The organism is Pantoea dispersa (genome assembly GCF_019890955.1).
GTDB lineage: Bacteria > Pseudomonadota > Gammaproteobacteria > Enterobacterales > Enterobacteriaceae > Pantoea > Pantoea dispersa.
In genome coordinates, this window is sequence record NZ_CP082346.1 from 2062045 (window position 1) to 2118429 (window position 56385).

55 protein-coding genes (1 of these 55 only partly in view) are annotated in these 56385 nt (G+C 59.0%); 27 read left to right on the forward strand and 28 right to left on the reverse strand.

Going from position 1 to position 56385, the window contains the following annotated elements; all coding sequences use genetic code 11:
- The 3 genes from K7H94_RS09500 to K7H94_RS09510 all read left to right on the forward strand — a co-directional run.
- A protein-coding gene (locus tag K7H94_RS09500) for an FGGY-family carbohydrate kinase (RefSeq protein WP_222950947.1) crosses the window boundary here: on the forward strand, positions 1-27 show its 3' end. 1461 nt of this gene lie to the left of the window's left edge; 27 of the gene's 1488 nt are visible here — the last part of the coding sequence; its start codon lies off the left edge, out of view; it ends in the stop codon at positions 25-27.
- 95 nt (positions 28-122) lie between these two features.
- Positions 123-605 (forward strand): type II RES/Xre toxin-antitoxin system antitoxin, encoded by a 483-nt coding sequence (gene parS / locus K7H94_RS09505; protein WP_021506062.1) that lies wholly within the window; start codon positions 123-125, stop codon positions 603-605.
- Positions 605-1111, forward strand: a complete 507-nt coding sequence (locus K7H94_RS09510; RefSeq protein ID WP_058758538.1) for an RES family NAD+ phosphorylase — start codon at positions 605-607, stop codon at positions 1109-1111. The genes parS and K7H94_RS09510 overlap by 1 nt, the downstream gene beginning before the upstream one ends.
- A gap of 5 nt (positions 1112-1116) precedes the next feature.
- Here K7H94_RS09510 and K7H94_RS09515 read toward each other — a convergent pair whose 3' ends face one another.
- Entirely contained in the window at positions 1117-1359 is a 243-nt protein-coding gene (locus K7H94_RS09515; RefSeq protein WP_245001370.1) for a hypothetical protein, read from the reverse strand.
- Positions 1360-1607: 248 nt separating this feature from the next.
- Between K7H94_RS09515 and hpxO the strand changes: the two genes are divergently transcribed.
- Complete coding sequence (gene hpxO / locus K7H94_RS09520) at positions 1608-2765, forward strand: FAD-dependent urate hydroxylase HpxO (RefSeq protein WP_215800112.1); 1158 nt, start codon at positions 1608-1610, stop codon at positions 2763-2765.
- A 51-nt stretch (positions 2766-2816) separates the two neighbouring features.
- Here the strand turns inward: hpxO and dcp are convergent, their stop codons facing one another.
- The 3 genes from dcp to K7H94_RS09535 all read right to left on the reverse strand — a co-directional run bounded on the left by dcp (position 2817) and on the right by K7H94_RS09535 (position 6584).
- Positions 2817-4868: a peptidyl-dipeptidase Dcp gene (gene dcp, locus K7H94_RS09525; protein ID WP_222950948.1), complete on the reverse strand. Its 2052-nt coding sequence runs from the start codon at positions 4866-4868 to the stop codon at positions 2817-2819.
- Between the two features lie 50 nt (positions 4869-4918).
- Positions 4919-6277 (reverse strand): guanine deaminase, encoded by a 1359-nt coding sequence (guaD, locus tag K7H94_RS09530; protein ID WP_222950949.1) that lies wholly within the window; start codon positions 6275-6277, stop codon positions 4919-4921.
- Positions 6278-6401: 124 nt separating this feature from the next.
- Positions 6402-6584 carry a hypothetical protein gene (locus tag K7H94_RS09535; protein WP_132462541.1) on the reverse strand — a complete coding sequence of 61 codons (183 nt, stop codon included), beginning with the start codon at positions 6582-6584 and terminating at the stop codon, positions 6402-6404.
- A gap of 66 nt (positions 6585-6650) precedes the next feature.
- On the opposite strand from K7H94_RS09535, the gene ydfG reads away from it, so the two are divergent.
- On the forward strand, positions 6651-7397 hold the full coding sequence (ydfG, locus tag K7H94_RS09540; protein ID WP_010618462.1) for a bifunctional NADP-dependent 3-hydroxy acid dehydrogenase/3-hydroxypropionate dehydrogenase YdfG: 747 nt from the start codon (positions 6651-6653) through the stop codon (positions 7395-7397).
- Positions 7398-7442: 45 nt separating this feature from the next.
- Here the strand turns inward: ydfG and K7H94_RS09545 are convergent, their stop codons facing one another.
- Entirely contained in the window at positions 7443-7769 is a 327-nt protein-coding gene (locus K7H94_RS09545) for a YnfA family protein (protein ID WP_222952041.1), read from the reverse strand.
- A 133-nt stretch (positions 7770-7902) separates the two neighbouring features.
- Here K7H94_RS09545 and K7H94_RS09550 point away from each other — a divergent pair, with 133 nt between their 5' ends.
- Both K7H94_RS09550 and K7H94_RS09555 read left to right on the forward strand, forming a co-directional pair.
- Positions 7903-8238, forward strand: coding sequence for a DUF1283 family protein (locus K7H94_RS09550; RefSeq protein ID WP_010618460.1), 336 nt, complete (start codon positions 7903-7905; stop codon positions 8236-8238).
- Positions 8239-8290: 52 nt separating this feature from the next.
- Positions 8291-8587, forward strand: coding sequence for a DUF1161 domain-containing protein (locus K7H94_RS09555; protein ID WP_058769782.1), 297 nt, complete (start codon positions 8291-8293; stop codon positions 8585-8587).
- A gap of 31 nt (positions 8588-8618) precedes the next feature.
- Here the strand turns inward: K7H94_RS09555 and K7H94_RS09560 are convergent, their stop codons facing one another.
- Both K7H94_RS09560 and K7H94_RS09565 read right to left on the reverse strand, forming a co-directional pair.
- Entirely contained in the window at positions 8619-10079 is a 1461-nt protein-coding gene (locus K7H94_RS09560; RefSeq protein WP_058769781.1) for an MDR family MFS transporter, read from the reverse strand.
- A gap of 119 nt (positions 10080-10198) precedes the next feature.
- Positions 10199-10444, reverse strand: coding sequence for a hypothetical protein (locus K7H94_RS09565; protein WP_222950950.1), 246 nt, complete (start codon positions 10442-10444; stop codon positions 10199-10201).
- A 17-nt stretch (positions 10445-10461) separates the two neighbouring features.
- Between K7H94_RS09565 and K7H94_RS09570 the strand changes: the two genes are divergently transcribed.
- The 4 genes from K7H94_RS09570 to osmV are packed head-to-tail and all read left to right on the forward strand — an operon-like array spanning position 10462 to position 13914.
- Positions 10462-11178, forward strand: a complete 717-nt coding sequence (locus K7H94_RS09570; RefSeq protein WP_021506071.1) for an ABC transporter permease — start codon at positions 10462-10464, stop codon at positions 11176-11178.
- 16 nt (positions 11179-11194) lie between these two features.
- Positions 11195-12121: a glycine betaine ABC transporter substrate-binding protein gene (locus K7H94_RS09575; RefSeq protein WP_420874716.1), complete on the forward strand. Its 927-nt coding sequence runs from the start codon at positions 11195-11197 to the stop codon at positions 12119-12121.
- A gap of 9 nt (positions 12122-12130) precedes the next feature.
- Complete coding sequence (gene osmW, locus K7H94_RS09580) at positions 12131-12778, forward strand: osmoprotectant ABC transporter permease OsmW (RefSeq protein ID WP_150058090.1); 648 nt, start codon at positions 12131-12133, stop codon at positions 12776-12778.
- A complete protein-coding gene (osmV, locus tag K7H94_RS09585) occupies positions 12778-13914 on the forward strand; it encodes an osmoprotectant ABC transporter ATP-binding protein OsmV (protein WP_021506074.1) in 1137 nt (378 codons plus the stop codon). The genes osmW and osmV overlap by 1 nt, the downstream gene beginning before the upstream one ends.
- Before the next feature lie 51 nt (positions 13915-13965).
- Here the strand turns inward: osmV and K7H94_RS09590 are convergent, their stop codons facing one another.
- The 4 genes from K7H94_RS09590 to K7H94_RS09605 form a co-directional block, all read right to left on the reverse strand.
- Entirely contained in the window at positions 13966-15342 is a 1377-nt protein-coding gene (locus K7H94_RS09590; protein ID WP_222950951.1) for a nucleobase:cation symporter-2 family protein, read from the reverse strand.
- Positions 15343-15521: 179 nt separating this feature from the next.
- Positions 15522-16223 carry a dethiobiotin synthase gene (gene bioD, locus K7H94_RS09595; protein WP_222950952.1) on the reverse strand — a complete coding sequence of 234 codons (702 nt, stop codon included), beginning with the start codon at positions 16221-16223 and terminating at the stop codon, positions 15522-15524.
- Between the two features lie 105 nt (positions 16224-16328).
- Complete coding sequence (gene mlc, locus K7H94_RS09600; protein ID WP_104186676.1) at positions 16329-17546, reverse strand: sugar metabolism global transcriptional regulator Mlc; 1218 nt, start codon at positions 17544-17546, stop codon at positions 16329-16331.
- Positions 17547-17681: 135 nt separating this feature from the next.
- Positions 17682-18578, reverse strand: coding sequence for a LysR family transcriptional regulator (locus tag K7H94_RS09605; protein ID WP_058758527.1), 897 nt, complete (start codon positions 18576-18578; stop codon positions 17682-17684).
- 94 nt (positions 18579-18672) lie between these two features.
- Between K7H94_RS09605 and K7H94_RS09610 the strand changes: the two genes are divergently transcribed.
- The 3 genes from K7H94_RS09610 (at position 18673) to K7H94_RS09620 (ending at position 21859) form a co-directional block, all read left to right on the forward strand.
- Entirely contained in the window at positions 18673-19929 is a 1257-nt protein-coding gene (locus tag K7H94_RS09610; protein ID WP_222950953.1) for an MFS transporter, read from the forward strand.
- A gap of 168 nt (positions 19930-20097) precedes the next feature.
- On the forward strand, positions 20098-20349 hold the full coding sequence (locus K7H94_RS09615) for a hypothetical protein (RefSeq protein ID WP_222950954.1): 252 nt from the start codon (positions 20098-20100) through the stop codon (positions 20347-20349).
- Between the two features lie 325 nt (positions 20350-20674).
- A complete protein-coding gene (locus K7H94_RS09620; RefSeq protein ID WP_088515797.1) occupies positions 20675-21859 on the forward strand; it encodes a sugar transporter in 1185 nt (394 codons plus the stop codon).
- Positions 21860-21911: 52 nt separating this feature from the next.
- Here K7H94_RS09620 and rhaM read toward each other — a convergent pair whose 3' ends face one another.
- The 4 genes from rhaM to rhaB are packed head-to-tail and all read right to left on the reverse strand — an operon-like array spanning position 21912 to position 25791.
- Complete coding sequence (rhaM, locus tag K7H94_RS09625; protein WP_222950955.1) at positions 21912-22226, reverse strand: L-rhamnose mutarotase; 315 nt, start codon at positions 22224-22226, stop codon at positions 21912-21914.
- Positions 22216-23058 carry a rhamnulose-1-phosphate aldolase gene (rhaD, locus tag K7H94_RS09630; protein WP_088515799.1) on the reverse strand — a complete coding sequence of 281 codons (843 nt, stop codon included), beginning with the start codon at positions 23056-23058 and terminating at the stop codon, positions 22216-22218. Before rhaD ends, rhaM begins: the two co-directional genes overlap by 11 nt.
- A gap of 11 nt (positions 23059-23069) precedes the next feature.
- On the reverse strand, positions 23070-24326 hold the full coding sequence (locus tag K7H94_RS09635; protein WP_222950956.1) for an L-rhamnose isomerase: 1257 nt from the start codon (positions 24324-24326) through the stop codon (positions 23070-23072).
- Positions 24310-25791, reverse strand: a complete 1482-nt coding sequence (gene rhaB / locus K7H94_RS09640) for a rhamnulokinase (protein WP_222950957.1) — start codon at positions 25789-25791, stop codon at positions 24310-24312. Before rhaB ends, K7H94_RS09635 begins: the two co-directional genes overlap by 17 nt.
- Positions 25792-26080: 289 nt before the next feature.
- Here rhaB and rhaS point away from each other — a divergent pair, with 289 nt between their 5' ends.
- Together rhaS and rhaR are read left to right on the forward strand one after the other, a co-directional pair.
- The gene (gene rhaS / locus K7H94_RS09645) at positions 26081-26902 is read left to right on the forward strand and encodes an HTH-type transcriptional activator RhaS (protein WP_058769862.1); all 822 of its coding nucleotides are present in this window, start codon (positions 26081-26083) and stop codon (positions 26900-26902) included.
- 13 nt (positions 26903-26915) lie between these two features.
- Complete coding sequence (gene rhaR, locus K7H94_RS09650; RefSeq protein ID WP_215785960.1) at positions 26916-27782, forward strand: HTH-type transcriptional activator RhaR; 867 nt, start codon at positions 26916-26918, stop codon at positions 27780-27782.
- Between the two features lie 41 nt (positions 27783-27823).
- Here the strand turns inward: rhaR and rhaT are convergent, their stop codons facing one another.
- A complete protein-coding gene (gene rhaT, locus K7H94_RS09655) occupies positions 27824-28858 on the reverse strand; it encodes an L-rhamnose/proton symporter RhaT (RefSeq protein ID WP_222950958.1) in 1035 nt (344 codons plus the stop codon).
- A gap of 366 nt (positions 28859-29224) precedes the next feature.
- Here rhaT and K7H94_RS09660 point away from each other — a divergent pair, with 366 nt between their 5' ends.
- The 3 genes from K7H94_RS09660 (at position 29225) to aldA (ending at position 31257) form a co-directional block, all read left to right on the forward strand.
- On the forward strand, positions 29225-29548 hold the full coding sequence (locus K7H94_RS09660; RefSeq protein ID WP_058780589.1) for a hypothetical protein: 324 nt from the start codon (positions 29225-29227) through the stop codon (positions 29546-29548).
- Between the two features lie 14 nt (positions 29549-29562).
- On the forward strand, positions 29563-29661 hold the full coding sequence (locus K7H94_RS09665; protein ID WP_021313714.1) for a YoaK family small membrane protein: 99 nt from the start codon (positions 29563-29565) through the stop codon (positions 29659-29661).
- 159 nt (positions 29662-29820) lie between these two features.
- The gene (gene aldA, locus K7H94_RS09670; protein ID WP_222950959.1) at positions 29821-31257 is read left to right on the forward strand and encodes an aldehyde dehydrogenase; all 1437 of its coding nucleotides are present in this window, start codon (positions 29821-29823) and stop codon (positions 31255-31257) included.
- Between the two features lie 40 nt (positions 31258-31297).
- On the opposite strand, the gene K7H94_RS09675 is transcribed toward aldA, so the two are convergent.
- Complete coding sequence (locus tag K7H94_RS09675; RefSeq protein WP_021506091.1) at positions 31298-32572, reverse strand: MFS transporter; 1275 nt, start codon at positions 32570-32572, stop codon at positions 31298-31300.
- On the reverse strand, positions 32569-33990 hold the full coding sequence (locus tag K7H94_RS09680; RefSeq protein WP_222950960.1) for a M20 family metallopeptidase: 1422 nt from the start codon (positions 33988-33990) through the stop codon (positions 32569-32571). The genes K7H94_RS09675 and K7H94_RS09680 overlap by 4 nt, the downstream gene beginning before the upstream one ends.
- 147 nt (positions 33991-34137) lie before the next feature.
- On the opposite strand from K7H94_RS09680, the gene K7H94_RS09685 reads away from it, so the two are divergent.
- A complete protein-coding gene (locus K7H94_RS09685; RefSeq protein WP_222950961.1) occupies positions 34138-35049 on the forward strand; it encodes a LysR family transcriptional regulator in 912 nt (303 codons plus the stop codon).
- On the opposite strand, the gene K7H94_RS09690 is transcribed toward K7H94_RS09685, so the two are convergent.
- On the reverse strand, positions 35039-36634 hold the full coding sequence (locus K7H94_RS09690) for an ABC transporter substrate-binding protein (RefSeq protein WP_058758514.1): 1596 nt from the start codon (positions 36632-36634) through the stop codon (positions 35039-35041). The genes K7H94_RS09685 and K7H94_RS09690 overlap by 11 nt on opposite strands.
- Before the next feature lie 114 nt (positions 36635-36748).
- Here K7H94_RS09690 and pepT point away from each other — a divergent pair, with 114 nt between their 5' ends.
- Positions 36749-37975, forward strand: a complete 1227-nt coding sequence (gene pepT / locus K7H94_RS09695) for a peptidase T (RefSeq protein WP_058780594.1) — start codon at positions 36749-36751, stop codon at positions 37973-37975.
- Between the two features lie 63 nt (positions 37976-38038).
- On the opposite strand, the gene K7H94_RS09700 is transcribed toward pepT, so the two are convergent.
- Positions 38039-38818, reverse strand: coding sequence for a transporter substrate-binding domain-containing protein (locus K7H94_RS09700; RefSeq protein WP_021506096.1), 780 nt, complete (start codon positions 38816-38818; stop codon positions 38039-38041).
- A 13-nt stretch (positions 38819-38831) separates the two neighbouring features.
- Positions 38832-39998 (reverse strand): methionine aminotransferase, encoded by a 1167-nt coding sequence (locus K7H94_RS09705; protein WP_058774709.1) that lies wholly within the window; start codon positions 39996-39998, stop codon positions 38832-38834.
- 125 nt (positions 39999-40123) lie between these two features.
- Here K7H94_RS09705 and K7H94_RS09710 point away from each other — a divergent pair, with 125 nt between their 5' ends.
- A complete protein-coding gene (locus K7H94_RS09710) occupies positions 40124-41005 on the forward strand; it encodes a LysR substrate-binding domain-containing protein (protein ID WP_222950962.1) in 882 nt (293 codons plus the stop codon).
- Here the strand turns inward: K7H94_RS09710 and K7H94_RS09715 are convergent.
- Together K7H94_RS09715 and K7H94_RS09720 are read right to left on the reverse strand one after the other, a co-directional pair.
- Positions 40963-42639, reverse strand: a complete 1677-nt coding sequence (locus K7H94_RS09715) for a methyl-accepting chemotaxis protein (RefSeq protein WP_058758510.1) — start codon at positions 42637-42639, stop codon at positions 40963-40965. The genes K7H94_RS09710 and K7H94_RS09715 overlap by 43 nt on opposite strands.
- A 212-nt stretch (positions 42640-42851) precedes the next feature.
- On the reverse strand, positions 42852-44375 hold the full coding sequence (locus K7H94_RS09720; RefSeq protein ID WP_211724462.1) for a carboxylesterase/lipase family protein: 1524 nt from the start codon (positions 44373-44375) through the stop codon (positions 42852-42854).
- Between the two features lie 191 nt (positions 44376-44566).
- Between K7H94_RS09720 and K7H94_RS09725 the strand changes: the two genes are divergently transcribed.
- A complete protein-coding gene (locus K7H94_RS09725; protein ID WP_058769762.1) occupies positions 44567-45001 on the forward strand; it encodes a DoxX family protein in 435 nt (144 codons plus the stop codon).
- A gap of 68 nt (positions 45002-45069) precedes the next feature.
- Here K7H94_RS09725 and hglS read toward each other — a convergent pair whose 3' ends face one another.
- Together hglS and K7H94_RS09735 are read right to left on the reverse strand one after the other, a co-directional pair.
- Positions 45070-46410: a 2-oxoadipate dioxygenase/decarboxylase HglS gene (hglS, locus tag K7H94_RS09730; RefSeq protein WP_222950963.1), complete on the reverse strand. Its 1341-nt coding sequence runs from the start codon at positions 46408-46410 to the stop codon at positions 45070-45072.
- Positions 46411-46498: 88 nt separating this feature from the next.
- On the reverse strand, positions 46499-47833 hold the full coding sequence (locus K7H94_RS09735; protein WP_222950964.1) for an MFS transporter: 1335 nt from the start codon (positions 47831-47833) through the stop codon (positions 46499-46501).
- 323 nt (positions 47834-48156) lie between these two features.
- Here K7H94_RS09735 and K7H94_RS09740 point away from each other — a divergent pair, with 323 nt between their 5' ends.
- The gene (locus K7H94_RS09740; protein ID WP_021506104.1) at positions 48157-49077 is read left to right on the forward strand and encodes a LysR substrate-binding domain-containing protein; all 921 of its coding nucleotides are present in this window, start codon (positions 48157-48159) and stop codon (positions 49075-49077) included.
- Here K7H94_RS09740 and smrA read toward each other — a convergent pair.
- On the reverse strand, positions 49074-49640 hold the full coding sequence (gene smrA / locus K7H94_RS09745) for a DNA endonuclease SmrA (RefSeq protein WP_222950965.1): 567 nt from the start codon (positions 49638-49640) through the stop codon (positions 49074-49076). The genes K7H94_RS09740 and smrA overlap by 4 nt on opposite strands.
- A gap of 297 nt (positions 49641-49937) precedes the next feature.
- Between smrA and K7H94_RS09750 the strand changes: the two genes are divergently transcribed.
- A complete protein-coding gene (locus K7H94_RS09750) occupies positions 49938-50690 on the forward strand; it encodes an FNR family transcription factor (protein ID WP_031279133.1) in 753 nt (250 codons plus the stop codon).
- A 119-nt stretch (positions 50691-50809) separates the two neighbouring features.
- The gene (uspE, locus tag K7H94_RS09755; protein WP_058758505.1) at positions 50810-51766 is read left to right on the forward strand and encodes a universal stress protein UspE; all 957 of its coding nucleotides are present in this window, start codon (positions 50810-50812) and stop codon (positions 51764-51766) included.
- A gap of 76 nt (positions 51767-51842) precedes the next feature.
- Here uspE and pntB read toward each other — a convergent pair whose 3' ends face one another.
- Together pntB and pntA are read right to left on the reverse strand one after the other, a co-directional pair.
- Positions 51843-53231: a Re/Si-specific NAD(P)(+) transhydrogenase subunit beta gene (gene pntB, locus K7H94_RS09760; RefSeq protein ID WP_104186706.1), complete on the reverse strand. Its 1389-nt coding sequence runs from the start codon at positions 53229-53231 to the stop codon at positions 51843-51845.
- An 11-nt stretch (positions 53232-53242) separates the two neighbouring features.
- Entirely contained in the window at positions 53243-54775 is a 1533-nt protein-coding gene (pntA, locus tag K7H94_RS09765; RefSeq protein WP_222950966.1) for a Re/Si-specific NAD(P)(+) transhydrogenase subunit alpha, read from the reverse strand.
- A gap of 538 nt (positions 54776-55313) precedes the next feature.
- Between pntA and ydgH the strand changes: the two genes are divergently transcribed.
- Positions 55314-56270 (forward strand): DUF1471 family protein YdgH, encoded by a 957-nt coding sequence (gene ydgH, locus K7H94_RS09770; protein ID WP_021506110.1) that lies wholly within the window; start codon positions 55314-55316, stop codon positions 56268-56270.
- The last annotated feature ends 115 nt before the right edge of the window (positions 56271-56385 follow it).

Below are 56385 nucleotides of genomic sequence, written 5' to 3' on the forward strand. Positions count from 1 at the left end.
AGTGACATCTGGCGCACCGCCAGTTAATGGCGGTGCGGCGTGAACAAACCATGACACCGGTGGGCAAATGCTGTACACTTGATGCATAAAAATGTTCACATGAACATTATCAGGAGGTTGTGATGTCCACCGCATCGGCTTTTAATCCCACCAGCGGATCGCGCATCTTTGATCCGTCGCTGATTCAGCACGCCCGCCCCTCTTTTATGGATCAGATGGGGCTGCCGCGTAACCGGCTTAAGGCGCATAAGTTGATCACCGACGGCATGGATGTCGGCATTGTCGAACGCGCCGCCACGATTCTGAAAGCGACGCCGATCGACATCGCGCAAATGGTCTCGATTGACCGCAATACCTACCGGCGCCGCGAGAAGTCCGGATCGCAGCTCTCGGTCGAACAGGGCGCGCGCATCTATCAGGTGTTTGAAGTGCTGGATGCGGTGATCCAGCTGTTCGCTGGCGATCCGGAAGTGGCGATGCACTGGATGTATCAGCCTGCGCTGGCGCTCGACAACGCGCAGCCGATTAACATGCTCAGTACGCCCGCCGGCTGCGACGCGGTGCTGACGCTGATTGGCCGCCTGGAGCACGGAGTGATTGTCTGATGACACGACGGAAGGATCCGGCCACACCCGTCAGGGTGTTCTATCGAATTGTCAAAGCGGAGTACGCCAGCCAGGCGTTTAACGGTGCTGGCGCAGAAAAATGGGGTGGCCGCTGGAATCCGCCCGGGATGAAAGCGGTTTACCTCAGCAGCTCTAAAGCGCTGGCGACGCTGGAACTGGTGGTGCACGCCGGGAAAACGCTGCTGGAGCAAAGCCGCTTTGTGGTGTTTACCGTGGCGGTACCGGAGTCCGACATCATCGCCCTCGACAGCAGTAAACTGCCGGCCGGCTGGGAAAAATATCAGCAGCAGGAGGAGACGCAGGCCATCGGCGCGGCGTTTCTCGATCCGCACAACGGCTTTCCCCTGCTGATGACGGTACCCAGCATCCTCACCGGCGAAGATAATGCGCTGTTTAACCCCGATCATCCGGGCGCGGCCGCGCTGATTGCCACAGCGACCTCCGCACCCTTCGCCATCGATCGCCGTATCAAAGACGATCCGTAAACGCTCTAACGGCACTGGCTGGCACAGTTTTGTACGCAAATCTGCGCCAGCGAGCCACAGCCGCCGCCGTTGTCATTCTTGCACTGCGATTGCTGCATGTAACAGTTCTGCTGACAGGAAGAGACATCACACTTCGCTGCTACCGGCGTGAGCTGCGGCAAATCCCCTTTTCTCTCCGGCTGCCACGGCGTTTGCGCCGCTGCGCTCAGGCTGCCCAGCAGCCATAACATCATTATCCATTTCATCATTCAGTCCTCGCAGGATGGATGTAGAGAGTATGAACGCTGGCCGGATGATTGCCAGCGTGAAACCTTTGGTTCACCTTCCGCCTGATGATGCCCTGTTAAGGTGCAGACTCTGCGCCCATTACTGAAGCAGCGCCTGACCCTGCCAGAATATAAATCATTATTTTCAACACCTTAACCCACTGTCACCCTGACCCTGCAAAATGGTACAAAAGTTGCAGGACTTAGGGTGCACAGTAAAGGAGACGGTAATGAAAGCGATTGTGATTGGAGCGGGCATCGGCGGCATGAGCGCGGCGCTGGCGCTGGAAAAAGCGGGTTACAGCACCGCAGTGTATGAAGCGGTGAAAGAGATGAAACCGGTCGGCGCGGCCATCTCTATCTGGCCTAACGGCGTGAAGTGCCTCAATGCGCTGGGTCTCAAGGCACAGCTGCGCGCGCTCGGCGGCAATATGGCGTTTATGGCTTACAACGATGGCCACAGCGGCAGCACCCTGACCCGCTTCAGTTTGTCACCGCTGGTGCAGCAGGTCGGCGAGTATCCTTATCCGGTCGCACGCGCAGAGTTACAGGCGCTGCTGATCGACAGCTACGGCCGCGAACGCATCCGCTTTGGCAAACGCGTTGTGCGGGTGGAACAGCATGCCAGCGGCGTGACCGCCTGGTTTGATGACGGCAGCCAGGCTGAAGGGGATTTTATGGTGGCCGCCGACGGCACCCACTCGGTGATTCGCCATCACGTGCTGGGCGAACACGTCGAGCGCCGCTACGCAGGCTACGTTAACTGGAATGGCCTGGTCACCATCGATGAGAGCATCGCGCCCGCCGATCAGTGGACCACGTTTGTCGGCGAGGGCAAGCGCGTCTCGCTGATGCCGGTGAGCGGTAACCGCTTCTACTTTTTCTTTGATGTCCCGCTGCCGAAAGGGCTGGCGCAGGATCGCGCAACGGTGAAAGACGATCTGCGCGGCTATTTTGCCGGCTGGGCCGAACCGGTCCAGCGGCTGATCGCCAGCATTGACGCACAAACCACCAATCGCGTGGAGATTCATGATATCGAACCCTTCAGTCGCTTTGTCAGAGGGCGCGTGGCGCTGCTCGGGGATGCGGCACACAGCACCACGCCGGATATCGGTCAGGGCGGCTGTGCGGCCATGGAAGATGCGGTGGTACTGGCGCAAACCCTGACTGCACATTCGCTGGGCATTGAGGATGGCCTGCTGCGCTATGAGGCGCGGCGCGTGGCGCGCACCCGTGATTTGGTGCTGAAAGCGCGCAAGCGTTGTGATGTCACCCACGCCAAAGATGCGGCGGTCACCGCGGAATGGTATGCCGGACTGAAAGAGGAAACCGGCGAGCGCGTGCTGGCCGGCATGTGTGACACCATTGAAGGTGGTCCGCTGGGATAAGCGTGCAGGCCAGCCAGCTGCACCGCTGGCTGGCCCTTCGGTTACGGCGCGTTACGCCTCGTCGAGGCCGCGGTGTTTCAGCATCGGCCCGATGTCCGGCGCTTTACCGCGCCAGGCCAGCCACAGATGCTGCAGATCGCTGCTGTTACCGCGCGACAGAATCTGCTCACGGAAGCGCTGGCCATTTTCGCGCGTCAGACCGCCCCGCTCGACAAACGCCTGATAACCATCGTCGGCCAGCATCTGCGTCCAGATATAGGCGTAATACCCGGCCGCATAGCCGCCACCCCAGATATGACGGAAGTAGCTGGAGCGATAGCGCGGCGGCACGGCACTCAGGGCGATATTCTCCGCCGCCAGCGCCTGCTGCTCAAAATGGCTGACATCCTGCGGTTTATCGTGCGGCGACAGCGAGTGCCACTGCAAATCAAGCAGCGCCGCCGCCAGCAGTTCGGTCATGTCATAGCCTTTGTTGAATTTCGCGGCGCGCACCATTTTGTCGCGCAGCGCGGCGGGCATCGCTTCACCGGTCTGATAATGGCGCGCATAGTGGGCAAACACCTGATCCTGACTGGCCCAGTGTTCGTTGATTTGCGACGGAAACTCGACAAAATCACGCGGTGTGGCGGTGCCGGACAGGCTGGCATAGCGCTGGGTGGCGAACAGGCCGTGCAGCGTGTGGCCAAACTCATGGAACAGCGTGATCACCTCATCCCAGCTGAGCAGTGCCGGCTGACCGGGCTGCGGCTTGCTGTAATTGCAGACGTTGTAAATCACCGGCCGGCCTTCCAGCAGCGTCGACTGGTCGACGAAATTGCCCATCCATGCGCCACCGCTCTTGTTATCCCGCGTGAAGAAATCGGTGTAGAACAGCGCTAACGGTGCACCGTCGGCATCGAAAATCTCATAAACGTTGACGTCCGGATGGTAGACCGGCAGATCGTGGCGCTGTTCAAATCGAATGCCATACAGCTGGCTGGCACACCAGAACACGCCCTTTTCCAGTACAGTGTTGAGCTCAAAATAGGGGCGGATTTGCCCTTCGTCCAGCGCGTATTGCGCGGTGCGTACCTGCTCAGCGTAGTAATTCCAGTCCCAGGCGCGCAGCGGGAAGCTGTGGTTTTGATCGGCGATCAGCTGCTGAATATCCGCCGCTTCACGCCCGGCGCGCGCCGTCGCGGCGGGCACGATGTTGCGCATAAAGGACTGGGCGGCTTCCGGCGTTTTCGCCATCTGATCCTGCAGGCTCCATGCTGCGAAGCTGTCGAAGCCCAGCAGACTGGCCTGCTGCGCACGCAGTTGCGCCATACGCGAGACGATGGCGCGCGTGTCGTTGTCGTCACCCTGCTCGCTGCGCGTCAGCGCCTGCTGAAACAGCGCTTCGCGCGTGGCGCGCACCGTCAGCGACTGCAGCACCGGCTGCTGGGTGGTATTTTGCAGAGGGATTAGCCATGCATCGTGCAGCCCGCGCGCCCCGGCGGCGTCCTTCGCCTGTGCCAGCGCCGCCGGCGACAGGCCGTCCAGCGCCGCCGCGCTGCTGACGGTATAAGCGGCGGCGTTAGTTGCCGCCAGCAGCCGGTTACCGAAACGCGTGCCCAGACTGGCCAGCTCCTGATTACAGGCGCGCAGTTGCGCTTTATCGCTCTCACTCAGGCTGGCGCCGGCCAGCTGAAAGCGCTGCCAGGTGACTTCCACCAGACGCATCGCTTCGGCATCCGGGCACTGCGAACCGCGCTGCTGATAGACGCTGTCGAGCCGCGCAAACAGCGCCGGGTTAAGGTAGATTTCGTCATTGAGCGCCGTCAGCTGCGGGGTGATCGACTCATCAACCTGCTGGAGCCGCTCGCTGGTATTGGCTGAGGTCATCGCGGCAAAAACGGGGTACACCCGGTTTAGCAGGCTACCGCTGCGCTCCAGCGCTTCATAGGTATTAGCAAAGGTTGCCGGCTCGGGGTTGCTAGCAATGGCCGCCACTTCCTGGCGCTTTTCGGCGATCCCGGCTTCCAGCGCTGGCAGGAAATGCGCTTCGTCGATCAGATCAAACGGCGGTGCATGGTACGGCAACGGGCTGACGTTAAAAAACGGATTGGCACGTGAAGTCATTATCGCTCCTGATAATCAGCAACGCCGCAGCCACCTGCGGCGGGATGCTTTTATCCTGGCAGTTTCGTCGCCTGGCAACAACCTTGCGCGTGCGTATGGCTTTCCCGCTGCCACACGCACTTACCGTTGACCCAGGTTTGCGCGATGTTACGATCATCACCCAGCGTCATCAGGACAAACAAACGCTGATGGATATCGTCGCTGTTGGCCATGCGCAGCTGCTGCAGCGGTGATACGGCAGGATCGATCACCACAAAATCCGCCTCTTTACCGGGGTTGAAGTTGCCGATTTTGTCATCAAGATCCAGCGCATGGGCGCCGCCCAGCGTGGCGTGGTAAATCGCTTCTGCGGCGCTGAGTTTGTACTGCTGCAGCTGCCCCACCTTATAGGCTTCACCCAGCGTCTGCAGCATATTGAAGGTGGTGCCGGCGCCGACATCGGTGCCCATGCCCATGCGCACGCGCTGCTGCCAGCGGCGTTTAAGATTAAACAGCCCGCTGCCAAGGAACAGGTTGGAGGTCGGACAGAAGGCCATCGCCGAGTCGGTGTCGTGCAGGCACTGCCATTCGCGATCCTCCAGATGCAGGCAGTGGGCAAATACGCTGCGTTTGCCGGTGAGCTGATGCTGGTGATACACATCAAGATAGCCATCATGGGCGGGAAACAGCGTTTTTACCCAGGCGATCTCCTGCTGATTTTCGCTGAGATGGGTATGCAGCCAGGTGTCGGGAAACTCGTTTTTCAGCTGCTGCACTTTTTCCAGCAGCTGCGGCGATGAGGTCGGCGCAAAGCGCGGCGTCAGCGCATAACCGAGACGCCCGCGCTGGTGCCAGCGCTGAATCAGCTCACGCGTCTGCTGATAACTTTGCGCCGGCGTTTCGGTCAGTTCCGGCGGTGCGTGGCGATCCATCATTACCTTGCCGGCAATCAGCCGCATCTCCAGCTGTTCGGCGGCGCTGAACAGCGCGTCTACCGATTGCGGATGCACCGTACCAAACACCAGCGCAGTCGTGGTGCCGTTGGCCAGCAGCTGTTGCAGGAAAAACGCTGACATGCGCGCCGCGTGCGCCGCACAGTGGTACTGGCTCTCAACCGGAAAAGTGTACTGATTGAGCCACTCCAGCAGCTGTTCACCGAACGCGCCGATCATTTCGGTCTGCGGATAGTGAATATGGGTATCCACAAAACCCGGCAGGATCAGCTTGCCGCGCAGATCGATCACCTGCGTTGATTCCAGGTGTTGATGTGCCGGCTGCCAGCGCTCCAGACTCACCACTTTGCCGTCGCGCAGCGTCAGCAGACCGTCTTCGAGGTAGCGTGCCTGGTCGGCGAGGCCATCGGGCTTGTCAGCCAGCGCGGGGAAATCAAAAAAACTGGCGCGCAGGCGGGTTACAACAGAGTCAGACATGACGCTTCCTTCAGGGTGTAATGCAGGTTTCAGATAGATATAGCAAAGATATTGCAAACCGCATGCCAGGCAAGTCCACCCAACAATCACTTTAAATTCAGATAAATACCCAATTTCAACGCGATTATCGTCGCAAAAATTGCAGGCAATCGTATGCGTAACCGATTGCCTGTTCGTGGTATTGCCCTTGCGCATTGCGCTGGCGTTTTACGCCGGGAAAAGGTGCCTGATCGGGCACGCTCATGGTGCAGGGCTGCACCGCAAACGTGCAGGAAAGATTCTGCAACACGCCGCTCACGCTTTTCATGAGCGCCGCTGCGGGGTTAATGCTAAGGTGTGGCAGAGAACCTGAAATCGTATAAGGAACAGTGAGATGATTATTTTTGTTACCGGTGCGACCGCCGGTTTTGGTCAAAGTATCACCCGCCGCTTCATTGCTACAGGTCACAAAGTGATCGCCAGCGGACGCCGTGCTGAGCGTTTGCAGGAATTAAAACAGGAACTGGGCGACAACCTGTACACCGTGCAGCTGGATGTGCGTAACCGCGCGGCTATCGAAGAAGCCATCGCCGCCCTGCCCGCCGAATGGCGTGATATCGATGTGCTGGTGAACAATGCCGGGCTGGCGCTGGGCGTCGAACCGGCGCATAAAGCCAGCGTTGAAGACTGGGAAAATATGATCGACACCAACAACAAAGGGCTGGTGTATATGACGCGCGCCGTGCTGCCTGCCATGGTAGAGCGCAACGTCGGTCACATCGTCAACATTGGCTCGATTGCCGGCAGCTGGCCGTACGCCGGCGGCAACGTGTACGGGGCAACCAAGGCGTTTGTGCGCCAGTTCAGCCTCAACCTGCGCACCGACCTGCACGGCACCGCGCTGCGCGTCACCGATATCGAGCCTGGCCTGGTGGGCGGCACCGAGTTTTCGAACGTGCGCTTCAAAGGTGACGATGGCCGCGCGGATGCGGTGTATGAAGGCACCACCGCGCTGACGGCGGAAGACGTGACGGAAGCGGTCTATTGGGTGACCACGCTGCCGAAGCACGTCAACATCAACACGCTGGAAATCATGCCGGTGACGCAAACCACCGCCGGACTGAAAGTGTTTAAAGGATAAGCAAGCTGCGCGTGGCGGCCCGTCGGGTCGCCACGCGCGCCCGGTTCAGGCCTTGCCCCAGCCGATAACGATAATCAGCATGCCGCTGAACGCCACCAGCGCACCGCCCCAATCCCACGCACTCAGTTTGACGCCATCGACCAGCCGCAGCCAGATCAGCGCCGTTAACACATACACGCCGCCATAAGCCGCATACACCCTGCCGCTGGCTGCCGGATGCAGGGTCAGCAGCCAGACAAACAGCGCCAGACTGGCTGCGGCCGGTAACAATAGCCAGGCGCTCATACCACGCTTCAGCCACAGCCACGGCAGAAAACAGCCGGTGATCTCGGCAATCGCAGTGATAAAAAACAGCAGCGCGGTTTTCAGCAGCATACAAAGTCTCTCTGATCGTTAAACAAACCGCTCACCGCTGGTGAGCAAAGAAGCAGCGATGATATACTGGCAGACAGTGTTGTGACAGCCGCCCTGCGCGCTGTGCTGGAGTTAACGAAAGGAAATGACGATGAAAAAACTGTTTTCCGCCCTGCTGGCTACCACGCTGACCGCCAGCGTATTGCTGACTGCGCCGCTGGCTGTCGCTAAGACGGATCGCCTGATTATTGAAGATGGCAACAACGCGGCCAGCAACGAGGCGGCGCGTCAGAGCAAAGAGCAGTGGAACGATACGCGCAACCTGCGTAACAAGGTAAATACCCGCGTGGAGAAAGAGTTCGACAAGGCAGACCGGGCCTTTGATACCCGCGACGCCTGCGAAAAAAGCTACAACGTTAATGCGTACTGGGAACCGAACACCCTGCGCTGCCTCGATCGCCGCACCGGCCGTCCGCTGGCGCCGTAACGCGCGCCAGCTGCTATAGTTTTTACGGGAATGACGCAACAAGGAGTGAGTGATGAAAAAACGTAATGCAGTTGTGTTGCTAATGGCGCTGGCGTTACCGCTGGCGGTGCAGGCGTCCTGCGAAAGCGTGCGCGCCGACATCAGCAAAAAGATCATCAACAATGGCGTGGCGGAATCGGATTTTACGCTGGATATCGTGCCGAACGATCAGGTTGATCAGGCAGGCGGTCAGGTTGTTGGCCACTGTGAAAACGACACGCAGAAAATCGTTTACAAGAAAAACGGTCGCGATGCGGACAGCAGCGTGCCGGACAGCGCGGGCAGCTCGCAGGATGCTCCCGCACAGTAATCTCTTCGGGCGGCTGGTCGGCCGCCCTGCTTTATTCCGCCTCCGGCCGCTGACGCGGCATCAGCCACGCAATCCACAACGTCAGCAGCGCAATCAGCAATGCCACCACAAATACCCAGTGCAGCGAACTGGCAATCTGCCCGGTCCAGAAGTGTAACTGCTCCTGCGGCAGCGCCTGACGGCTCTCCGGTGCCATAATTTTCTGCATCGGATCGCTGGCCTGTGGCAGCCGCAGCGACAGGTTAAGATTGAGTACCGCGCCCATTATCGCCGTGCCGATGGCCGATCCCAGCATGCGGCTGAACATGATTGAGGCGGTGCAGATGCCGCGAATTTCATAGTGCGCATGATTTTGTACCGAAACCAGAAAGGTGGTGCTGGTCATGCCCATCCCGGTGCCAATAACAAACGCCGTCAGCCCGGCCTGCATGATGCTGCTGTCGGCGCGCAGCAGCAGTAACAGCGCGCTGCCGGCAATCAGTAAAAACGCGCCGAGCTGCGCGGTAAAACGATACGAGGTGATCAGCATCAGGCGCCCGCTGAGCGTACTGGCCAGCGGCCAGCCAATTGACATCATCGCCAGCGCGCTGCCCGCCTGCAGCGGCGTGCCGCCAGTAATGCCCTGAATCCACGTCGGCAGAAACGCGCTGATGCCCATCATGGTGGCCCCGATAATCAGGTTCCCGGCATTACCGGCCACAATCAGGCGGCTGCGCCACAGCGCCAGCGGAAACAGCGGCGCATCGGCGCGCTGCTCGTGATGTTTCAGCCGCCAGCCGGCCAGCAGCGCCAGCGCCAGGAACGGCACCAGCCAGAAACCCAGCGCTTCCGCCTGTAACAGCGCCACCAGCAGTGCGGTGACGCTGATCATCAACCAGCAGCTGCCGGTCAGATTCAGCGTTGCGCCCTGATGCTGTTCGCGCGCCGGCAGAAAACGCGCCAGCAGCAGCATGGAGAGCAGACCAATCGGCACGTTTACCCAGAAAATCACCGACCAGTTAAAGTGCTGAACCAGCCAGGCACCGCTCAGCGGACCGATGACGGCCGCGACGCCCCAGACGCTGGAGAGCCAGCCCTGCACGCTGGCGCGCTCGCGCGGCGAGTAAATGTCCGCCACGATGGTGGTGGTCAGCGGCATGATCGCCCCGGCCCCCAGGCCCTGAAAGGCACGAAACACAATCAGCCACGTCATGCTATGGGCAAAACCGCACAGCACCGAGCCCAGCAAAAACAGCGTTACGCCGATGAAAAATAATCGTTTGCGGCCCCAGATATCCGCCAGTCGGCCATACAACGGGACGCTTACCGCCTGCGTCAGCAGATAAATAGAAAATACCCAGCCAAACTGCGCGAAACCGCCAAGATCGGCAATGATGGTTGGCATGGCCGTGGCCACAATGGTGACCTCAATGGCAGCCATAAACATCGCCAGCATGCAGGCAATCAGAATCCAGTGGCGATGTTCCGTTTGTAATTGTGCGCTTTCAGTCATACGTCTCCCTTTTTCTTACAAGGCTAGTCGAAATTTCGCCGACTCAGTTTCCTCTGCGTGCGCCTGTTTGTGACAACGTCACCTATCTTGATGAAAATTTTTTATTGTCGAGCGACACCTTATTTCATGCGGGTTTCGCTTAGTTTTACTGCTTTTGTATCTACCTGATTTTGCCGTGAAAACTGGCAATGATCATCAAGCGTTGCTATAGCTCTAAAGGCAGTTTCTGGTTTTTCACTATGAAAAAGCCGGGAAACAGTCATTTTAACTGCAATTTGACAGCGTGCTGGATTTTCGTCTGTGTATTGCACCGCATAACGCCGGCACGCTGAAAATAACGTCATAAAATCAATCGATTTTTTCAATCAGGGAGACGCACGCTATGCACAATGCATCGCTCGCCCGACGTGCCGGGCTGGCACTGCTCGCCATCGTGGTGGTGATAGCCCTGCTGGTGTGGGGATTAGGGCTGGATACGCTGCGCGACCGCAAGGTGGATTTACTTTACCTTGGGCAGCAACACCTGTACTTAGTGTTCTGGTCGATGTTATGCGCTTTACTGGTTGGCATCCCGAGCGGGATTTTGCTCAGCCGTCCCTTCGCCCGTCGCTGGGCTGAATATGTGATGCAAATCTTCAACGTCGGTAACACGCTGCCGCCGCTGGCCGTGCTGGCGCTGGCGATGGTGATTGTCGGCATTGGCGATCGCCCGGCGCTGATCGCCTTGTTCCTTGCCTCGCTGCTGCCGATTGTGCGCAACACCTATGCCGGTCTGAGCGCGGTGCCGCCGTCGCTGATTGAAGCCGCCAACGGTATCGGCATGACCAAACTGCAGCGGCTGCGCCGGGTTGAACTGCCGAATGCGCTGCCGGTGATCCTCGCCGGGGTGCGCATCGCGACTGCGATTAACGTCGGCACCGCGCCGCTGGCCTTTTTAATTGGTGCCAGCAGCTACGGTGAGCTGATTTTCCCCGGTATTTATCTCAACGACTTCCCGACGCTGATCCTCGGCGCAGTGGCCACCGCCCTGTTTGCCCTGATCCTCGACATGCTGCTGGCAGCATTGGGACGCGTCCTCAGCCCGCACTCTGCGGCTTAACCCGGAGCATATAATCATGGCCACTGCTAATCTGCTGGCGCGCTGGGTCAAACGCACCGCGCTGGCCCTGACCGCCACCTTAACTCTCAGTCACGGCGCCCTCGCCGCCGCGCCCATCGTGATGGCGACCAAAAGCTTTACCGAGCAGCATATTTTGTCTGCGATGACGGTGATGTGGCTGCAAAAGAAAGGTTTTCAGGTCATCCCGAAAACCAATATCGCCACCACCATCGGGCGCAACGCGATGATCAACAAGCAGATTGATATGACGTGGGAATATACCGGCACCTCGCTGATTATTTTTAACCATATCAACAAGCCGATGTCGTCTGAAGAGGCGTACAAAACCGTTAAACAGCTGGACGCGAAGCTGGGACTGGTGTGGCTCGATCCTGCCCCGATGAACAACACCTACGCGTTTGCCATGCAGCGCCAGCGCGCTGACGCCGAAGGCATCAGCACCATGTCGCAGCTGGTGGCGAAGCTGGAACAGGTACGCAACACCGATCCGGATCACAACTGGAAACTCGGTCTCGATCTGGAGTTTGCCGGCCGCTCGGATGGTCTGAAACCGCTGCAGAAAGCCTACAACATGCCACTGGATCGCCCGCAGATACGTCAGATGGACCCCGGCCTGGTGTATAACGCGGTGCGCGACGGCTTTGTCGACGCCGGACTGATCTACACCACCGATGGCCGGGTAAAAGGCTTTGATTTGAAAGCACTGGAGGATGATAAGCACTTCTTCCCAAGTTACAACGTCACGCCAGTAGTGCGTCAGGATGTGCTGGAAAGCCACCCCGGCCTCGAGGCCGCGCTGAATGCGCTGTCGCCGCTGATCACCGATGAAGCCATCACCGAGATGAACAAGCGCGTCGATATCGATCACCAGTCGCCGCAGCAGGTGGCGCGTGATTTCCTCAAATCCAAAAACATGCTGTAAGGAGGCGCAATGGATACCCTGCATTACATCATGGATAACTGGAACACGCTGCTGGCGCTGACCTGGCAGCACACCTGGCTGGTGCTGCTGGCGGTAGGTTTTGCCATCCTCGTCGGCGTGCCGCTGGGCATTCTGATTGTCCGCTTCAAATGGCTGGCAACACCGGTGCTGGGCATCGCCACCATCGTGCTGACCATCCCTACCATTGCGCTGTTTGGCCTGATGATTCCGCTCTTTTCACTGATCGGTCAGGGAATTGGCGCCCTGCCGGCAATTACCGCGGTGTTCCTCTATTCACTGCTGCCGATTGTGCGTAATACCCATACCGCGCTGGAAAATCTGCCGCCCGGGCTGCGCGAAGCCGGTCGCGGTATCGGCATGACCTTCTGGCAGCGCCTGCGCTGGGTGGAAATTCCGATGGCGCTGCCGGTGATTTTTGGCGGTATCCGTACCGCCGTGGTGATGAACGTCGGCGTGATGGCGATTGCGGCGGTGATCGGTGCCGGCGGCCTGGGCCTGCAACTGCTGGACGGCATCAGCGGCAGCGATGTGCGTATGCTGATAGCCGGCGCACTGATGATCTGTTTACTGGCGATTATTCTTGACTGGCTGCTGCACCGTCTGCAGTCGGCGCTGACTCCTAAGGGGATTCGATAATGATAAAACTGGAAAACCTGACGAAAACCTTTACGCAAAAAAACGGCACCACGTTCAATGCCGTCGACAACGTCAGCCTGGAAGTGCCTGCCGGGGAGATGTGTGTGCTGCTGGGCCCGTCCGGCTGCGGCAAAACCACCACGCTGAAGATGATTAACCGTCTGATCCCCGCCAGCAGCGGGCGGATTTTAATTAATGGCGAAGACACCAGCGGCCAGGATACCGTCACGCTGCGCCGCAATATCGGCTATGTGATTCAGCAGATTGGTCTGTTCCCGAACATGACCATTGAAGAGAACATTACCGTGGTGCCGCGCATGCTGGGCTGGGACAAAAAACGCTGCCGGGAACGGGCGACGGAGCTGATGAGCATGGTGGCGCTTGACCCGACGAAGTTTCTGCATCGCTACCCGCGTGAGATGTCGGGCGGCCAGCAGCAGCGCATCGGCGTGATCCGCGCGCTGGCGGCGGATCCACCGGTACTGCTGATGGATGAACCGTTCGGTGCCGTCGACCCGATCAACCGCGAGGTGATTCAGAACGAGTTCCTCGATATGCAGCGCCAGCTGAAGAAAACCGTGATGCTGGTGAGCCACGATATTGATGAGGCGCTGAAGCTCGGTGACCGCATCGCGGTATTTGGCCAGGGCAAAATCGTGCAGTGTGCCAGCCCGGACGAACTGCTGGCGCAGCCGGCCAACGAATTTGTCGGCTCGTTCGTCGGTCAGGACCGTACGCTGAAGCGTCTGCTACTGGTGCAGGCGGGCGACGTCACCGATCAGCAGCCGACCATCACCGTGCAGCGCAGTACCCCGCTGCAGGAGGCGTTCGCGACCATGGACGACAACGACATGCGTTCGGTCACGGTGGTCGACGAAGATGGCAAACCGCTGGGCTTTGTCAAACGTCGTGAAGCGCGCGGCGCCACTGGCCGCTGCGAGGAGATGCTGCACACCTTTAAGGTCACCGGCAAAGCGGAGGAGAACCTGCGCGTGGTGCTGTCGAAGCTGTATGAACACAACACGGTATGGATGCCGATTGTCGATGAGGAAGGTCGCTACAGCGGCGAAATTTCGCAGGATTACATCGCGGATTACCTCAGCTCCGGCCGCACGCGCCGTCGTCTCAACCCGTAACCCCGACCGAACCGCGCCACGGAGGGCGCGATTCTCAAGGTAAATTGTGCGTCAGTTGCTCTCTTCGACCGCGCCGACCGCCGCAACCGTTTTAGCTTCATTCGGCAGCACCACGTTCAGCAGCATAGCGAGAATCCCGCCGGTGGTGACTGCATGACCAAACAGATTGCTGACCAGCGGCGGGAACTGTTTCAGCACGTCCGGAACCGCTTCCACCCCGAGGCCGATGCCAAACGACACCGCCACAATCAGCATCTCACGCCGCCCCAGCGGTGCCTGCGTCATCACGCGAATACCGGCGGCGACCACACTGCCAAACATCACCAGCGTTGCCCCGCCCAGCACCGGCGGCGGAATCTGCTGTAGCAGGTTGCCGACCAGCGGGAAGACGCCCAGCAGCACCAGCATCAGGCCAATCACCATCCCCACGTAGCGACTGGCGACGCCGGTCATCTGAATCACCCCGTTGTTCTGCGCAAAGGTGGTATTGGGAAACGCCGAGAACAGTGCCGCCAGCAGGCAGCTGAGGCCATCGGCCAGAATCCCGCCCTGCAGCCGACGCTGAAACCCGTCGCCTTCCAGCGGCTGGCGTGAAATAAGACAGTTGGCGGTCAGATCGCCCACCGCCTCAATCACGCAGATCACCGAGACCAGCGCGATCGGCACAAACAGCGTCCAGCTAAAATCAAAGCCAAAATGCAGCAGCGAAGGCAGCACCAGCCAGTGCGTCTCCGCCATCGGCTTCAGCGGCAGATGACCGCTCAGCGCCGCCGCGATGCAGCCCGCACCAATGCCGGCGACCACCGCCACCAGCCGCGCCCAGCGCGAGTGGGAACGGTTAAGCACGATAATCACCAGCAGGGTCAGCGCCCCCAGCGCCAGATTACCCGGCGCACCAAAATCGCGGGCGTTATGCCCGCCCGCCCAGTCGGTAATACTGACTTTTATCAGGCTGATACCAATCAGGGTGATCACCGTACCGGTCACCACCGGGGTCAGCACTTTACGCAGCGGTGTGATGCAGCGGCTAATCAGCATCGGGATCAGCGCCGCCACCAGGTTGCAGCCGAATATCATGGCGAGGATCGCCTGCGGTGAACCGCCCTGCGCTTTCACCGTCATCCCCGCAGAGAGAATGACGCCGAGAAAGGCGAAGCTGGTGCCCTGCAGACAGATCATGCCTGCGCCAATGCCGCAGAAACGGCGCGCCTGCAGAAAGGTGCCGAGTCCGGAAACCAGCAGCGACATGCTGATGAGATACGGGATCCAGGCCTGTAACCCCAGCACGGAACCGATAATCAGCGGCGGTGTGATGATACCGACCACGCTGGCCAGCACGTGCTGCAGGGCGGCAAAGAACGCCGGTGCAGGACCGATGCGGGCATCCAGCCCGTACAACAAACCTTTCTCTTCTTCTGGGTGCAACATAGCAGGGCTCCGGCAAACGATTTATCAGTTTGCCTGATGCATGAAACGCGCCAGGGCGACAACGGACAGGATAAATTCAGGACAGATGATTGAATATAAACAGGTTTACGGCATAAAAAAAAGCAGCTGCTCCTGAAACTCCGGATTCAGCTGCGTGCGATATGCCGCATTTTGTTTCATCAGGCGGCGGGCTTTGCACTCTCGCTGTGCAGCGCATCACCTCCGAGTAACGTAATATCCAGATAACCACTCAAATCACGCTGTTCGGCGCGCGGCAGATAAGGCAATTCGCCCAACAGCGGCGCGTTCAGCTTATCGCGCAGAACATCAATGATTTCAGCATAGTGCGCCAGACCGGGATTGATACGATTGGCGACCCAGCCCGCCAGCGTCAGGCCATCGGCGGCAATCGCTTCGGCGGTCAGTAAAGCGTGGCTAATGCAACCCTCTTTAATGCCCACCACCAGCACGATGGGCAGTTGCGCCTGTTGCACCCACTGCGACAGCGGCCGTAAGTCGTTCATCAGGCTGCGCCAGCCGCCCGTGCCTTCCACCACCACGCGTGCAGCGCGATCCTGTAAGCCAGCCAGCCCGCGATTGAGTAACGGATAATCGATGCGCTGCGCCGGGCTGGTGCTGATTTCATCCTCTTCCAGCGTCACGGGATTGACGTCGCTGTAGCTTAGTGTCAGGCCAGATGCCTGCTGCAGCAGTACGGCATCTTTATTACGGAGCCCTTCCGACGTGTGCTGCGCGCTTTTGGCAACCGGCTTGTAGCCAGCGGCACACAGATTCGCTTTGGCAAAGCACTGTAATAGTGCGCGGGAAACCACGGTCTTACCCACCGCGGTGTCGGTACCGGTGACAAAAATCGTTTTCACCTTTCTCCTCCTTCATTAAAGCGATGTGTAACCTGCAAAGGAGGCAGTTTAAGGATTTGTCCCAGGCGAGAGCTTGCGTTAGCGCAAACTTAAGGCGGGCTGGCGTTAACCCTGCAACAGTTTTATCAGTAAATGGCCGCTATAGAGCGCGTCTTTGATCAGCGCCGCGCCGCCCAGCGTGCCGGGATCGTTAAAGGCCGCGGGCGTCAGCTGAATAGCGTGGCTGTACGCCGGCAGGGCCTGCTGGCGAATAGTGCTGCTGACTGCCGGGAACAGCACGTCCGCCGCCTGGTTAAGCGGTGAACCGATAAGAATTTGTTGAGGATTAAAGATGTTGACCATCATCGCCAGCATGCGCCCGATATGATGACCGACGCCGGCAATGACGTCCCGCGCCAGCCGGTCGCCCTGCTGCGCAGCAGCACACAACGAGGCCAGCGTCAGCGGCTGCTGGTGCAGCTGGCTGTCCGGCTGCGACGATAAGCGCTGTGCCGCCAGCTGCAGCAGGCTGCCGGTGCTGGCCACCGTTTCCAGGCAGCCATGGTTGCCGCAGTAACACTGCTGGCCGTAAGGATCGATCTGCGTATGACCGATCTCCACCAGCGCGCGTCCGCTTTTGTGCAGCAGCTGGCCAGCGCTGATCACCCCGGCGCCCACCGTTTCGTCAATAACAATCTGAATCACGTCCTGCGCACCCCGTGAGGCACCAAACAGCGCCTCTGCCAGCGTCCATGCGGAGATATCGTGCTGGACGAATACCGGCAGCCCGGTGCGCTGTGCCAGGGTTTCGCCCAGCGGCATATCCTGTACGTCATAGCCCGGCATACGGTGCACCACGCCAGAGGCGGCGTTGATCAGTCCCGGCAGGGTAATGGCGATAGCGGTGAGACGCTCAAGTTTTTGCTGATGGCGAATGAAAAAGGCGTTGACCAGCTCCTGCAGCGTCTGCAGTAGCGGCGTGTCGGCGCTGGCGGGCAGCGGCAGGCGATCTTCCTGTAGCGCGCGGCTGCTGAGATCGCGCAGCGTCAGGGTGATGAACCCCGGCTGGAGGCGAACAGCCAGATAGTGCCAGGCCAGGGTATCGAGGATCAGCCCTATCGCCGGCCGTCCGCGACTGCCTGGCTCCTGAAACTCGGTCTCCTGCACCAGATGCGCATCCAGCATTTCGCGCACAATTTTGGTGATGCTGGCCGGGGCCAGCTGGGCACGTTTCGACAGCTCAATCCGCGAAATCGGACCGTAATGGTCAATCAGACGATACACTGCACCGGCATTGGTCTGTTTTATTTGGTCAATATGGCCAGGCTGACTGTCCAGATTCACGCCCTGCTCCCGGATATTTTCGCGCTTCTAAATAAACAGCAGCTATGGTGATGCAGATTGGCGCGCAGCGTCAAATATTTGATTAGAAATGTGATTTATCGCACACAAAGAACGCGGTTTTCTGTACCCGCGGGTTCATTCCTCGGCATTGTGCAGCAGCAGCGCCATCATATTGCTCATCTGCGCACTCGGCTGGCGCAGCGCTGACCACACCAGCCACACCTCAGAAATGGCATCGCTTTCCTGTAGCGGAATCCAGGCGACTTCCGCCAGTCGCGCGCGGGCAAACGAGGCGGGTAAAATCGACACGCCCAGCCCGGTTGCCACCAGACCGAGTATCGTCATGGCTTCACCCACTTCCTGGGTAATGTAAGGTTTGATTTGGTAGCGATGCAGCAGCGCCAGAATTTCACCGTACAGGGCCGTGCCGCCCTGCGCATCAAAGAAAACAAAAGGTTCGCTGGCTAACGCCCGGATGCTAATCGACGTCGTCTGTGCCAGCGGATGGGCGTGGTGCACCACTGCGCACAGCGGTTCACGCAGCAACAGGCGGTGCTGAAGATCCTCCGGCAGCGGCGTATTGCGCATGACGCCCAGGTCGAGTCGCCCTTCGTGCAGCGGCGCCAGCTGCTGCCGCGTGTTGTACTCCTGCATCTGAATATGCACGTCCGGCCAGCGCTGCCGATAGTGATACAGCGCATCCGACACCAGTCCGGTAAACGGCGCCGAGGAGGTAAAGCCGATGCGCAGCTCTCCCTGCTGACCGTGATGAATGCGCGCCGCGCGCCCGGTCGCCTGTTCCACCTGCAATAAAACCGCGCGCGCATCCTGTAAAAACGACTGGCCGGCCGGCGTGAGCTGTACGCTGCGATTAGTGCGGGTCAGCAGCTGCGCGTCCAGTGCCTGTTCCAGTTGCAGGATCTGCTGACTGAGCGGCGGCTGAGAAATGTGTAGCCGCTGCGCGGCGCGGCCAAAGTGCAGCTCTTCCGCAACGGCAATAAAGTAGCGCAGATGGCGCAGCTCAATCATCATATCTTAAACGTCTCATTTGAGATTATTAATATATTGTACAACCTATTTAGCCTTTCCTACAGTATTCAGACATTTGCTGAATTGAGGATGTACTGTGAGTCGCTCTTCCCAGGCTGTGACGCTTGATGAGGACAGCTTGTCCACGAAGCCTGTCACCGCCGATACCGCTACTGAATGGATTGAACGTGGATCGCCGCAGTTTTTGCGCGTGACGCTGGCGCTGTTCTCTGCCGGTCTTGCCACTTTCGCCCTGCTCTATTGCGTACAACCGATTCTGCCGGTGCTGTCACAGCAGTTTGGCGTGACGCCTGCCGAAAGCAGTATTTCGCTGTCGCTCTCCACCGGGCTGATGGCGCTGGGCCTGCTGTTCACCGGCCCGCTGTCAGATGCGATTGGACGTAAATCGGTAATGGTGACCGCGCTGATGCTGGCGGCGATTTGTACGCTGATCTCCGCCACCATGAGCAGCTGGCAGGGGATTCTGCTGATGCGCGCGCTGACCGGTCTGTCGCTCAGTGGCGTCGCGGCGGTGGGCATGACTTACCTGAGCGAAGAGATGCATCCGCGGGTCATCGCCTTCTCCATGGGGCTGTACATCAGCGGTAACTCGATTGGCGGCATGAGCGGTCGTTTACTCTCCGGTGTACTGACCGACTTTTTCTCGTGGCGTATTGCCATTGGCGTCATTGGCTGCTGTGCGCTGGCTGGCGCGCTGATGTTCTGGAAAATTCTGCCTGCGTCGCGCCATTTTCGCCCTGCCTCGCTGCGGCCACGCAGTCTGCTGATCAACTTCCGCCTGCACTGGCGCGACAAAGGGTTGCCGCTGCTGTTTGCCGAAGGCTTTCTGCTGATGGGCGCGTTTGTCACGCTGTTTAACTACATCGGCTACCGTCTAATGAGCGCGCCGTGGTCACTGAGCCAGGCGGTGGTCGGGCTGCTGTCCGTGGTATATCTCACCGGTTCGTGGAGCTCGCCAAAAGCCGGCGCGATGACCAGCCGCTTTGGTCGCGGTCCGGTGATGACGGGCGCCACGGCGATCATGCTGGCCGGTCTGCTGCTGACCGCCTTTAATTCGCTGTGGCTGATTCTGCCGGGCATGATGCTGTTCACTGCCGGCTTCTTTGCCGCCCATTCGGTGGCCAGCGGCTGGATTGGACCGCGTGCGCGCCGGGCGAAAGGCCAGGCATCATCACTTTACCTGTTCAGCTACTACGTGGGCTCCAGCGTGGCCGGCACCCTCGGCGGCGTATTCTGGCACCGCTACGGCTGGCCGGGCGTGACCCTGTTTATCAGCGCCCTGCTGGTGCTGGCACTGCTGGTTGGCCTGCGTTTACAGGGCCGCAAACTGTAATACCCTTCATCGTTAGCGCGGGACCTCAGCGTCCCGCCTGCTCCGCTGGATTCGAATAATCAGGCATTCGCGCCGTACCACTTAAAACAAAATAGCAATTCATCGCTATAATTCGTTCTATTCCAATAATACATAGACTTATTTTTTACACAGCAATGAGGTAGTCAGATGGAGCTTTACTATTATGTCGATAAGCATGCCGGTTATAACGACAATCATGTGGTGCATGCGAAGGGCTGTCCGTTCCTGCCATCCGACGGCGGTCGTCGTTTTCTCGGGACTTTTTACACGCCCGGGGCCGCAATCCAGCAGGCGCGTAAATTTTACGCCACTGCGTTGGGCTGCGAACACTGCTGCCCGGTGGGCGTAAAAAAAAATCCGCCCCACAACTTTAGCGTGGCACTAAAGCATATGGCGTGACTCTGATAATCCTGGTCTGAACCGCACCCGCCCGCACGGTACCCGCCCTCAGCACGGCTAAGCGATTTTTCTATTACAGAAACACCTGACTTAGCCTGTGCTGGTACGGCAGACTCGCGGGCCGGCAGCACGCTGGCGCAGCAGCTCCCCATAACCGCAGGCTATTTACCACGCTCAGCGCGATAAGAAATATTCAGTGATAAAACCCGGGTTAACGGTTTTCATCGGCTGACTAATGCTCCACAATAGCGGAAATTTGTGATCGAGGTCACTTTACCGGGTGCGTTCCTGCCCCCTCACTCGTCGTGTAGCCGATTTGAATTCAATGCAATCAACAACCGTTTCCCGTAAAACAGCCTGGCTGCGCGTGGTGCTGCTGGCTATCGCTGCTTTTGTCTTCAATACCACCGAATTTGTGCCGGTTGGCCTGCTGTCGGACATCGCCAGCAGCTTTGCAATGAAAACCGCTGATGTCGGTATCATGCTGACCATCTATGCCTGGGTCGTGGCGCTGTTATCGCTGCCGTTAATGCTGCTGACGCGCAACGTCGAGCGCCGCCTGCTGCTGGCCATCCTGTTTATTCTGTTTGTTGCCAGCCACCTGTTATCGGCCGTAGCGTGGGATTTCACATCGCTGGTGCTGTCGCGCATTGGTATTGCGCTGGCGCACGCGGTGTTCTGGTCGATCACCGCCTCGCTGGCGATTCGCGTTGCGCCGGCCGGCAAGAAAACCCAGGCGTTGAGTATGCTGGCCACGGGCACGGCGCTGGCGATGGTGCTGGGCGTGCCGATTGGTCGTATTGTGGGTCAGTATCTGGGCTGGCGTACCACCTTTGGTATGATCGGCCTGTCAGCGCTGGTACTGCTGATTATGCTGGTGCGGATACTGCCGCGCCTGCCGAGTGAGCACACCGGTTCACTCAGCAGCGTGCCGATGCTGTTTCGCCGCCCGGCGCTGGTGGCGATGTACATTCTGGTCACCGTCGTGGTGACCGCGCACTACACCGCTTACAGCTATATCGAGCCGTTTATGCAGGTGGTAGCCAGCGCTGATGAGAACTTCACCACCCTGTTACTGCTGCTGTTCGGCTCAGCCGGCATTCTGGGCAGCATTCTGTTCAGTACGCTGGGCAATAAATTCCCGTCCGCGCTGCTGATCGCCGCCATTGCGCTGATTACCCTGTGTATGGGTCTGCTGGTGTTTGCTGCGGTACGCCCGGCAGCAATTACCGTGCTGAGTATTATCTGGGGAATGGCAATGATGATGATCGGCCTGGCGATGCAGGTGCGCGTGCTATCGCTGGCACCGGACGCCACCGACGTCGCCATGTCGCTGTTTTCCGGTATTTATAACATCGGCATCGGCGCAGGCGCGCTACTCGGTAACCAGGTCAGTCTGCATCTGCAGATGGCAGACGTGGGCAACGTAGGCGCAATCATTGGCCTGGCTGGACTGTTCTGGTGTATCGCCATTTTCCGCCGTTATCCGCAGCTGCGCTCCAACGGCTAGTGCGTTTGGCAGTTAGCGGCGCCCCTGGCGGCGCCGCTACTGACATGGACGGCTAAGGCAGGAAAAACATCTGCTGTAATGCTTTGCTCACCGGGCTGTTGTCAGGATTTGATGGCATCAGGTCACGCATTGACGCCCACCAGCTCTGACACACCTCAGTTTGCGCTACAGCCTGCCAGCGCGCTTCGGACTCAACCTCGACGCTGGCAAACAGCAGGTTGCGTTCAGCATCCAGCCAGATCGCGTAGTTATGGGCGCCATGCGCTTTCAGCGTCCGTTCCAGCTCCGGCCAGATTGGCGTGTGACGGCGCTGATACTCCGCATGGCAGTGCGCATAGACCTGCATGACGAACGCTTTACGCAACATCACTGCGCTCCGCCTGCAGCGCCGCCGGCCACGGCTTCACGTTAAAGCGTTCGCCCAGCGCAATCAGCTGTTCGGTGGTGATGCTCTGACGAATGCCGCCCATCGACAGCGCCATAACCACCACCTGCGATGACTTCTCAGCGGTATCAATCAGACCAAAGGTTTCGTCGAGCGTCGGTCCGGCGCCAAAGATTCCGTGGAAAGGCCACATCACCAGGCTATGACTGGCCATCGCTTCTGCCGTCGCCTGACCAATGCCATCGGTACCCGGTACCATCCAGGGCAAAATGCCGACGCCATCGGGGAACACCACCAGGCACTCGGTGCTGCCCTCCCACAGCAGGCGGGTAAAGCGCGCCGCATCCAGATCCACCACATAGCTGAGCGCCATAAAGTGGGTGGCGTGACAGTGCATAATCACCCGGTCCGCGCCGTGGCTCAGTGCCTTGCGTACGCTGTGTGACTGAAAGTGCGCCGCCAGCTCGGACGTTGGCAACCCTCCGTTGCTGAGCCCCCAGTGAATTTTGTACGACAGCCCTTTGTCATCCACCTGCAGCAGCACCAGACTGTCTGCCGGATCGAGCTGCACGTTGCGAAAGAACTTCCCGGAGCCGGTCACCAGGAACCAGTCGTTGGCCAGCGCGGGCGCCGGCTTGCTCAGTTCAATACAGCGCGGTGCCGGATAAAAATCGCTGGCATACGCGCTGACCTCTTCCGGCAACAGACGCAGACTGACGTTGCCGCCGTTACGTTCATCCCAGCCTTTCAGCCACATGTCACTGGTGGCTTTAACCATGTCGCGCACAAACCACGCGGAGAGAATTGTTTGCATGAATCGATTCCTTAACGTTGACGCAGCACGTGTTGTTCGTAGTGACGGACTTCGCTCAGCCAGCTGGCATCGGCTGGCACATCGTGGCGCAGGCACCACGCTTCCCATACCGCCTGCCACGGCAGCGACTTCTGCTCTTCAAGCAGCGCCAGCCGGGCGGTGAAATCCCCATCACGCTCCCGCTGACGCAGCTGTTCGCCCGGCTCCAGCAGCGCCCGCAACAGGGCTTTTTGGGTATTGCGCGTACCGATCACCCAGGCGGCAATGCGGTTGATCGAGGCATCGAAGAAGTCGAGACCGATGTGCACCCTGTCGAACAACTTTTGACGGACGATCTCACAGGCAATCGCCTGGGTTTCATCATCCAGCAGCACCACGTGATCGCTGTCCCAGCGGACCGGACGGCTGACGTGCAACAGCAGGCGCGGCACAAACAGCATGGCGCTGGAGATTTTGTCGGAGATCACTTCGGTAGGATGGAAGTGGCCGGCATCCAGCGTCAGCGCGGTCTGGCGGCTGGTGGCGTAACCGAGGCAGAACTCACTGGAACCCACGGTGTAACTCTCCGCGCCAATGCCAAACAGTTTGCTTTCCACTGCATCAATGTGGTGCTGCGGATTCAGCGGTTCGCGGATGATCTCATCCAGCGCGCTGGCGAGACGCTGGCGCGGCGCGAGGCGATCGACGGTGAGATCTTTCATGCCGTCCGGCACCCAGATATTCATGACTGACGGCGTGCCCAACTGCTCGCCAAACCAGGCGGAAATACGGCGGCTGGCGGTGCAGTGGTCGATCCAGAACTGGCGAATGCCCGGATCGGCATGCGACAGCGTAAACCCGTCTGCGCTAAGCGCATGAGAAAAACAGGTTGGGTTAAAATCCAGCCCCAGCTTTCTGCTTTTCGCCCACTCCAGCCAGTTGCTGAAGTGCTGCGGCTCAATCGCATCACGTTCTACCGGGCGGTCGCTCTCAAGGTAGATGGCGTGCAGGTTGAGGCGTTTCGCACCGGGGATCAGCGACATCGCTTTGTCGAGATCGGCACGCAGTTCAACCGCGTTGCGCGCCCGCCCCGGATAGTTGCCGGTCGCCTGAATGCCGCCGGTGAGCGCCCCCTGCGGATTCTCAAACCCACGTACATCGTCGCCCTGCCAGCAGTGCATCGACACCGGAATGGTATCCAGTTGTGCCATCACCTGTTCCACATCTACCCCAATGGCGGCGTAGCGTTGTCTGGCCAGTTCAAAGGCCTGTTCAATAAGCTTTGTCATATGCAAGTTCCTTAGCAGGTAGGCTCAGCGCCGCAAAGCGAGCCTGATGGGCCGCAAAGACGCTGTGATTCAGCGGGATAAATTTTTCTAACGGGAAATTGTGGCGGATGCAGCGGCGTAAATCGGCCACGTCGCGCAACTCACCCAGCGCGATCAGCTGGCAGCCGATGTTGCCAAGCGTCGAGGCTTCCACCGGACCGGCAAACACCGGCAGCTGGCAGGCATCGGCGCACAGCTGGTTAAGTAGCGGATTCTGGCAACCGCCACCGACGATATGTAACTGACGCAGCGCAGCGCCGCGCAGGTCGCTAAGCTCCTGCAGCGTCTGCGAATAGAGCAGCGCCAGGCTGTCAAAGATGGTGCGCGCCAGCGCCGCCGGGCTGTGCGGCACGGGCATCGCCTGTTCGGCGCAGGCGTTCTGGATCTCCTGCACCATACTGGCCGGATTAATGAAACGGTGATGATTAGGGTGAATCAGGGCGCGGCAGGCCGGTTCCCGCGCGGCGTCGGCAATCAGCGCAGTGAGATCGCTGATGTGCAGTTCGCTGCACACCCGCTGCAACAGCCACAGGCCCATGATGTTTTTCAGCACCCGATAGCCTTCCGCACCGCCCTCATTGGTCAGATTAGCCTGCAGCGCCGCCTCGCTGACGCAGGGCTGCAGGCTTTCGATGCCGATCAGCGACCAGGTGCCGGAGCTGAGATAGGCAGCATCGTCCTGCTCCAGCGGCGTGGCCAGCACCGCGCTGGCGGTATCATGGGTGGCGACGGCGATCACCGGAATGCGCTGGCCGCTGGCGTTGCGCCAGTAACCGACGGTATTGCCCGGCGCACGCGGCGTGCCGAACCAGCTGGCGTCTGCGCCCGCCCAGGCCAGCAGCTCGCGATCCCATTCGCCGCTGTGAATGTTGAGCAGTTGGGTGGTGGTGGCGTTGGTGTATTCCCAGTTGAGTTCACCGGTCAGGCGATAGTGCAGATAATCCGGAATCATCAGCGCGTGCTTTACCTGCACCTGCCAGTCCGGCTGCTGCAGATGCAGTGCGCGCAGCTGATACAGCGTGTTGAACGGCAGAAACTGAATGCCGGTGCGCTGATAGAGCGCCGGTTTCCCGAGTTCACGCATCGCCTGGGCCATCAGGCCGTCGGTGCGTTTATCACGGTAGCTGACCGCTTCGCCTACCCGCTCGCCGTGCGCGTCCAGCAGCACCAGATCCACGCCCCAGGTATCAATACCAAGGCTGTCCGGCACAATGCCCTCCTCATCCAGCTGCTGCAGTCCGGCGCGGATCTCCTGCTCTAAGCGGTCCAGGTCCCAGCAGTCATAATCGCCGCGCTGCACGCGCGGGTTGGCGAAACGCCGCACTTCGCGCAGGCTGAGCTGCTGACGGTCAGCCTGCCAGCTGGCCAGCATGACGCGGCCACTGGATGCGCCTAAATCGATGGCAACAATATTACGCAGACTCATGGCGAGTACTCCCTGTGAAGACATGGCGACAGAGTAGAAATCCTGCGCCGCAGACACCTTCCCGCGAGTGCCAGCGGGTCATCACCGCTGGCAGGTTTGCAAAGGTGTTCGTGAGTGAGCTCACAGAACCGCATAACGGCAGAGTTGTGAGCCTTGCCGCAATTCCATCAATCACTTAGGCGATCTTGAATAATTGGCGATTTTCCTGCGCTGCCCGGTGCAAAATTCAAGGTAAGGTGGCAGGCGGCTGCGTAGACTCGGTTACGGTTTTGTTAACTGAGGGCGCATGATGACGGTATTACACAGTGCTGATTTCTTTCCGGCCGGCGATTACACGATAGCCATTGAACCGCGTGTGCCGCAGTCGGCGTTTCCGGAGCATCACCATGATTTTCATGAAATTGTGCTGGTGGAACAGGGCTCGGGTATCCACGTATTCAATGGTCAGCCGCAGGCGCTCAGCGCCGGCTGCGTCTGTTTTGTGCGCGATCACGATCGCCATCTGTACGAGCAAACCGACAATCTGTGCCTGACGAATGTGCTGTATCGCAGTCCGGCAGCGTTCCGCTTTCTGTCCGGCCTGCAGGCGCTGCTGCCGCGCGAACAGGACGGCCAGTATGTTTCACACTGGCGGATCAACCATAAAGTGATGGCGCAGGCGCTGCAGCTGGTGACGCAGATGAAGCAGCCGGCCAGCTGGTCGCTGGAACGTCAGGCGCAGCAGGAACAACACTTTTTGCAGCTGCTGGTGCTGCTGCGCGAGGCGGCGCACAACGATCAGGCGCAGGACCAGGATGCCCGCCTGCACCGCTTGCTGGACTGGCTGAATGCGCACTACAGTGAGGAGATTGCGTGGGAAGCGCTGGCCGATCGCTTCTGTTTGTCGCTGCGTACCCTGCATCGCCAGATGAAGCAGCAGACCGGCAGCACGCCGCAGCGCTATCTTAATCGGCTGCGTTTATTGCAGGCGCGGCACCTGTTGCGCCACAGCGAGATGCGCATCACGGACATCGCCTATCAGTGTGGGTTTGGTGACAGTAATCACTTCTCCACCCTGTTCCGGCGGGAATTTGGCTGCGCGCCGCGCATGGCGCGCCAGCAGATGGGGTAACCGGAGGGCTGACATGCCGCTGTTACTGACGCGCGAGGATTACTTCCCGGCCAGCAATTTGCCCATAGCCGTGGCAGAACGCATGCCGCAGCCCTCTTTCCCACCGCACCGGCATGAGTTCAGCGAGATTGTGATTGTCTGGCGCGGTAATGGCCTGCATATCCTCAACGATCGGCCGTGGCTGATCACCTGCGGCGATGTGTTTTACATCCGCGACTGTGATTGCCACAGTTTTGATAGCGTCAACGATCTGGCGCTCGACAATATTCTCTACTGCCGCGATCGCTTCAGCCTGGCGCTCGACTGGCAGCAGCTGCTGCCGCCACAGGATGAAGAGACACCCGCCAGCTGGCGTCTGACCACGCGCGGCATGGCGCTGGCGCGCGGCGTCATCAGCCAGCTGGAGCGCGAAAGTCGCAAAAGCGATTCGCTCTCGATTCAGCTGTCGGAAGCGCTGTTTTTGCAGCTGACACTGATATTGCGCCGTCACGGCTACGCCGCCGATCGCCCGTGGGTGCTGCCGGAGGGCGAACAGCTCGATCTGCTGATGTCGGCGCTGCTCGGCGATATCAGCCGCCCCTTCGATCTGCCCCATTTCTGCCAGCAAAATCAGCTCAGCGAACGGTCGCTGAAACAGCTGTTCCGTCAGCAAACCGGCATGACCATCGGTCACTACCTGCGTCAGCTGCAGCTGTGTCAGGCAAAATATCTGTTGCGCACGCAGGCATGTCTGATTAGCGAAGTGGCGGCACGCTGCGGGTTTGATGACAGCAACTACTTTTCCGTGGTGTTTACGCGCGAAACCGGGTTAACACCCAGCGCATGGCGTCAGCGTTTTTTGTCGCCGCGCGAACCGATGGCAGACAAAGAAAAAGCCTGACGCGCGCAGAGACGCGTCAGGCGGTGCGGAGTTAAGCGTTATCAGGCGGCCATACCGAGACCGACAATGTTTGCCGCGATAATGATTACCACGCAGCCAATCGACAACACGCTCACCGGTCGACGCCCCACCGATTTCCACTCCTTCAGCACCAGTCCCACCAGGCCGCCGCACAGCACGTACAGGCTCATGTGCAGCATCCAGCTTACGAAGTCGTACTGCGGGGGAATTTTTGCGTGGCCCCAGGCATAGAAGAAGAACTGCAGATACCACATGGTTCCCCCCAGCACGGCGAAGGCGATGTTGGCGATCAGCAGCGGTTTTGCCACGGAAAAATCGCGGCGCAGCGAAAGCTCCGGCTTCACCGCCAGGCGGATAAAGCAGTACGCCAGGTTGATCAGCGCGCCACCGCCCATAATCACCACGTAACTCGGCAATGCCACATACAGCGGATTGATGCCCAGACTGGCAGCGGCTTCATGCATCGGCTTTGCCGCATCCATGGCAAATGACATGCCGGCAGAGAAGATGCCGCACAGCACCGCCAGCACCAGGCCTTTCTTCAGGTTGAAATCTTCAGCGTTGATCCCCAGCGCCCGCTCCTTTAGCAGTCCGGCACGTGACACAATCGCCACACCCAGCAGCGCAACCAGCACGCCCAGCAGCGTCATCCGGCCGCCGGCGGAGCTGAACAGTTCAACGAATCGGCCCTGCAACAGCGGCGTCATCAGCGTCCCCACTACCAGCGTAATGCCAATGGCGATGCCAATCCCCATCGACATCCCCAGATAGCGCATAGTCAGACCATAGTTGATGTTGCCGATGCCCCACATGGCACCAAACAGAAACACCGGCAGCAGCTGCGATAAACTGAAACTGCTGTAGTACGCCCAGAAGTTCGGTAACAGCGCGGCACTGACTGCCCAGGGCAGAATCAGCCACGACATCACGCCGCCGACCGACCACATGGTTTCCCATGACCACCTTTTAACCTGTTTAAACGGAGCATAAAAACAGGCGGCGCTGGCGGCACCCACCAGATGCCAGAAGAGACCTGCAAGAATGGCACTGTTCATTGTTATTCCTTCGTAAGGTTGAGGCCAGACGGAAACACCTGCGGTTTCCGATTAGTGGCAGTCTATGGCGCACTGCGTGGACTCAGCCTTTGGATGGTTGCCGTAAAGCCAGGCTGACTGGCAAAATCGGGGGGGTATGCAACATAAGGATCACAAATTCGCATTTGCCGCTGTTTGCCGGATAAGTTCTTTAAGTTGCTTATTATTCGGCATATTTTTGATTTATGTTGTGTTGATCGGCACAGTTTTTCCTCTGTTGCCAGCGCGGCGCTTAACATGGCACTCACACAAAGCTGCGCGAAGCACTTCCCCCGACGGGGTTAAATCCGTATAACGTGGGAAAAATCATCGGAACCAGGGATTGAGATGAAGAGCAAACGGTTAACGCTGGTGCTGTCGCAGGCGGTGAGCCGCGTGATGCTGGATGACATCCGCGCCATCGTGCCGCCCGAGGCGCTGAATGTGTTCATTAATGGCTTAGATACTACTCACTACGCCACGCTGGACTGCGTGCAGAGCGAAGAGAACTGCGCGCTGCTGGCGTCAGCCATTGTGGTGTGGCGTCAGCTCGGCCATGTGCATCAGATTCAGTATCAGAAAGGCGAACATCTGCGTCAGGTCGATGACGCGACACAATTTCAGCTATTCAGTATGATGAAAACCCACCGCGCGCTAATCCAGCTCGCTTAACGCTCAGGATGCATATGAAAATCGGTCTGCTGTTCCCCATCGCCATTATTGTTGCCGGTGTCAGTTTTCTGGTCTGGTTTATTGCCAGCGGCGCCATGATGCCCGGTTCCTGAAACGGTCCACTGACGCAGAATGCTGCGTCGGTCGCGTGATTCTTGCCGCTATTGCCAGCGCCCTGCCGGTGCTGGCAGTGATAAAAAGGTCGCCAGCGTTCATCTGCTTCACTCTTCCTTCACATCAGTTTAACAAAACCGAGCGTGGAGACCCTGCACATGACCCTTCATCATCAACACTACATTAATGGCGCGTTTGTCGAGGCGCATAACGATAGCTGGATTGAAGTGATTAACCCGGCGACGGAGGCCCTGCTGTCACGCGTGCCCCAGGGCAGCAAACAGCAGGCGGCGGCAGCCATTGCCGCCGCAGAAGCCGCTCAGCCCGGCTGGGAAGCGTTACCGGCGGTGACGCGCGGCGGCTGGCTGCACCGCATCGCCACGGCAATTCGCCAGCGCGAGCCTGAGCTGAGCGCCACCCTCGTGGCGGAGGGCGGCAAAACCCAGGCGCTGGCGCAAACCGAAGTGCTGTTTACCGCTGACTATCTCGACTACATGGCGGAATGGGCGCGACGCTACGAAGGGGAAATCGTCAACAGCGATCGCCCAAACGAAAACATCTTTGTGTTTAAGAAAGCGATTGGCGTGACCACCGGCATTCTGCCGTGGAATTTTCCCTTCTTCCTGATTGCGCGCAAAGCGGCACCGGCGCTGATCACCGGCAACACTATCGTGCTGAAGCCGAGTGAGATCACCCCGAACAACGCCGCCCTGTTCGCCGCCATTATCGACGACCTCGGCCTGCCACCCGGAGTGATTAACATCGTTTATGGCTATGGCCCGGAGGTGGGACAGGAACTGGCCGCCAACCCTAAAGTCGGGTTAGTGAGCCTGACCGGCAGCGTCAACGCCGGCATCGCCACCATGGCCGCCGCGGCGCCGAATGTGACAAAAGTGTCGCTGGAGTTGGGCGGTAAAGCGCCGGCAATTGTCATGGACGACGCCGACCTCGATCTGGCCGTCAGGGCTATCGTCAGTTCGCGCATTATTAACAGCGGTCAGGTATGTAACTGCGCCGAGCGCGTGTATGTGCAAGACGGCATTTACGATCGCTTTATCAGCGCCCTGACCGTGGCGATGCAGCAGGTGAAATTTGGCGATCCGGCGCAGCAGGCCGATGTGGATATGGGGCCGCTGATTAGCGCAGCCGCGTGCGACCGCGTCGGGCAAAAGGTCGCCAGCGCCGTCGCGCAGGGCGGCACAGTGGTGCTGGGCGGCAAACGCGCCGGTGAACGCGGCTTTTATTTTGAACCGACCATCATCACCGGGGTACGTCAGGAGATGGCGATCATGCGTGAGGAGATATTTGGTCCGGTGCTGCCGGTGATGCGCTTTAACACGCTGGATGAAGCCATCGCGCTGGCTAACGACTGCGACTATGGCCTGACTTCATCGCTGTATACCCGCGATCTGAACACCGCGATGATCGCGCTGCGCCGGCTGAAATTCGGCGAAACCTACATTAACCGCGAAAATTTTGAAGCGATGCAGGGGTTCCATGCCGGCTGGCGCAAATCCGGCATCGGCGGTGCCGATGGCCGCCACGGGCTGGAGGAGTATCTGCAAACGCACGTCGCCTATCTGCAGTTTGCCTGATGCGTAAACACCGGTGCGCAGTGCGCGCACCGGTTGCCACTTAGCGTATCCGTTTCTGACTGCGCAGCAGCGCTATCCCGCTAAAGAGCGACATCGCCATCAGGTAGTAGCCCGGCGCCAGACTGGTGCCAGTGGCACTGATCAGCAGCGTGCAAATCAGCGGTGCAAAACCGCCAAACACCGTAACCGCAATGTTATAGCTGATGGCCATGCCGCTGGCGCGCGTACCAATCGGGAACAGATCCGCCATCACCGAGGGCACGGTGGAAAAATAGATCGATTTCAGCAGCGCCATCCAGCACACCAGCACAATCAGCGTGGCTGGCGTGGTGTGATTGACTACCAGCCGAAAGGCTGGGTAGATGGTGACCATCAGCAGTATGAGCGATCCCCACATCAGCGGCAGGCGGCCAATGCGCTCCGCCCACCATCCCATCAGCGGCGTCACTACCGTCAGAATCACCCCGGCCAGCAGCGTGGCGGTAAAGGCCACCGAGCCCGGCAGATGCAGGTTTTTGGTTGCGTAGGTCGGCACGTAGTTGAGCATGTAGTTGACCGCCGTGGAGATCACCATCAGGCCAATTGCCAGCAGCATCAGCGCTTTTTGCCGGCCAAACAGCCGTTTCAGCGGGGCCGCTTCCGGCGTCTGTGCGGCAAAGCTGGCGGGCTCGTGCACGTGACGGCGGATATACAGCCCGAGCGGGCCAATCAGCAGGCCGAAGGCAAACGGAATACGCCAGCCCCACGCCTGAATCTGGCCTTCGCTCAGGATCTGCGTCAGACCGAGACCAAACGCCGAGGCCATCAGCGTGCTGGCGCCCTGGGTGGCGAACTGCCAGCTGGCGATAAAGGCTTTGCGCTCGGGAAAATGCTCGACCAGAAACGCCGTAGAGCTGCCAAATTCGCCACCGGCAGAGAAGCCCTGCACCAGGCGCGCCAGCAGGATCAGCAGCGGTGCGAGCAGGCCGATGCTGTCGTAGCCCGGCATAAAAGTAATGATGGCTCCGCCAAGCATCATCAGGTTGATCGACAGCAGCAGCGCTTTTTTACGCCCGTGGCGATCGGCATAATTGCCCAGCACCACCGCGCCCAGCGGGCGAATCAGAAAGGAGACGCCGAAACTGCCAAAGGTCAGCAGCAGCGAGACCGACGCATCGCTGGTGGGAAAGAAGGCGTGGGCGATATAGCTGGCGAAGAAGCCATATACCGCAATGTCGAACCACTCCAGCGCATTACCGATGCAGGTCGCAAACAGCGTTTTGTGCAGGTTTGGCTTCACCCCGCTCAGCGGCGCGCTATGGCTGAGGCTGCTCATGCGCCACCTCCCGCACAGGCGCGGTGTTGCGCCAGCCATTGCGTGCCCTGCTCGCCCAGCTCCCACAGCAGCTGCGTCATGATCTGCAGCCCTTCGCGGGCAATCGATTTCAGCATGTGCTCATTCACGCCATGCTGACCGCAGGCGGGATACGAATGCGGCACCCACAGCGTTGGCAGGCCCAGAATTTCCGCGAACACCTCATTCGGCAGCGATCCCCCAAGGTTGGGCAGCAGCGCCGGTTTTTTGCCGCTGGTTGCCGCCATGCTGTTCAGCACCCAGTGCACCAGCGGATCGTCAGGATCGAGACGCGTGGCGGGTGAACCGCGCAAAAATTCAACCTCAACATCATGGAAGCCGTGCTGCGCCAGATGCGCGCTGATGTGCTGCGCCAGCAACTGCCAGTCAGTACCGACCACAAAACGCAGCTGACACACCGCTGTCGCGCTGCCGGGAATGGCATTCATCGGGCGCGCCGGGTTACCAGTGAGAAACGACAGCACTTCCAGCGTGTTCCAGCCGTAGAGGCGTTCGGCAGGCGTCAGGCCTGGCTCGCCCCAGTTAGTGTCAATCGCGGGATCGCCTGGCATGCCCCCCACCTCGATATCGCTGAGAATGGCGCGCACCTGCGGCGTCAGCGAGTCGGGCCGCAGCGCCTCCACCTGCAGCACGCCCTGCGCGTCCACCAGCGTGGCGATGGCGCTGGCCAGCCGGGTGCCGGGATTGCTCAGCAGTCCTCCCCAGTTGCCGGAGTGATAAGCATTGTCACGCGCGTTGATGGTCAGGCGGAAATTTACCGCACCGCGCGAACCGAGGAACAGCGTCGGCCGCACGGCGTTGAGCCGCGGACCGTCTGAGGCAATGAACAGGTCAGCCTGCAACAGTTCCGCCTGCTGCTGACACAGCTGCGCCAGCCCCGGCGAGCTGATCTCTTCGCCCATCTCAAACAGCCATTTGCAGTTAAAGCCGAGACGGCCGCCGCGCGCCTGGTACACCTGCTCCAGCGCCGCAAGATTGACGCAGTGCTGACCTTTGTTGTCGGCGCTGCCGCGTCCGTACCAGCGATCGCCCTCTTCGGTCAGCTGCCACGGCGACAGCCCGCTGCGCCAGTTTTCGTCATCGCCGAATACCACATCACCGTGCCCGTAGCTCAGCAAGGTCGGTAAGGCGGGATCTTCCATGCGCACCGCCACGAGGAATGGCCGGCCGGCGGCGTGCGGGTTATCGATGAGCTGTAGCGTGAAGCCCAGCGCCTGAAGTTGCGGCGCAATCTCCTGCTGCAAATAGTCCTGCAGCGCCGCATCGCGATCGTCGCGCTGGCTCTCGGTGCGCCATGCCACGCGGCGCGCCAGGATACGTTGAAATTCCCCGCTGTCGAAATATGCGGTGGCCTGCTGAACCGCCTGTTGTGCTGTCATGTTTGCCCTGCCTGTTATAGGTCTGCTGTTTTTTCATCTTTGCGGAAAGGCAGCTTTGCCACAATTATCAATTTATCGAGTAAGATTTGCCTTTAAAGCAAAGCTGCGTTGCCCGATTTCGAGGCAGGCACAGACGGAGGCCATGGCATGTTAAGCACGGAAATGCGTTATTTTCTCGCGGTAGCCGATTGCGGTTCGCTCAGCGCGGCCAGCGCCCAGCTGTTTGTGGCGGTCTCTGCCATCAGCCGTCAAATTCAGCGGCTGGAGCAGCAGCTGGGCGTGATGCTGTTTGCGCGTCATGCGCGCGGCATGGTGCTGACCGAGGCCGGCGAGATTTTTGCCCATCACGTGCGCAAAAATCTGCTGGATATGGAGTATGCGCTGGCGGAGATCAAAGGCCTGAAGGCGGTGCGGCGCACGCTGATTCGTGTCGCCTGCACCGACGGGCTGGCGTTTACCCTGCTGCCCCGGCTGATTGCCGCCTTTCGCCGCGATCATCCCGGCGTGCTGTTTGACGTCCGGGTGGCGAGCGCACAGGGCGTGGCTGAACTGTTGCGCAGCGGCGAGTGCGATGTGGCATTGCAATTCAGCCTGCACGCGGAACGTGCGGTTGAGGTGGTGGGCTCATGGCCGGCGCCGGTGCTGCTGGTGATGCATGACAGCCATCCGCTGGCGGGCGTGCCGCAGGTGGCGCTGGCCGATCTCAGCCACTATCCGCTGGCACTACCGCAGCAAAACACCACGGTACGCCAGCTGTTTGAGCTGGCCAGCCACATGAGTGGCCACCTGATTGAACCGGTGCTGACCTGCGACAATTTCTCCACCCTGTTCCATTTTTTACTGCGCACGCCGCTGGCGGTGACCATTTGCAGCAGTTTTACCCTGGAGGAAGCGCAGCAGCAGGGTCTGGTGATGCGCGCGGTCAATATCGATCAGCTGAGCCAGCGTACGCTGCAGCTGCAGACGCAGTCAGGGCGACCCCGCAGCGCCGCCCTGACTCTGTTTCTGACCTTTCTGCAACAGCAGCTCAGCGCGCTGTCCGCTGCGATTAAGGCGTGATATCCACCGGATAGAAGATGTGCTTGCCGAACGGATCCACCTGGTAGCCGCTGACCGATTTACGCACCGGCTCGAAAATCGTTGAGTGCGCAATCATTACCGCCGGCATCTGGTCATGCATCATCTGCTGCGCCTCGCGGTACAACGCCACGCGCTTGTCGTGATTTTGCTCGGCGCGCGCCTCGGTGATGATTTTCTCAAACGGCGCATAGCACCATTTGGACGAGTTGGAGCCGCCGTTCGCCGAGGTGCAGCTGTACAATGGCCCGAAGAAGTTATCCGGATCGCCGGTGGCGGTGGTCCAGCCCATCAGCGCCGCCTGATGCTCGCCGCCCTTGACGCGCTTCAGGTATTCGCCCCACTCATAGCTGACGATGTTGGCTTTGATGCCCACTTTTGCCCAGTCGGCCTGAATCATCTCAGCCATGCGGCGGGCGTTGGGGTTATACGGCCGCTGGACCGGCATCGCCCACAGCGAAATTTCGGTGCCCGGCTGAATGCCGGCCTGCTGCAGCAGCGCTTTGGCCTGTTGCGGATCGTAGGCGTAATCCTGCAGATCTTTATCAGCACTCCACACATCCGGCGGCAGAATATTTTTCGCCACCGTGCCGGTACCTTTGAAGATGGCATCAATGATCGCCTGCTTATTGATGGCCATCGCCAGCGCCTGGCGCACTTTCACGTTGTCCAGCGGGGCTTTGGTGGTGTTGAACGACAGGAAACCGGTGTTGAGGCCAGATTTCTGTTCCAGCGTGATGTTCGGGTTGTGGCGCATGTTGTCGAGATCGGCCGGATTAGGGAACGGCATTACCTGGCACTCGTTTTTCTCCAGTTTGGCATAGCGCACCGAGGCGTCCGGGGTGATGGAAAACACCAGACGATCGATTTTGGCCTTGCCCTGCCAGTACTGCGGGAAGGCTTTGTAGAGAATGCGGGAATCTTTTTGATACTGCACCAGCTCAAACGGTCCGGTGCCAATCGGCTGCATGTCCACTTTTTCTGGCGTACCGGCTTTCAGCATCTGGTCGGCATATTCCGCCGAGTGAATCGAGGCGAAATACCACGCCAGATCGGCGAGAAACGGCGCTTCGGCATGGGCCAGCGTAATCCGCACTGTCAGATCATCCACCTTATCGATACGGGTGATCAGTTTTGCCAGCTCGAGGCTTTCAAAGTTGGCATAGTTACCGCCCGAAACGGTGTGATACGGGTTTTTCGTATCCAGCTGGCGCATAAACGAGAAGATCACGTCGTCGGCGTTGAGATCGCGCGACGGCGTAAAAAGTTTATTGCTCTGGAACTTAACCCCTTTGCGCAGATGGAAGGTATAGACCTTGCCGTCCGGGCTGATCTCCCAGCGCTCCGCCAGGCTGGGCACCAGCTCGGTGGTGCCCGGTTTGAAATCCACCAGGCGGTTAAAAATCGGCACGGCGCTGGCGTCCACGCTGGTACCGGAGGTATAGAGCTGCGGGTTGAAGTTCTCCGGCGAGCCTTCAGAACAGTAAACCAGCGTCTTCGCCGAGACGCCGCCTGCAACCGCTAACCCCAGTGCGCTAAGCGCCAGTTTTCCTATCATCTTTTTCATCGTCTTCTCGCTTTTTATTGACTTCCATGAGCCAGCATCGGTATTTATTTCATAAATAACATGATTTAGCCGTCTGGCGTATCTCCAGTGGCGCAAAGCTAATAAGGAATTGTGATGACAGACCAACTTGCCCGTCAGCTGACCCAGCGTTTTTACCGTTATCTGGCGGTCTCCAGCCAGAGCGATGCCAAATCCAGCACGCTGCCCAGTACGCCGTCGCAACACGCCATGGCGGAACTGCTGGCGCAGGAGTTGCGCGATCTCGGTCTGCAGGATGTGGTGATTGATCAGCATGCCACGGTGACCGCCGTGAAACCAGGCAACCGGCCTGGCGCGCCGCGCGTGGGCTTTATCACCCATATTGATACCGTCGATGTCGGGCTATCGCCGGATATCCATCCGCAAACCCTGCGCTTTGAGGGCGCGGATCTGTGTCTGAATGCGCAGCAGGACATCTGGTTGCGGGTGGCGGAGCATCCGGAAATCCTGCCGTATGTCGGTCAGGAGATTGTGTTCAGCGACGGCACCAGCGTGCTGGGGGCCGACAACAAAGCGGCAGTCAGCGTGGTGATGACGCTGGTGGAGAACCTGCGTGGCGAGCACGGTGATGTGGTGGTGGCGTTTGTGCCGGATGAAGAGATCGGCCTGCGCGGCGCCAAGGCACTGGACCTGGAGACGCGCTTTAACGTCGATTTCGCCTGGACCATCGACTGCTGCGAGCTGGGCGAAGTGGTGTATGAGTGCTTCAACGGCGCCTCCGCTGAAATTACCTTCACCGGCGTACCGGCGCATCCCATGTCGGGCAAAGGCGTGCTGGTGAATCCGCTGCTGATGGCGCACGACTTCATCGCCCGCTTCGACCGGCTTGCCACGCCCGAGCATACCGCCGGGCGCGAAGGCTATATCTGGTTCAATGATATGCAGGCCAATGCCAGCCAGGCGGTATTGAAAGCGTCGATTCGCGATTTCGATTTGAAGGGTTTTGATGCGAAGAAGCAGCAGCTGGTGGAGGTCGCCGATCAGATCGCCGCGCACTATCCGACTGGTCACGTCGCGCTGAAGATCAATGATATCTATAGCAACATCAGTAACGCGATAGGTGAGGACCGGCGGGCAATCGATCTGATTTTTGCTGCGCTGCAGCAGGTGGGCGTGGAACCTAAAGTGATTCCGATGCGCGGCGGCACCGATGGGTCTGCGCTGTCGGCCAAAGGGTTACTGACGCCGAATTTCTTCACCGGCGCGCACAATTTCCATTCGCGCTTTGAATTCCTGCCGATCCCGTCATTTGTGAAGTCGTATCAGGTGGCGGAAGCGCTGTGTTATCTGGCAGCCCGATAAGCGCGGTTGCAGAGAAACGTTGAGACTGCCTGACCGGCAACTGCCGGTCAGGCTGATACCCGCTTATTTGCTGACGCTGACGTCAATGCCCGGGAAGAATTTCGCCGCCAGTTTAGTGACGGTGCCGTCGGCCTGGACTTTGGCGATGGCCGCATCCAGTTCACCTTTCAGCTTGCTATCGCCTTTGCGCAGACCGAAACCAATGCCGGAACCGAGAATGGTGTCGTCTTCCACCGGCTTACCGGCGAAGGCGAAACCTTTGCCCTGCGGCTTATCGAGGAAACCAGACTGACCGGCGGCGGACATCACCAGCGTACCGTCAAGACGGCCAGCGACCATGTCGTTGTAAACCTGGTTCTGATCCTGATACGACGTCACCGTCACGCCCTGGGATTCCCAGTGCTTTTTAGCGTAGGTTTCCTGGATCGAGCCCTGCAGCACGCCAATATTTTTACCTTTCAGCGACGCCGCCGTCGGCTCGAGTTTCTCGCCCTGCTTCACGATCAGCATGGTGGGAATGCGGTAGATCGGGTTGGTGAAGTCGATACTTTTCGCCCGCGCCTCGGTGATGTTCATCGCCGAGTTAATCGCATCAAATTTTTTCGCCTGCAGCGCCGGGATCAGCGCATCAAAGCTGCTCTCAACCCATTTGCAGTCAAAATGGCCGACCTGGCAGATGGCTTTGCCCAGTTCGATGTCAAAACCCTCCAGCTCGCCCTGCGCGTTGCGGCTTTCAAACGGTGGATATTGTGATTCCAGACCGTAGCGCAGGCTCTCCTGCGCCAGCGCCTGCACGGAGGTGATCATGCCCAGTGCGATAAACAGTGCGTTCAGTTTTTTCATTATTTTCCCCTAATTACCCTTTAACCCGGCACAGCGCCTGCGCGCCGGCTTCGAGCGTTGCGTCGTCTTTAGCAAAAGAAAGGCGGATTAATTTATTGTCAGTGCCATCCATATAAAACGCCGACAGCGGAATGGTAGCCACACCGTGATCGACGATGAGACGTTTTACCATTTCACTGTCGCTTTCGTCACTGAAATGTCCGTAGCTGGCCAACATAAAGAACGAACCGGCGCTCGGTAACAGCCTGAACGGTGAATCCTGCAGCAGCGTCTGCAGCCGGTCGCGCTTCGCCTGATAAAACGACGACAGCTGCAGATAGTTTTGCGGGTTCTGCAGATACTGCGCGAAGCCAACCTGCATCGGCGTATCGGCGGCGTACATCATGAACTGATGCACCTTGACGATCTCCGCCATCAGCGCAGCAGGCGCCAGCGCATAGCCGACGCGCCAGCCGGTGACGTGGAAGGTTTTGCCGAAGGAGGACACCACCACGCTACGCTGTGCCAGTTCCGCGTGCGTGGCCATGCCGCAGTGCGTCTGGCCGTCAAACACGATGTGTTCGTAGACTTCATCAGACAATACCACGATGTCGGTATTACGCGTCAGGGCCGCCAGCTGGTCGAGATCGGCGGCATTCAGTACCTGTCCGCTCGGGTTATGTGGCGTATTGATGATAATCATGCGCGTACGCGGCGTGATCGCGGCACGCAGTTCGTCCCAGTCAATCGCAAAATCCGGCACCTGCAGCTTGAGGCCGATCGGCGTCGCGCCCTGCAACCGCACCACCGGCGCGTAGCTGTCAAAGGCCGGCTCAAAGAAGATCACTTCATCACCCGGATGCACCAGCGCCGAAATCGCCATGTAGATGCCCTGACTGGCACTGCCGGTGATCAGGACTTCGCTGGCGGCATCGTACGGCTGGCCATACAGGCGATGCACCTTCTCCGCCAGCGCTTCGCGCAGCGCCGGTAAACCGGTCATCGCGGCATACTGATTATGGCCGTCGCGCATCGCCTGGCTGACCAGCTCAACCAGCTGCGGGTCACACGGGAAATTGGGCGCGCCCTGGGAGAGATTGACGGCCTGATGCTGTGCGGACAGCTGGCCAATCACGCTAAAAATGGTGGTGCCGACGTCCGGCTGTTTGGAGGAGAGCTTCACGCTGCTGTTCAGGGTCATCATTGCTCCACATGTTGCATAACCACGTATCGGAAGTAGATTTCTATTCAACGGCGCGACGCTTGAGTCGACAAGCGAATTGTTGTCATAATAGCCATGATAAAAAATCATAGCTTGAGGCCGTTATGTCCCGCTCTGCTCTGCCGCTCAACGCCATTCATGCCTTTCTGGTCACTGCCCGTCATCTCAACCTGACGCGCGCCGCCAGCGAACTGTGCATCACTCAGGGCGCGGTGAGCCGCAAAATTGCGGCGCTGGAGAGCTGGCTGGGATTTGCCCTGTTTGAACGCCACGCGCGCGGTCTGCATCTCACCGATCAGGGCGCGGCGCTGCTGCCGGAGCTGCATCAGGGATTCAATCTGCTGATAAATGCCACAGAGAAAGCCAGCCGCAGCAATGCCTCGATTCGGCTTAAAGCCCCGACCTGCGCCATGCGCTGGCTGGTGCCGCGTCTGGTGGCGCTGGAGCAGCAGCGGCCAGACATTCACGTGGCGCTGACCACCACGCTCGATCACGCGTCGCAGCTGGAAAACTTTGATGCGGCAATTGTATTCGGCACGCCGCCTGCCGGTGCCATTCCGCTGTTTGCCGAGCGCCTGACGCCGGTGCTGGCCAGCAGCGTGCCGGCACCGCGCCATGTCAGCGAACTGGCCAAATTCACCTTCCTGCATCCGACCGGCGATACGCGCGACTGGCAGCTGTGGCTGTCCGGCCAGGCGGAGCAGCTGCCGATGGCGCGCAATCAGCATTTCGCCACCATGGATTTGGCGATCAGCGCGGCGATTCAGGGATTTGGCGTGACGGTGGCGGATATTACGCTGGTGGAGAATGATTTGGCGAATGGGCGGTTAATCGCCCCGTTTGCCGCGAATGTGGCAACCGGGGCGAGCTACAGCCTGTTACAGCGGGCGGAAAAAGATGCGCCACCGTTTTTGCCGCAGCTGGTGGCGTGGTTGTGTCAGCCTCAGAATGAAACCCACTCTTCACTGCTGGCGGGTTTACCCTGAGCGCCTGCGGCGGCAGATAATACCGGCCGGCGCAGCGCAGGCGCGGCAGTGGATGCCACAGCCTGCGCGCGCGGCGCGCTGTCGGACAGACGGAACTTCGCCACCGACGCCTGCAGCTCTTCGGTCTGACGCTCCAGCGCGCTGGCCGCCGCCGACACCTGCTCCACCAGCGACGCGTTCTGCTGGGTGACGCTGTCCATTTCAGTGACGGCGGTGCCGACCTGCGAAATCCCTTTGCTCTGCTCTTCCGACGCGGCAGCGATGTGCTTCATGATCTCGTTCACATCCTGCACCGACTTCAGAATGTCATGCATGGTGCTGCCGGCGCTGCTGACCAGCTCCGAGCCCTTTTCAACGCGTGATACTGAATCTTCAATCAGCGTGGCGATCTCTTTTGCGGCGCCGGCGCTGCGTTGCGCCAGGTTGCGCACTTCGCTGGCCACCACGGCAAAGCCGCGCCCCTGCTCACCGGCACGCGCCGCTTCGACTGCCGCGTTGAGCGCCAGGATGTTGGTCTGGAAGGCGATGCCGTTGATCACGCTGGTGATTTCGGCAATCTTTTTCGAACTGCCGGAAATGCCCTGCATGGTGGTCACCACTTCGCCAACCAGACGGCCGCCCTGCTGCGCGGTGCCGGTGGCGGTCTCCGCCAGCGCGCTGGCCTGACGTGCGTTGTCGGCGTTGAATTTCACCGTGGCGGTCAGTTGCTCCATGCTGGCCGCGGTCTGTTCCAGCGCGGCCGCCTGCTCTTCGGTACGCGATGAAAGATCGTTATTGCCGGCTGAAATTTCTGCCGCGCCGCGATAGATGTTCTCCGTGCCGCTGCGGATGGCGCTGACGGCTTCACGCAGGCTGTCCTGCATCGCCCGCAGCAGTGGCACCAGTTTGCCGACGCAGTTGCGGCCAAATTCTTCCACCGGCTGGCTGAGATCGCCCTGCGCAATCACCGTGAAATGGTTACGGATGCGATCCAGCGGTTTCACCAGCATCGTCACCAGGTAACGGTCAGTGAACAGCAGAATCAATAAGCCGAACACCACCGCCGACACAATAATCACTTTGGTCATGCTGGTAAGCGTATCCACGGTCACGCGGGTCTCATCCAGCTTGCTGCTGGCGGCCTGATTAAACGCTTCTGCGCTGGCACCAAACGCCCGGCTCAGCGGCGGCGTGACATTGTTGGCCTGCGCGCGCCATGCATCCAGTGAAGCCTGCTGCGCCAGCGCCACCTGTGGTGCGATCCCCTCATCCAGCAGTTTCTGCCAGCTGCTGATCACATTGTTCACCGTCTCGCTGTCCATCGGCCCCGGCGCCATGGCTTTGAACTGGCTTAACTGCTGTTTCATGTTATCCAGCGCCTGCTGCACCGGCGCGAACGCTTCTGCGGTCGGCGCGTTACCGGCGGTGCGGCCTTCCATCACCCGCGACAGACGCGTGACCACGCGGAAATATTGATCGTTGCCTTTGCTGAGCGCCGTCATCTGGTTTACCAGCTGACGATCAATCTCGTTACCCTCGCCGAGCGCATTCAGCGAGTGGACGCTGAACAGCCCTACGCCACACCATAACAGGCAGAAAAGCCCGAGAATGGTCAGCATAACGGCGCGAATCGTGAAGTTTTTTAACATACCCATACATAATCCCCTGGTGTGAACGCTGGCAGCCCGGATAAAACAGGGCTTAGGGTATTTATCGGCAGCGAACCGGGAAAAGATAAATGTTTTGTAAGCTAATTAATTGCAGGATGGGGTGCCGCGCGGGGCGGCTGAGCGGTCGTAAAATCAGGCAGATAGCGGCCAATTTGCCTTAAAAAAACATTGATGTTTTTACATGATTAGCAGGCTTATTAAAGTTTAACGTGGCTGCGCATCATCAGGCGAAACAGACGCAGACGGCCGCGCATAAATCGCGCCTTCAGCACCGATTCCGCTTTACCGTCGTGGCCAAAAGCGAGAGTCAAATCTTCACCCGGCCGCCACACCGGCCAGTCAGGCTCCCCGTCGAGCCGCAGCCGATGGCTGAACTCACTGGCATCCCGCGCAAAGGCCACCCACCAGGCGCTGACGCGGCCGGCAAAGGCGATATCGCTGGCGCTGTAATGCCAGTCACCCGGCGGCGGCAGCGTCGCGAGCGTATTAAAGACATAAGGAATTTCGTTGCCGTGCCAGGTGCCGTGCGGGTAGAGATGACGCGCGTTTTCTGACACATAATCAAACCAGTAACGCCACGCAGGCATGCCGATGCTGTGCTGCGACTGCGCCACCAGCAGCGGCATGACGGTAAACGCCATGTCGCGCGCCACCGCGCGCCCCAGCAGGCTGTCATCATGGATATCGTACAGCCACTTCAGCAGGCGATAACTCAGGCGACTTTTGCTGCGCAGTTGTTGTAACACGCTGCGGGCATCCACGCCGAAGTAGTCCAGCACGCTGGCTTCATCGCTGTTGCTGCCAATCATCAATGGCACGCGATGCTGTTTACCCGCCATAAAGGTGTCGAGCATCGGTCTGGGTAGCACCGCATCGCCGCTGATGGCCACCGGCCCCAGCGCCAGCGGTCGCTCCAGCGGCCAGAAACTGTCGGCCGGCAGTGCGCGCAGCTGCTCCGCACTGGCATCCGCGGCCAGATTGAAATGCGCTGCCACCTGCAGGCCGGTTTGCTGCGCCTGCTTATGCGGCACGTCCGGCAGGCTGTAGGCACTTTGCACGATGCCCTTATGAAACAGTCCTTCGGCCAGCGGCGAGCAGCACAGCGACAGTACGCTGCGCGCGCCGGACGATTCGCCAAACAGCGTGACGTTATGGCGATCGCCGCCAAACGCCGGAATGTTGCGCTGAATCCACTGCAGCGCGGCAATCTGATCCAGCAGCGCAAAATTATTGACCACCTTGCCCGGCGGATACTGGGCGTCGAGCGCCGGATGCGCGAAAAAGCCGAAATGGCCAAGGCGGTAATTGAGTGTCACCACCACCACGCCCTGCGCTGCCAGCGCTTTGCCGCGATAGGGATCAAGGCTGCCGGCACCGATGCTGAAGCCACCGCCGTGCAGCCATACCATCACCGGTAACGGCGTGGCGGGTTCGACATCGGGCGTCCAGACATTCAGATAGAGGCAATCTTCGCTGAAGCGGCCCGGATCGCCGCCGCCGGCCGCCACGCAGTAGTCACGATTTTGCCAGCTGGCATCGCCCCACGCGGTGGCATCGCGCAGCGTTTGCCACGGTACCACCGGCTGCGGCGGACGCCAGCGCAGTGCGCCAACCGGCGGCGCTGCATAAGGTATTCCTTTAAAGGTAAACAGTTCATCATCCATCAGGCCTCTGAGTTCACCTTCTGCCGTCATGATCCTCAGACGTCGTTCATTTTTCATTGCGGGTTCCTGGTAAAGCCTGATTCCATTATTTGCAGGCCTCAGTGGAATGTCTATGTTCTGCAAGCATTTGCAGATTAAGCCGAATAAGCGACCGATTCATTGAACAACTTCATCAAATTTTTTGGTTAACTGCAGCGGCGCATTCTGTTTTATGGTTGCAAGTTAACCTGGCGTGACGGAGAGACGCGATGTTTGCTGGCATCAATCAGCTGTTCACCCGGATGAGCGATCACCCGGATTTCGGTAAATTGCTGTTACGCTTAACCTTCGGCGGGCTGTTGCTGTTTCATGGCGAGTTTAAGGCGATTCATGGCGTCGGCTGGATCGCCCATCTGCTCAGCGTCAAAGGCATGCCAGGTTTCATCGCTTACGGTGCTTACATCGGGGAAATTGTGGCACCCATCATGGTCATCGTTGGCCTGCTTACGCGCCCGGCGGCCTTTATCATTGCCGTTAACATGGTAGTCGCAACGCTGCTGGTGAAAATGGGCGCACTCTGGCATCGCACCGATGTCGGCGCCTGGTCGCTGGAAACGGAAGCGCTTTACCTGCTGGGCGCGCTGGCCATCCTGTTCCTGGGTGCCGGAAAATATACGCTGGTGCGCGACGCACGCCTGCAATAATCATTAGAAAGAAAAACAGCCGGCCTGTAAAAGTGATCCTGTCACTTTTCAGGCCGCTTTTTTACGCCCTATTCCTGCACGCCGCAGCGCGCCAGACTGCGCTGTTGCGTCTGCTGATACAGCACCATCTCATCCTGCACGGCGGCACCGAGCGCGGCTTCAAAATCGGCACGACTGGCATTCCCGGCGCTGCGGGCCTGAGTCTGGTTGCCCAGATTCGACTGGAAGATGCCGGCCGCGCTCACCGGCAGAAAATCTTCGTAGACAATCGGTTCCGCCTGTAAACGTCCGGCGGCCAGCAGCTGCGCCACGGTTTCCCCGGCGCGCGGCGGCTGATGCTCACCCTGCGGCGTCAGACGGTAGCGGAACCACGCCAGCTCCTGCTCGCGCAGCGTCTGTTCATCATCAGGAAAATCACGAAACACCGCGCTGAGGTGCTGCTGATGCTGCTGGTTATCGCTGCCGGTACCGGCCTGCGCCAGCAGCCGGTCGTACAGCGCGCGGCCTTTAGCCGTGAGCGCCGCGCCGCGCTGCTCAATTTCACCGAAGCGCGCGGTATGCGTGCCAGGCGTGCCATCATTAAAATGCACCGCCTCTTCCAGCGCTTTGAAGCTGGTCTGGCGCAGCAGAATCGGCACCGCGCGCGGCGGCGGCCCCTCAATCAGGATTTTCGGTTCGATGCCGCGCGAAGGCATCAGCGCCTGCACGCGATCGATGTCCAGCGTGCGTGGCGTCAGGTGATTGATGTGGCAGCCGCGGAAGCACACGACGTCGGCAATCAGGCGATGCTGCTGGCTCAGCGCGCGGTAGGTGGCGCTGTCCACCGTGGTGTGCGCATGCCAGCGAAAGGTTTCCAGCGCCTCCTGAACGAAGCGGGCGGCATCGGCAGCATTGAGACCGCCCTGCTGCTGATGCTGCGCGATCAGTGCCCGGCAGCCTGGCGTGAAGATGTCGCGCGCCGCCAGGATAGCCGCGGCTTTGTCGCGCAGTGCGGCATCATCGATCAGCTCCAGCCGCAGCAGCGAGGTGAAAACGCGGAAGGGATTGCGCCGCAGCGCGCTGTCGCTGACCGGGCGAAAGGCAGTAGAGTGCACCGGCACGCCCGCCTGTGACAGATCGTAATAGCCCACCGGCTCCATCCCCATCACGGCAAACATCTGCCGCAGCGTGCTGAGCTCTGCGGCAGTGCCAACGCGAATGGCACCGTGACGCTCCACGCCGAGCCGGCTCAGCTCATCGGCGGCGGCCAGACGGTTTTTCAGCGCCGGCTGCGCTTCTAAGGTGCGTTCGTTAACGGCGGTAACCAGCTGCGTCAGGGTGCCATATTGCGGCACCTCCTGCTGGTACATGGCCGACATGGCCTGAGAAAACAGCGTGCGGATGGCATCGCGGGTGAGAAAGTTATCCATGGTCATCACCTTGGGCTAAAGGGTTGCTGCTACTGTAGATCAACCCTTTAGCGGCGGGTAACATTTTCGCGGAACTGTGATCGCCCTGTCACTCGGTGGCGCGCGGCCGGTCACCAAAGCGGCATTTCAGTACCAGCATCAGCGTGGTCAGCGTCGCCGGCAGCGCCAGCAGCAGAAAGATCTGGCTAAACGCCCAGCCGAGGGACAGCAGCTCAGCGCCGACGAAGGCGCTGATGATTGCGCCGATGCGGCCAACGCCGTGCATCCAGCTGGAGCCGGTCGCGCGGGCATGGGTGGGATAGTAACTGGCCGAGAGTGCATTCATGCCGGTGTTGGCACCGTTAAAACAGAAGCCGCTGCAGAAGGCGATGGCGCTCATCAACCCGACCTGCGCCGGGGAAAACCCGAGCGCCACGATGGCGATGCCGCCGCAAAAGTAAATGATGGCCAGCGCCAGATTGGCGTTGATGCGGTCCATCAGCCAGCCGGCAAACAGTGAGCCAACGGTGCCGCCCGCCTGATACATGGCAGTGACAATAGCCGCTTCGGTGACAGACATGCCCAGCGTGTTAATCAGCGATGGCAGCCAGCTGCCAATCAGGTAGACCAGAAACAGCCCCATGAAGTAACCGCCCCACAGCATCAGGCTGCCAAACAGATAGCGGGGTGAGACGACGGTGGCCACTGCACCGTGGCGCGCGGCCAGCGGTTCACTGCTTTGAAAATGGCTGTCAGGCCGGACGCTGCCCGGCAGCATGCGCGCCAGAATGGCGTGAATGCGCGCAGCAGGCGCGCGCTGGCTGATGAGAAAGCGCACTGACTCCGGCAGGCCGCGCAGCAGAAACGGCAGCACCAGCAGCGGCAGCACGCCGCCCATCAGCATCACCGAATGCCAGTCATAGCGCGGCAGCAGCCACGAGGCGGCAAAACCGCCGGAGGCCGCGCCAAAGGTGAAGCCGCAGAACACCACGGTGATAATAAACGAGCGACGCCGCTCGGGCGCGTATTCAGCCACCAGCGTGCCGACGTTGGGCATCGCCGCTCCCAGTCCCAGACCGGTAAGGAAGCGGAACAGCATCATCTGTTCGATGTTTTGCGCCATGGCGGTCGCCAGCGTCCAGAGGCCAAAAAACAGCACGCTGAGCAGAATCATCACGCGGCGGCCGTAGCGATCGGCCAGCGGTCCAGCCACCATAGCACCCAGCGCCAGGCCAATCAGCGCCGCGCTGATCACCATCCCCAACTGATGATTGGTCACGCCCCAGCTGGCTTTCAGCGTCGGCGCGATAAAGCCCATCAGCGCGATATCCATGCCATCCAGCGCCACCACGACAAAGCACAGCGCAATCAAACGCTTCTGCCAGCTGCTTAACGCGCTCTGGTTAATGAGCTGGCGGACGTCAATGGCTTCAGCGCTGGTCACGGTACCACTCCTGCAGGATTATCACGAATAGGTCATCAGTTTTGGTAAAAAAAACGGCGCTTATGATAGCGCATCGTTAACAATAACGGGCAGGATTTTTAAGTGAAATTGAGAATTATTCAACATTTTACCCACTAAGCGACTGATAATGTTGAGTACTGAAACGCGCCTGGATACCCGGTTATTTATAAAGCCAACCAATACAGCCACTTACTAAAACTTCTCACGCCGACCGTTTTTGTTAATATAATTTTGCAGGTAAGTTAACAGAATCTTAGTCAGCCACTTGCCGCTGACCGCTCTGACTCATTACGCTGGCGTTTATGGACAAAAATCATCTCTTTAATCAGCGCATTCGTCTGCGCCATTTACACACCTTTGTGGCAGTCGCGCAACAGGGCACGCTGGGCCGCGCGGCGGAAACCCTCAATCTGAGTCAGCCGGCGCTGTCTAAAACGCTGAATGAGCTGGAGGAACTGGCGGGCGCACGTCTGTTTGAGCGCGGTCGCCTTGGTGCCCAGCTGACGACGCTGGGTGAACAGTTCCTGACCCACGCGGTGAAAGTACTGGATGCGCTTAACCACGCCGGACAAAGTTTCAACTCGCCGGTTTCCGGACGCCCGATCGTCATCCGTCTCGGCGCCCTCACCACTGCCGCCATGGGGATGCTGCCGCAAATTCTGGATCGCTTCCATGAACAGCAGCCGAACACCACGGTACAGGTGGCCACGCTGCACAATAATGTGCTGCTGGCTGGCCTGCGCGCCGGGGAGTTTGATATTGGCATTGGCCGTATGGCGGACAGCGAAATGATGACCGGCCTGACCTACGAATTGCTTTTTCTCGAATCGCTCAAGCTGGTGGTGCGACCGGAGCACCCGCTCTTAAGTGACAACGTCACGCTCTCCCGCGCCATGCAGTGGCCGGTGGTGATTTCGCCTGAAGGCACCGCGCCGCGGCGTATTGCCCAGCACATGCTGGATGAACAAGGCTGCTCGTTGCCGGGCAACTGTGTCGAAACCTCGTCCACCTCGCTGGCCCGCCAGCTGGCGCTGCGTTATGACTATGTGTGGTTTGTACCATCCGGCGCGGTGAAGGAAGATTTAAGCCACAATGCGCTCAGCGCACTGCCAATCGCATCGCCCGGCCCCGGCGAGCCGGTGGGCATTATTACCCGCAGTGGCCACTCGCTCTCGCTAAGCGCGGAAGTGCTGATGGCCACCATCCGCAAATTTCACAGTTAACGGCTGCGTTTGGCGTGGCGTTCGCGATTGTCGAGGCGCGCGCGATCGGTTTTGCGCAGCCCGACATAGACTGCACCGCTGCCGCCGTGTTGCGGTTGCGCGCTACAGAAGGTCTGAACGTCGTCAAATTGCCGCAGCCAGCGTGCCACGTAGCTGCGGACAATATTGGCGTGCGCTTCATCATCCCGCCCTTTGCCATGAATAATCAGCAGATTGCGCAGGCCCTGTTTGCGCGCTTCCAGCATAAAGCTAAACAGCGATTGCCGGCAGGTCTCCACCGGCTGGCGTAACAGATTAAGACTGGCGTCCAGCGTGTATTTGCCCAGCCGTAGCTTGTCGAGCACGCCCTGCTGAATGCCATCGGCTTTATATTCCAGCGGCGTGTCGCGCGGGATAATCTCAAGGAAGCCGCGCGTCAGGAAGTTTTCCGGTGCGTCGTCATGCGGCTGCTGGCGCGGCGCTCTAGTAGACGGCGCGCGCAGCCACTGGGTGTTGGCGCAATCTTTTAACGGGGTTACATCACCCATGGCATCGCGGAAAAGGTCTTCATCATCAAGGTTCATGGTGTTTTCCTCACGCCTGGTGGTGAATCGGGCGCAACATGCCACCCGAAAGCAAAATAGTAGCAAAGGTTATCCGCTATCACATCCGTCACTTTCTGCGCAGGATCAGGTTGTGTCCGGATGTAAATATGGAAAGAAAACGTTCCAGATCAAAAACCGGCTGGTAATTTGCAGACATCAAAGCCGCGAATACCCAGCATTTGTGCGGTTTTGATCATTATTACTGCTCGGATGAGTTCACATGACAAAGAAAAATGTTAAAATTGACGACAGTCAATAATCATCGAGCGTACCTATATGATCCCGGAAAAACGCAGCATTCGACGTATTCAGTCTGGCGGTTGTGCCATCCACTGTCAGGATTGCAGTATCAGCCAGTTGTGTATTCCCTTCACGCTGAACGAACATGAACTGGATCAGCTTGACAATATTATTGAACGCAAAAAGCCGATTCAGAAAGGCCAGACGCTGTTCAAAGCCGGTGATGAACTGAAATCCCTTTATGCCATCCGCTCCGGCACCATTAAAAGTTACACCATTACCGAACAGGGTGATGAACAGATCACCGGTTTCCATCTGGCGGGCGATCTGGTGGGCTTTGACGCCATCGTCAGCGCGCATCATCCGAGCTTCGCTCAGGCGCTGGAAACGGCCATGGTATGTGAAATTCCGTTTGAAACCCTCGACGATCTGTCCGGTAAAATGCCGGCGCTGCGTCAGCAGATGATGCGTCTGATGAGCGGCGAGATCAAAGGCGATCAGGATATGATCCTGCTGTTATCGAAGAAGAACGCGGAAGAGCGTCTGGCGGCGTTTATCTGGAACCTGTCGCGTCGCTTCGGCCAGCGCGGTTTCTCACAGCGTGAATTCCGCCTGACCATGACGCGCGGTGACATCGGTAACTATCTGGGACTCACCGTTGAAACCATCAGCCGTCTGCTGGGACGTTTCCAGAAAAGCGGCATGCTGGCGGTGAAAGGCAAATATATCACCATCGAAAACCATGCGCTGCTGGCTGAACTGGCCGGCCAGACCGATCAGGCAGCGTAACCGCCTGCCGGGTCGATAAATGTTATTTTATTGATCCGGCAACAACTTTTCCGCTTCTGCCCTGCGCCATCTTAGGCTATCTTTAATCCAACTTCGCTTTGGTTTGAGGAGAGTGCCTTATGTCCCGGTATCAGCATATTCTGGTGGCGATTGATGCTCAGCAGGACGACCAGCCGGCGCTGCGGCGTGCGGTGTATCTCAATCAACGTATCGGCGGAAAAATCAAAGCCTTCCTGCCTATCTACGACTTCTCCTACGAAATGACCACCCTGCTGTCGCCCGACGAGCGCGTCAACATGCGCAAAGGGGTGATTAGCCAGCGTACCGAATGGATCCGCGAACAGGCGCAGGCCTATCTGGAAGCCGGCGTGGATATCGAGATCAAAGTGGTGTGGCATAACCGGCCGTACGAAGCCATCATTCAGGAAGTGCTGGCGCATCAGCATGATTTGGTCCTGAAGATGGCGCACCAGCACGATCGTCTGGAAGCAGTGATTTTCACCCCCACCGACTGGCACCTGCTGCGTAAGTGCCCGTGCCCGGTATGGATGGTCAAAGACCAGCCGTGGCCGGAAGGCGGCAAAGCGGTGGTGGCGGTAAATCTTGCCAGCGAGGAACCGCATCATGATGAGCTTAATCAAAAACTGATCCGCGAGACCACACGACTGGCCGAAATGGTGAATCACACCGAGGTGCATCTGGTGGGCGCTTATCCTGTCACGCCGATTAACATTGCTATCGAACTGCCGGATTTTGATCCCAGCGTCTATAACGATGCGATTCGCGGCCAGCACCTGGTGGCGATGAAAGCGCTGCGCCAGAAATTCTCCATCGGCGAGGAGTTCACTCACGTGGCGAAGGGCCTGCCGGAAGAAGTCATCCCGGATATCGCGTCGCATCTCGACGCCGGGATTGTGGTGCTGGGCACCATCGGTCGTACCGGTCTGTCAGCTGCGTTTCTCGGCAATACCGCTGAACAGGTGATCGATCACCTGCGCTGTGATTTGCTGGCGATCAAGCCGGATGATTTTAAATCGCCGATTGACCTCGACGATGAGGAAGATGAAGAGGATTAAATAACGCAGGGCGGCCATCCTGCGCCGCCCCGGTTTGAGCTTGTCAGGGCGGTGACATCACCGCCCTTTTCGTTTCCTACAGCGCGCGCAGAATGCCTTCGACGCTGGCTTTGGCATCGCCAAACAGCATCTGGGTGTTCTCTTTAAAGAACAGCGGGTTCTGCACCCCGGCATAGCCGGTGTTCATCGAGCGTTTGAACACGATGACGTTTTGCGCTTTCCACACTTCCAGCACCGGCATACCGGCAATCGGGCTGCGCGGATCGTCCTGGGCCGCCGGGTTCACGGTGTCGTTGGCACCGATAACCAGCACGGTGTCGGTATCGCTGAAATCATCGTTGATTTCATCCATCTCCAGCACCACATCGTACGGCACTTTGGCTTCCGCCAGCAGCACGTTCATGTGCCCCGGCAAACGACCGGCGACCGGGTGGATACCGAAACGCACCTTTATACCGCGCGCGCGCAGCTTCTCGGTGATCTCTGCCACCGGATACTGCGCCTGGGCGACCGCCATACCGTAGCCCGGCGTGATGATCACTGAGGTCGAGTTTTTCAGCAGTTCTGCCGTCTCTTCCGCGTTGATTTCACGGTGTTCGCCCGCTTCTTCGCCCGCATCCGCACCGCTCACGTCAGTGCCGAACCCGCCAGCAATCACGCTGATAAAGGAACGGTTCATCGCTTTACACATAATGTACGACAGGATGGCACCGGAAGAGCCCACCAGCGCACCGGTGACGATCAGCAGGTCGTTGCTCAGCATAAAGCCCGCCGCCGCCGCCGCCCAGCCCGAATAGGAGTTGAGCATCGAGACCACTACCGGCATATCCGCACCGCCAATCGACGCCACCAGATGCCAGCCGAACACCAGCGCAATCACCGTCATCAGCAGCAGCGCAACGACCTGTGCAGCGGTGCTGTCGGTACGCACAAACCATAGCATCAGCAGGAATGAGACCACCAGCGCCGCCAGATTCATTTTATGGCGATGCGGCAGCATCAGCGCTTTTGAGGAGATCTTGCCGCGCAGTTTGCCAAACGCCACCACCGAACCGGTGAAGGTCACCGCGCCGATAAAGATGCCGAGGAACACTTCGGTCAGATGGATATTTTCCATCACCGCCGACAGTCCCGGCGCGTGGTCAAGGTAGCTGTTGAACCCAACCAGCACCGCTGCCAGACCGACAAAGCTGTGCAAAATCGCCACCAGCTCCGGCATTTCGGTCATTTCGACTTTCTTCGCCAGACGCACGCCAATCGCACCGCCGATCACCATCGCCAGCAGAATCCACGCCACGTGGCCGCTGTGCGGACCAAAAATGGTGGCCAGCAGCGCCAGCGCCATGCCGCTGATACCAAAAATATTGCCCTGCTTTGAGGTCTCATGCTTCGAGAGCCCGGCCAGGCTGAAAATAAACAGAATTGCGGCAACAATGTATGCTGCAGTCACTAATCCGCCAGACATGTTGTTACCCCTTAATTCTTACGAAACATTTTCAGCATGCGCTGGGTGACGGTGAAACCACCGAAGATATTGATGCTGGCAATCAGGACGGCGATAAACGCCAGGACGGTGACCCAGCCGCCATGGCCCATCTGCAGCACCGCGCCCACCACAATAATGCCGGAGATGGCGTTGGTGACGGACATTAACGGCGTATGCAGCGCGTGACTGACGTTCCACACCACGTAATACCCGACGACGCAGGCAAGCGCGAACACGGTAAAGTGCGACAGGAATTCAGCTGGCGCGACGTTGGCCAGGCAGCCGAACAGCACTACCGCCAGCGCCAGCAGCAGATATTTGCGCCACGGCGCAGCGGGCTTCTCTGCCGCTTTCACCTGCGGCTGTGCGGCAGGTTTTGCGGCCTGTGGCGCAGCAGAGACCTGAATCGGTGGCGCAGGCCAGGTCACTTCTCCGTCACGAATTACCGTGACGCCGCGCACCACGACATCGTCAAAATCAACCACGATCTCGCCGTTTTTCTCTTTACACAGCAGCTTCAGCAGGTTCACCAGGTTAGTGCCGTACAGCTGCGAGGACTGCGTTGGCAGCCGGCTCGGCAGATCGGTGTAGCCGATGATTTTGACGCCGTTGTCGCTCAGCGTGACGCGGTCGGCGACGGTCAGATCGCAGTTACCGCCGGTGGCTGCCGCGAGATCAACAATCACGCTGCCCGGCTTCATGCTGGCCACCATCTCTGCGGTGATCAGCTTCGGTGCCGGCTTGCCCGGGATCAGCGCGGTGGTGACGATAATGTCCACTTCCTGCGCCTGCGCCGCGAACAGCGCCATCTCCGCCTTGATAAAGGCTTCGGACATCACTTTGGCGTAACCGTCGCCGCTGCCCGCTTCCTCTTCGAAGTCGAGCTCAAGGAACTCGGCGCCCATACTCTGCACCTGCTCCTTCACTTCCGGACGGGTATCGAAGGCGCGCACGATGGCACCGAGGCTGCCCGCCGCGCCAATCGCCGCCAGACCGGCCACGCCAGCCCCGATGACCATCACTTTTGCCGGCGGCACTTTACCGGCGGCGGTGATTTGCCCGGTGAAGAAGCGGCCAAACTCATGGGCTGCTTCGACAATGGCACGATAACCGGCGATGTTCGCCATCGAGCTGAGCGCATCCAGCGACTGCGCGCGTGAAATACGCGGTACGGAATCCATCGCCATTACGGTGATGTTGCGTGCGGCTAATTTCTCCAGCAGCGCCGGGTTCTGTGCTGGCCAGATAAAGCTCACCAGCGTACTGCCCGCGCGCGTCAGGGCGATCTCGCTGTCGTCTGGCGCGTTCACCTTCAGCACGATGTCGGACTGCCAGACATCCTGCGGATGACTGATGCTGGCACCGGCGGCGATAAAACTGTCATCATCAAAGCTGGCGCGCAACCCGGCGCCCTGCTCAACGGTGACGCTGAATCCCAGCTTGATGAGCTGCTCAACGGTCTTTGGCGTCGCTGCGACGCGGGACTCATTGGCTAACCGCTCTTTGGGTATCCCAATTAACATACTGTTTCCTTTCCATGATTAAAGGATGAGGTTCTGTAAGGGGCACATGCTTAAAAGCCGAAACGCTGTTTCAGCTTTTTATGAGCGAAATGCACTATGTAACAAAGTCTTTATAACCTACTGAAAATGCCCAGGACGGTCTAGCACCATAACGCACACTTATGACATTCACACAGATATTCAGATGCCAGCGATGAATACCACGGTATGCGACCAGGTTTGCGGCATTATGGAAAATAATCTGCTGTGCCTAATCGTGTCATGACGAATTAACTGTTTTTAAAAACCTATATTTAACAACGCGTTAACTATTCTGGTACTAAGCGATACCGGTTAAAGCGGTAAGCTGGCCAAAAAAAAGCCATAACAGCGAAAGATGACAGGCCGATGAATAAAATGCTGGGATTGTCAATGTTATGCGCATAAATTGGCTGAGACAGGCCGATTATTACATGCAATAATCAGCGGCTAATCTGTTATACATCAAGAGTCCAGCACGTTTTCGTACTCAATTTGCGTAAGGCGAAGGATCATTTTTATGAAGCTGAAGAACACCATTCTGGCGTCGACCCTGTTATCACTGCTGGCAGCCAATGCGTTTGCTGCCAAAGAGTTAACGCCAGAACAAGCGGCCGCGTTAAAACCATTCGAACGTATCAATATTAGCGGCCGTTTTAATGCAATTGGCGATGCAACAGACGCCGTGTCTAAAGCCGCCGACGCCAAAGGCGCGGACTCTTTCTACGTGCAGGGCATCAACGACAGCAACGGTAACGGTGGCAACTGGCGCGTTACCGCCGATCTGTACAAAGCCAATGCAGCGAAAGTGGAACAAAGCACGCAATACCGGATGTTCAACGGCGTGAAAGAGCTGCCTAAGGCCGAAGCGTATCGCCTTGAGCCGTTTGACACCGTCTCCGTCAGCGGCTTCTTCTCCAGCCAGCCGGACGTGAACGAAGCCATCGCCAAAGCGGCGAAAAACAAAGGCGCGGCCTCCTTCTTTATTGTGCGTCAGGTGGATGCTAACAACGGTGGCAACCAGTACGTGACCGCCTACGTGTATAAAGCCGATGCTAAAGCGCGCGTGGTGCAGGATACATCTGACTCCATTCCGGCTGATTCAGAAGCCGGTAAAGCAGCCCTGGCTGCGGGCGGCGCAGCGGCGAAGAAAGTGGCAATCCCTGGCGTTGCTTCCTCAGATACGCCAAGCACCAGCGTGGGTCGTTTCTTTGAAACCCAAAGCTCTACCGGTCAGCGTTATACGGTGACGCAGCCGGATGGCCGCAGCGTGCAGGAAGTCAATGCGATCACGGCCGCACAGATGCAGCCGTTTGACACCATCTCCTTCTCCGATCACTTCGGCACGCCAACCGAGATCTCAGAAGCCGTGGGCAAACGCGCCATCGCCAAAGGCGCGAAGTATTATCACATTACGCGCCAGTGGCAGAACCAGAGCGGTGGCAACCTGACCGTCACCGCTGACCTGTTTAAATAATCCCCGCGCAGGGCGGCGCCCGTCGCCCTGCCGTTTGCATAATTCGTAGTCAGATCTGCATAGTCTTGCATTGCCTTCACCGTTCGCTCTCCGTAAAATCTGCCGCCTGTTTTCA

Bases quoted from the DNA above. Each gene is read 5' to 3' on its own strand.
- parS (WP_021506062.1), top strand. From the start codon at position 123: ATGTCCACCGCATCGGCTTTTAATCCCACCAGCGGATCGCGCATCTTT.
- K7H94_RS09510 (WP_058758538.1), top strand. From the start codon at position 605: ATGACACGACGGAAGGATCCGGCCACACCCGTCAGGGTGTTCTATCGA.
- K7H94_RS09515 (WP_245001370.1), bottom strand. From the start codon at position 1,359: ATGATGAAATGGATAATGATGTTATGGCTGCTGGGCAGCCTGAGCGCA.
- hpxO (WP_215800112.1), top strand. From the start codon at position 1,608: ATGAAAGCGATTGTGATTGGAGCGGGCATCGGCGGCATGAGCGCGGCG.
- dcp (WP_222950948.1), bottom strand. From the start codon at position 4,868: ATGACTTCACGTGCCAATCCGTTTTTTAACGTCAGCCCGTTGCCGTAC.
- guaD (WP_222950949.1), bottom strand. From the start codon at position 6,277: ATGTCTGACTCTGTTGTAACCCGCCTGCGCGCCAGTTTTTTTGATTTC.
- K7H94_RS09535 (WP_132462541.1), bottom strand. From the start codon at position 6,584: ATGAAAAGCGTGAGCGGCGTGTTGCAGAATCTTTCCTGCACGTTTGCG.
- ydfG (WP_010618462.1), top strand. From the start codon at position 6,651: ATGATTATTTTTGTTACCGGTGCGACCGCCGGTTTTGGTCAAAGTATC.
- K7H94_RS09550 (WP_010618460.1), top strand. From the start codon at position 7,903: ATGAAAAAACTGTTTTCCGCCCTGCTGGCTACCACGCTGACCGCCAGC.
- K7H94_RS09555 (WP_058769782.1), top strand. From the start codon at position 8,291: ATGAAAAAACGTAATGCAGTTGTGTTGCTAATGGCGCTGGCGTTACCG.
- K7H94_RS09560 (WP_058769781.1), bottom strand. From the start codon at position 10,079: ATGACTGAAAGCGCACAATTACAAACGGAACATCGCCACTGGATTCTG.
- K7H94_RS09570 (WP_021506071.1), top strand. From the start codon at position 10,462: ATGCACAATGCATCGCTCGCCCGACGTGCCGGGCTGGCACTGCTCGCC.
- K7H94_RS09575 (WP_420874716.1), top strand. From the start codon at position 11,195: ATGGCCACTGCTAATCTGCTGGCGCGCTGGGTCAAACGCACCGCGCTG.
- osmW (WP_150058090.1), top strand. From the start codon at position 12,131: ATGGATACCCTGCATTACATCATGGATAACTGGAACACGCTGCTGGCG.
- osmV (WP_021506074.1), top strand. From the start codon at position 12,778: ATGATAAAACTGGAAAACCTGACGAAAACCTTTACGCAAAAAAACGGC.
- K7H94_RS09590 (WP_222950951.1), bottom strand. From the start codon at position 15,342: ATGTTGCACCCAGAAGAAGAGAAAGGTTTGTTGTACGGGCTGGATGCC.
- K7H94_RS09605 (WP_058758527.1), bottom strand. From the start codon at position 18,578: ATGATGATTGAGCTGCGCCATCTGCGCTACTTTATTGCCGTTGCGGAA.
- K7H94_RS09615 (WP_222950954.1), top strand. From the start codon at position 20,098: ATGGAGCTTTACTATTATGTCGATAAGCATGCCGGTTATAACGACAAT.
- K7H94_RS09620 (WP_088515797.1), top strand. From the start codon at position 20,675: ATGCAATCAACAACCGTTTCCCGTAAAACAGCCTGGCTGCGCGTGGTG.
- rhaM (WP_222950955.1), bottom strand. From the start codon at position 22,226: ATGTTGCGTAAAGCGTTCGTCATGCAGGTCTATGCGCACTGCCATGCG.
- rhaD (WP_088515799.1), bottom strand. From the start codon at position 23,058: ATGCAAACAATTCTCTCCGCGTGGTTTGTGCGCGACATGGTTAAAGCC.
- K7H94_RS09635 (WP_222950956.1), bottom strand. From the start codon at position 24,326: ATGACAAAGCTTATTGAACAGGCCTTTGAACTGGCCAGACAACGCTAC.
- rhaB (WP_222950957.1), bottom strand. From the start codon at position 25,791: ATGAGTCTGCGTAATATTGTTGCCATCGATTTAGGCGCATCCAGTGGC.
- rhaS (WP_058769862.1), top strand. From the start codon at position 26,081: ATGACGGTATTACACAGTGCTGATTTCTTTCCGGCCGGCGATTACACG.
- rhaR (WP_215785960.1), top strand. From the start codon at position 26,916: ATGCCGCTGTTACTGACGCGCGAGGATTACTTCCCGGCCAGCAATTTG.
- rhaT (WP_222950958.1), bottom strand. From the start codon at position 28,858: ATGAACAGTGCCATTCTTGCAGGTCTCTTCTGGCATCTGGTGGGTGCC.
- K7H94_RS09660 (WP_058780589.1), top strand. From the start codon at position 29,225: ATGAAGAGCAAACGGTTAACGCTGGTGCTGTCGCAGGCGGTGAGCCGC.
- K7H94_RS09665 (WP_021313714.1), top strand. From the start codon at position 29,563: ATGAAAATCGGTCTGCTGTTCCCCATCGCCATTATTGTTGCCGGTGTC.
- aldA (WP_222950959.1), top strand. From the start codon at position 29,821: ATGACCCTTCATCATCAACACTACATTAATGGCGCGTTTGTCGAGGCG.
- K7H94_RS09675 (WP_021506091.1), bottom strand. From the start codon at position 32,572: ATGAGCAGCCTCAGCCATAGCGCGCCGCTGAGCGGGGTGAAGCCAAAC.
- K7H94_RS09680 (WP_222950960.1), bottom strand. From the start codon at position 33,990: ATGACAGCACAACAGGCGGTTCAGCAGGCCACCGCATATTTCGACAGC.
- K7H94_RS09685 (WP_222950961.1), top strand. From the start codon at position 34,138: ATGTTAAGCACGGAAATGCGTTATTTTCTCGCGGTAGCCGATTGCGGT.
- K7H94_RS09690 (WP_058758514.1), bottom strand. From the start codon at position 36,634: ATGAAAAAGATGATAGGAAAACTGGCGCTTAGCGCACTGGGGTTAGCG.
- pepT (WP_058780594.1), top strand. From the start codon at position 36,749: ATGACAGACCAACTTGCCCGTCAGCTGACCCAGCGTTTTTACCGTTAT.
- K7H94_RS09700 (WP_021506096.1), bottom strand. From the start codon at position 38,818: ATGAAAAAACTGAACGCACTGTTTATCGCACTGGGCATGATCACCTCC.
- K7H94_RS09705 (WP_058774709.1), bottom strand. From the start codon at position 39,998: ATGACCCTGAACAGCAGCGTGAAGCTCTCCTCCAAACAGCCGGACGTC.
- K7H94_RS09710 (WP_222950962.1), top strand. From the start codon at position 40,124: ATGTCCCGCTCTGCTCTGCCGCTCAACGCCATTCATGCCTTTCTGGTC.
- K7H94_RS09715 (WP_058758510.1), bottom strand. From the start codon at position 42,639: ATGGGTATGTTAAAAAACTTCACGATTCGCGCCGTTATGCTGACCATT.
- K7H94_RS09720 (WP_211724462.1), bottom strand. From the start codon at position 44,375: ATGAAAAATGAACGACGTCTGAGGATCATGACGGCAGAAGGTGAACTC.
- K7H94_RS09725 (WP_058769762.1), top strand. From the start codon at position 44,567: ATGTTTGCTGGCATCAATCAGCTGTTCACCCGGATGAGCGATCACCCG.
- hglS (WP_222950963.1), bottom strand. From the start codon at position 46,410: ATGGATAACTTTCTCACCCGCGATGCCATCCGCACGCTGTTTTCTCAG.
- K7H94_RS09740 (WP_021506104.1), top strand. From the start codon at position 48,157: ATGGACAAAAATCATCTCTTTAATCAGCGCATTCGTCTGCGCCATTTA.
- smrA (WP_222950965.1), bottom strand. From the start codon at position 49,640: ATGAACCTTGATGATGAAGACCTTTTCCGCGATGCCATGGGTGATGTA.
- K7H94_RS09750 (WP_031279133.1), top strand. From the start codon at position 49,938: ATGATCCCGGAAAAACGCAGCATTCGACGTATTCAGTCTGGCGGTTGT.
- uspE (WP_058758505.1), top strand. From the start codon at position 50,810: ATGTCCCGGTATCAGCATATTCTGGTGGCGATTGATGCTCAGCAGGAC.
- pntB (WP_104186706.1), bottom strand. From the start codon at position 53,231: ATGTCTGGCGGATTAGTGACTGCAGCATACATTGTTGCCGCAATTCTG.
- pntA (WP_222950966.1), bottom strand. From the start codon at position 54,775: ATGTTAATTGGGATACCCAAAGAGCGGTTAGCCAATGAGTCCCGCGTC.
- ydgH (WP_021506110.1), top strand. From the start codon at position 55,314: ATGAAGCTGAAGAACACCATTCTGGCGTCGACCCTGTTATCACTGCTG.